Source organism: Pseudomonas sp. D4002 (genome assembly GCF_013385665.1).
Classification (GTDB): Bacteria; Pseudomonadota; Gammaproteobacteria; order Pseudomonadales; family Pseudomonadaceae; genus Aquipseudomonas.
This window is the reverse complement of sequence record NZ_JACAPN010000018.1, coordinates 338,210-394,083: the sequence shown is the minus strand read 5'-3', so window position 1 is coordinate 394,083 and position 55,874 is coordinate 338,210. Positions and strand designations below refer to the sequence as shown.

The following is a 55,874-nucleotide window of genomic DNA, read 5'->3' as shown; positions in this document are numbered from 1 at the left end:
ATATCGTGCCGAAGACCCCGCTGGGCCAGGTGATTTCGTCGCTGGTGATGATCACCGGTTATTCGATCATCGCGGTGCCCACCGGGATCTTCACCGCCGAACTGGCCAACGCCATGCGCGGTGAGCAATTGCAAACGGATTGCCCGGTGTGCAAGAAAAACAGCCATGAGCCCAATGCAGCGTTTTGCTCACGGTGTGGCAGCGCGCTTTTCAAGAAACTGGAATAAGCAAAGTTCTTTTTAATCTTTAAGCGACTATGCGCCCCCCCGTTATAGTCGCTGGCATATTGCCCCCATGCGTTTCAAAAACCTTCTCGAACAACAAGGAATGAGCAGTGAAAAAACTCGTTAGTGCCTCTCTCCTGGCCGCCGGCCTCGCACTGGCTGGCGTCGTCCAGGCCGCCCCGGTCACCCTGCTCAACGTCTCCTATGACGTGATGCGTGACTTCTACAAGGACTACAACGCCGCCTTCCAGAAGCACTGGGCCGCCGAGCATCCAAACGACAAGCTGACCCTGCAGATGTCCTTCGGTGGTTCGAGCAAACAAGCGCGCTCGGTGATCGACGGCCTGCCGGCTGACGTGATCACCATGAACATGGCCACCGACATCAACGCCCTGGCGGACAACGGCAAACTGGTGCCGGACAACTGGGTTACCCGCCTGCCGAACAACAGTGCGCCGTTCACTTCGGCCACGGTGTTCATCGTGCGCAAAGGCAACCCGAAAGCCCTGAAAGACTGGCCGGACCTGCTCAAGGATGGCGTGCAAGTCATCGTGCCGAACCCGAAGACCTCCGGTAACGGCCGCTACACCTACCTCTCGGCCTGGGGTTATGTGCTGAAAAACGGTGGCGACGAAGAGAAGGCCAAGAAGTTCGTGGGTGACCTGTTCAAGCACGCACCCGTGCTGGACACCGGTGGCCGTGCCGCTACCACCACGTTCATGACCAACCAGATCGGCGACGTGCTGGTGACCTTTGAGAACGAAGCAGAAATGATCGCCCGTGAATTCGGCCGTGATCAGTTCGAAGTGATCTACCCGAGCGTTTCCGCAGAAGCTGAGCCGCCAGTGTCGATCGTCGACAAAGTGGTCGAGAAAAAAGGCACCAAAGTGGCTGCCGAGGAATACCTGAAGTACCTGTGGTCGCCGGAAGGCCAGGAAATTGCCGCCAACAATTACCTGCGTCCACGTGACCCGAAAGTGCTGGCCAAGTACACCGACCGTTTCCCGAAAGTCGACTTCCTGTCGGTAGAGAAGACCTTTGGCGACTGGCGCACCGTGCAGAAGACCCACTTCAATGATGGCGGGGTTTTTGACCAGATCTACTCCGGGCAGTAATCCGCACCCTGATCGCTGATCGTTCCCACGCTCCGCGTGGGAATGCATCATAGGACGCTCCGCGTCCAGGTCGCGCCGCAAGACCTGGACCGTGCGCAATGGTGACGCAGAGCGTCACTGGATGTATTCCCACGCGGAGCGTGGGAACGATCTATCTACAGCCGTTACATCGGCGGTGTCACGCCATCCTTACCCGCGGAAATCGCCTGGGCCGTCACGGTCCCGTCCTCGCCCTTCGCCGCAAACATCACCACCTTCACCCCAGGCTTCAGCAAGCTGCGATCACCCGGTTCCAGGTTGACGATCGGCACATCATCCGGCACCACGATCTTCTGCTCGCCGCCCTTGTACTTGACGGTCAACGTGCGGCCATCGCTCACCACCAGGTCACCCACGGTACCGTTGGTCATGCTGCTGCCTTCCTTCAGGTCGAACGCACGGTGCCCATCGCCTGTACCGGCCATCGCCGGTGGGAATACATGCACTTCCAGCGCCGTCAGGGTGCCATCCGCGTTGGGCATGGCCGCCGAACCGATGTAACTGCCGGGCTTGATGTCTTCGATTTTTGCCAGGGTGACCGCACGCACCTGCGTGTCCTTGGTCAGGTGCACGGTGACGTCTTCACCGCTGTTGACCTTGACGTGCATCGCGTCGCCGTCCATCGCGGTAATCGCACCCCGCACGCCGACACGCGGGGCATCTGCGGCCTGGGCAACGCCCACGGTCATCAGCGCGGCCAGGCTGGAGGCCAGGAGCATCTTGTTGAATGTCGTCTTCATGGCAGTCGATTTCCTGTTTATGCAGTTGTGACTGAATGTATCATCGACCTTCAGCGCGAAAGTTAACGTTTCAGTCATTAATTCCCGGCATGAGTGTTATCACCACAGACAGGCTACTCGCGCCCGGGGCCAGTCTTTATCCTCGCTCGCCACAATCCTTCGCTTTTATGAGAACGCCATGAACGCCACGCCCCCCGCTACAAGCACGATGACCCGAGGCATGGTGATGCTGTTTGCGTTCTGTTGCGGCGCCATCGTCGCCAACATCTACTACGCGCAACCGATCATCGAGCTGATCGCCCCGGACATCGGCCTCACGCCGGCCATGGCCAGCCTGATCGTGTCCCTGACCCAGATCGGCTATGCCCTGGGCCTGTTCTTCCTGGTGCCGTTGGGCGACCTGCTGGAAAACCGCCGGCTGATGATCATCACCACCGTGGTGGCCATCGCCAGCCTGCTGGGTGCGGCGTTCACCGAACAGCCGAACCTGTTCCTGCTGGTGTCGCTGCTGATCGGCTTCAGCTCGGTGTCGGTACAGATCCTGATTCCGCTGGCGGCGCACCTGGCGCCGGCTGAATCCCGTGGCCGGGTGGTCGGCAGCATCATGGGTGGCCTGCTGCTGGGTATCCTGCTGGCGCGACCGGTGTCCAGCGTGGTGGCCGACCACTTCGGCTGGCGCGCCATGTTCATGGCCGCTGCGGCACTGATGGCGTTTATCAGCGTGGTGCTGATGCTGACCATCCCCAAGCGCCAACCGGATCACGCGGCCAGCTATGGCCAGCTGCTCGCCTCGCTGGGCACCCTGCTGCGCCGCCAGCCGGTGCTGCGCCAGCGCGCGTTTTACCAGGGCTGCATGTTCGCCACCTTCAGCCTGTTCTGGACCGCCGTCCCGCTGGAACTGTCACGCAACCACGGCCTGAGCCAAAGCCAGATCGCCCTGTTTGCCCTGGTCGGTGCCCTGGGCGCCATCGCCGCGCCCATTGCCGGGCGCCTGGCGGATGCCGGCCACACCCACCGCGCTTCGCTGCTGGCGATGCTGTTTGCCGCACTGAGCTTCCTGCCGGCCTTCGTGCACCCGCTGTACAGCGTGATCGGCCTGGCGGTGACCGGCGTGGTCCTGGACTTCTGCGTGCAGATGAACATGGTCCTTGGCCAGCGCGCCATCTACGCCCTCGACGCCAACAGCCGTAGCCGACTGAACGCGCTGTACATGACCAGCATCTTCATCGGCGGCGCCTTCGGCTCGGCGATTGCCAGCAGCGTGTACGAACACGGCGGCTGGCTGGGGGTGATGCTGGTGGGCAGCGCATTCCCGCTGGTGGCGTTGCTGCGCTTCTTGAGCGCCTCGCGGCAAGGGGCGGTGGCGACTGCCTGACCCACCTTACAACCGCATCAACGGCTCCAACGCCGCATCCGCCAGAAATGACGAGTGACGAGGTCAAGGGCTTGCTGACTGATTGGGAATTACCGCCCAGGGATTTATGGGCGGTATCCCCTCCAGGAAGATGGCGAGCGCCCTGGCGCGTTGCTTTTCAGCGCAGGTGAGTAGACAGACCGATCACGTCCTCTGGCCGGATCAAGCGTGTGCTTTTAAGCAGGAAGTTTGTCTGACGCCGTCCCAGTAAGTCGATGCCCACAAAGTAACGCCCGCTCTGCTGGTTGTATTTGACGACGGTATCTCCAATACGGCCCGTGTAGCTATCCACCAGCCGCAAGGGCGTTCCGACTTCTGTCATTAAACCCGTCAGATCAATTGTGTCTTGGCCACTGGTGAAATCCATGATCAGGTCAGCGTCGTCATAGGCCGAGTCGCTGGCCTTCTCATACCTGAACGTGTTTCTACCGCCCACACCCCAGAGCGTATCTCCACCTGCCCCGCCGGTGAGAACGTTATCCACCGTATTGCCTATGAGCGTGTCACGGCCTGAGCCGCCAATCGCATTCTCCACGGTGACACCTTTGGCTATACCAACGTTATTGCGCAAGCCGCCTACGCTGGAGGCTGCGCCCTCGCGCAAGTCGATGGTCTGGTTCTGCCGGAAGCCCGAAAAGTCCAGGGTGTCATCGCCACCTTTGTCCCTCACCAGGAACCTGGGAGCGCCACTCTGGGAATGCAGGCTAAGGAAGGGATCACCGGTGTTGGAGTTGAAGCCATAGACAGTATCGTGCGGAGCAGGAAAAGGTTCCGGATTCGGGTCCGGTTGAGGTTCTGGCTTGGGCTCTGGTTGGGGCTCCGGCTTGGAAACTCCAGGTTCGTGTGCCCCGCCAGTGACTATGTCACTGGCCTGAATGCCACCCACGCTCTTAATCAGAAAATCCGCTTTGCCCCTGCCAGTGGTGTCGAGACCCAGACTACCGTTTCCGCTGCGCGGGTCATGGCTCAGGACAATCTCGCCAGCACGCCCCGTAAACCGCTCAACAATGTTGAAATGCTTGATTGAGGTATTTTTCAATAAGCCCGAAAGGTCGATCTTGTCTGTGCCGCTGGTGAAATCCAGGATTTCGTCAGGCCTGGTGAGTGTCGAGTCACTCGCTCTATCGTAAGCAAACACGTCCGCGCCTGCGCCGCCTGTCAACCTGTCTGAACCCGCTCCACCCTTGAGCCGGTTGCCGGCCTCATTCCCTATGAGCTCATCGTCACCTGAGCCACCTGTGGCATTTTCAATGACAACGCCCTTGGCGATAGACACATTACCCTTCAAGCCACCCACATTGGAAAACGACTCCGCATTCAGGTTGATCTTCTGGTTCTGGGAAAATAGCGAAAAGTTCAGCGTGTCATTCCCGCCCCCGTCCCATACCGAAAATATCGGGGCGTCCTTCGAGGACTCAAGGCTGAAGTGGTCACGGTCAGTATTGGATTCAAAGCCATAAGTAGTATCGGTATTCCGCGTATTGAGATTGGCCCCGTAGAGTTTCTGTACGGCAGCAATATCATCTTTCATTGGTGTTGAAGGTTCGCGCGATTTGAAGTCATGGCCCGTATGATTGGTTTCCCGCCAGTAACTCATTACGCTGTGGGCTCTGGTGTCCTGCGTGTATAGGGCATCTGCATAAGAGTGCACACTTTCACCATAGTCCCCAGGGTGGCCAAGCCCCAGGGCATGTCCCAACTCATGTATGGCCGTTGATAAAAAAACATCGCCATGCCGTGGGGCATCAGAAGCGCCTTTCGTTCCAACCGTAGTGCTCATATCACCGTACCAGCGATTAGGCAGCCCCGACACCCCGCCATTGTCATCGGGATTGGCCTTGATGGTTATTGAACCATCCGGACCTGTCGCCCCCTCCTTGAAGACAATATTTGTCACGTCCTGCCAAGACGTCAGGGCTTTGCGCAAGGACGCTTTCTGTTGCACAGAGAATTGATCGTCAAGGGTGAAGGAAAGCTCGATTTTGTTATCGCCATTACGATCGTAATGCCTCGAACCCTCTCGCAGGATCTGCTTTGCAGCATCATCCGTGGTGAAGGTTTTTTTTGAGGTTGCGCCATCACTGGTAGTGGCCGCATTCAACGTAGATAGCTCATGACTTGATACAGGCGGATTAACAAAAGAAGCAGTGACTCTCATAAAAACAACATCCTTTTAGTTGAGACTTTCATTCATCAGGAAATAGACTTTCAACGCGACTGTTTCACTTAACAGCCGCCTTAAAATCTCACATGAAAAAACCGAATGCCACCCCTATGAACGTTTCAATTTAAATATCCAAACAGCCAGAAACACATCGCCAATTTTTTAAGCGCACTATATTTATATTCAGAAGTTTCAGATCAGGCCAGCTCTGCATTCAATATGCGACACGAAGAAAACCGGAGACATATAAACCTACAATTACCCATCGCCCTAACCAGGGCATGAAAACAATCTGCTACACATCCGGCTGCTGCACCACGTGGTGCTGATGGCTGAGAGCCAGGCACTGGAAACAGGGCCAGACTCTGCCTTCACTCTGGCGGTTACCCAGGGGCGCCCGGCTGTTGAAGCAGACCTTTCAATAGCTGCAGCAACGTCGACAATGTCTTGGCGATCATCTCGTTCAACACTGCAAGCGTGGTCGTTTTCGAATCAGGCGCAGGGGGCGGCGCCGGGGACGGCACTACATTTGGCATGGGTAATGGCACCGGCTTGAACCCAGGCGTCGCCCCCGCCCACTGCACATCCGTCGACTTGATCTGGCCAACACTGTTGATCAACAACTCGGCTTTGCCACTGCCGTTCAGGTCAACTTCAAGGCTTGACCGGCCCGTGGCGGCGTCGTACTTGAGCAAGGCCTCGCCAGCGCGCCCCGTGAATCGGTCCGTGAACACCAGGGTGCCCACGCCGGCTTCTTTCAATGCGCCCGACAGGTCGATCTTGTCGGTACCGCTGGTAAAGTCCTCGATCAAGTCAGGATCCTGGGGCGTGGAATCACTGGCCTTGTCGTAGATAAACATGTCCGCTCCGCCGCCACCGCGCAACGTATCAGCCCCTGCTCCACCTTTGAGTCGATTGCCCGCCTCGTTACCGATCAGGGTGTCGCGACCGGCCCCACCTGTTGCGTTTTCAATTGTGCACCCCTTGGCAATCGAGACATTGCCCTTCAAGCCGCCCACGTCAGAGAACGACTCGGCATTGAGGTTGATCTTCTGGTTCTGTGAGAACCCTGAAAAGTCCAACGTATCGTCACCGCCGCCGTCCCATACGCAAAAAACGGGTTTGTCCGTGGCGCTCTTGAGCGTCATCGCCTCCCGCTCGGTGTTGGAGTTGAAACCATACGTGGTGTCGGTATTGCGGGTTTGGTGATTGGCCCCATACAACCGCTGCGCTGCCGCGATGTCGTCCATCATTGGCGCGGATGGATTCGAAGACTGAAAGTCGTGGCCGGCCTGGTTTTTCTCCGACCAGTAGCTCATGACGCTGCGCGCCTTGGTATCCCCGGCATAGACCGCGCCACTGTTGTAGGCAGAGCCGCCACCATTGTAGTTGCCTGGATGCTGCAGGCCGATGGCGTGCCCGATTTCATGTACCGCGGTCACCGAAAAGTGGCTGCCCAGGCCAGGTCTGCTCCCTGCTTTCAGCGTGCCTATCGTCGCGGTCGTGCTGGTGTTGGAGCGTGTAGGTGATGTGGCAACACCACGGTCACCGCGAGGGTTGTTTTTAATGTTTACCGTGCCGTCTGCCCCATCTGCCTGCTCCTTGAGGTTAATGTTGGCAACATCCTGCCAGGACTGCACCGCTTGACGAACGCGTTGTTGCTGCTGCGCGGTGAAACTGGGGTCGACGGTGTAGGACAGATCAACTTTCTTGTCGCCGTTACGATCGTGAAACCGCAGGTTGTCCCGCGAGATCTGCTTGCCGGCCTGATCCGTGGTGTAGGTCGGCTTGGCTTTCGCGCCGAAGCCAGTCGGACCGGGGTCAGACTCCGGCAAGTTTTGAAGCATGGGCCTGATGGAGATCGCGTCAAAAACGTTCATGAGAAAGAGCACTCTTTATTAATTAATAGACGAGCCGGAACAATCGGCATCAGCCATTAAGCTCCCATGCATGGAAAGCACGGGACAGCGCTTATTTAGTTCTCACCGAAACATTTAAAAGCGATGAAACACCCGCTAAGAAACTCAATAAATAACTTGTAATTTAAACAACTGAACACACACCAGCCGTTGCGGCAGCGCCTTGGTTTATCAGAAAAAAAACAAAAACCTACACAATGCCGCCAATATGAATACTCCAAACCGGCATCAACAAAGATACATCCACTCAAACTTTTCATCCAAATCCACCAGCGATCAGGACTTCACCGCTTGACGTAACTTCCCACGCTAAATCACCCGCCCATCCCAGCCCACCGTCACATGCCGCGGCAGCTCCCGCCGATGCTGCAACAACCACGCATCCAGCGTATGCCCCACATGGGTCAGCACCCCCAACTGCGCACCCACCTCTTCAATACATTGCAACGCCAGCGTCAGGTCATTGTGATTGCGCGGTGCCTGCGGCTGCGGCGGCATGGAGCAATCGAGTACCAGCACATCCAGCGGCTCGCGTTGCAGCCAATCGCGGGTGGCGGGTGGCAGGCCGACGGTGTCGGTAAGGTAGGCAATGCGCCGCCCTTCACCTTCCAGCAGATACCCCAGGGTGGGCTTGGAATGCAGCAGCGGTAACGCGGTGACGCTCAGTTCACCCAACCGGCGGGTTTCAAACTCGGCAAACGGCTGGCTGAAATCGAGGATGCCGGGGTGTTTGTACAGGTCGGACAACCCTTCCGGATCCACCGGCCCATGCACCGGAATCACCAGCCCCTGGCCCCAGCGCAGATGCAGCAGACCCTGGGCATGATCGGCATGGTAATGGGTCTGGAGAATCCCGTTGAAGCTGCGCGGCGGGAAGCGCTCGGTGAGGTCGGGCAACCCGCTGTCGATCAACCAGCGCTGGTCGCCACACTCGATCAATGCGCTGCATGGGCGGCGGCGCAGGCTCTGGTCATGGCGGGCCAGGCCACAGGCGGCGCACTCACAGCCATACACCGGCACTTGCCGCGCATCGCCGGTGCCCAGCAGTGTCAGGCGCATGCAGGTTGCCCGTCTAGGCAGCCCAGCAAGCGCTCGACCGTGTGTTCCAGTTGGCCGGAATTGTCGAGCAGGAACACATCTGCAGCAGCGCTCAAACCCTCGGCGAATCGCGCATTGCGTGCCAGGCGCAGATCAATATCCGCCAGGGATTCGCGACCCCGCGCCAGCAAGCGCTGGCGCAACACCCCTTGGTCTACCGTCAGCAACACCACCAGCAGGTTCGGGTAACGCAGCCGGGTTTGCGCCAGGTGACCGCGGGAGCCGTTGACCAGCACATCGTGCCCCGCCGCCAGCCACTCATCGATTTCCCGCGGGATGCCATAGGACAACCCGTTGGCGTGCCAGCTGAGGGCAAATGCGCCCTCGGCCTCCATTGCGGCAAACTGCTCCGGGCTCACACCCTGCGCCGCTTCGCCCACCGCTTCCGCCGAGCGGGTGATGACCCGCCGCACAATGCGGCAGCCACGCTCGGCCAGACGCGGTCGTGCGGCATCCAGCAGGCTGTCCTTGCCCGAACCCGATGGTCCGATGAGATAGATCAACCTGCCTGCCATCAAAACACCCTCTTCGCTTGTCGCCACACTTGTTGGACCACGGGCAGTCCGTCGCGGCTCCTGGCTTGCACCAGGTCGGCCCGCAGCCCCGTGGCGATTTCGCCGCGATCACTCAGGCCCGCCGCGTGTGCGGGCGCCAGGCTGATCATCCTGACCGCCCGAGAAAGGTCGCCGCCGTCCTGTTGATTGGCCAGCACGAACGCCGCCTGCAACAGGCTGGCCGGGTAGTAGTCACTGGAAAGTATATCCAGCAATCCTTCGGCGGCCAGGCCGGCGGCGGCCACATTACCCGAGTGGGACCCGCCACGCACCACGTTCGGCGCGCCCATCAGAACTTTCATGTTCAGTTGCCGGCAGCCACGGGCGGCTTCCAGGGTGGTGGGGAATTCGGCGATGGTCATGCCGTAGCGTGCCGACTCCTCGACGTGAGCCAGGGTCGCATCGTCATGGCTGGCCACCGACAGGCCGCGTTCCAGGCAATGCTCGACGATCGCGGCGCGGTAGCGGTCGCTGTACTCCCTGGAGTTGGCCATTTGCAGCTTGATGAACGCGTCCATGGTCTCGTCGTTCAGGTGGTACTTGCCCATGTAGTACTCACGGTACTTGGATTCAAGCACGAACTGGCGCTGGCCCGGCGAGTGGTCCATCACTGACACCAACTGCACCAACGGGTTTTCCACCAGGTCGCGGAACACGCTCAGGGTGTCGGGGTGGCACAGCTCGCAGCGCAGGTGCAGGTGGTGTTCGGCGCGGGTCAGGCCGGCGCTTTCTGCTGCCGCGATGGCGTTGAGCATCGCCGGCAGTTTCTGCATGCGGTTGCCCTTGGGGTTTACGTCGCCGATGGACACCGCGTCGAACACCGTGGTGATGCCGGCCGCGATGATCTGCGCGTCATGGCTGAGCACCGCCGAGGTCGACGGCCAGTCCACGCCGGGGCGCGGGGTCATGTGTTTTTCCAGGTTGTCGGTGTGCAATTCCACCAGGCCCGGCAGCAGGAAATCGCCGTCCAGGTCCTGGGCTTGGGGCAGTTGGCTGCGGCCTTCGGCGATGTCGACGATCAGCCCGTCACGCAGCACGATGCTGCCAAGGAACATGCGATCAGCCGTCACCAGCCGGGCATTACTGAGGATCTGTTCAGCGGGCATGGGCGTATTCCTCTTGGGCAACAGGCGCGGGGGTCATGTCGAAATGGCGGTCGGCGACCGCTTCACGGGCGGCGCGGTCGTGGAAGATGCCGATCAAGGCCGCGCCGGCAGCCTTGGCTTCGTTCATCAGTTCCAGCACCACCTGGCGATTGCTGTCATCGAGGGACGCGGTGGGTTCGTCCAGCAGCATCACCGGCCAGGCCACCATGAAGCCGCGGGCGATGTTGACCCGCTGTTGCTCGCCGCCGGAGAACGTACCGGGTGCCAGCTGCCACAGGCGTTGCGGGATATTCAGGCGGGTCAGCAGATGCTCGGCGCGCGACTGTGCATTGGCCTTCGACCAGCCACGGGCCAGGGCGGGCTCCATCACCACATCCAGGCAGGCCACCCGCGGGATCACCCGCAGAAACTGGCTGACGTAGCCCAGGGTCTGCTGGCGCACCTGCAACACCTCACGCGGCTCGGCACCAACCAGCTCCAGCCATTCGCCAAGGTGCTGTACCCGGATGCTGCCGCCCGCCGGCAGATAGTTACCGTACAGGGTGCGCAGCAACGTGCTTTTACCGGCGCCGGACTGGCCATGCAGCACCAGGCACTCACCGCCTTTCACACTGAACGCCACCCCGCGCAGCACGTTCAGCACCACGCCGTTCTGCTGGTGCAAGGTGAAGGTTTTCGAGAGGTCACGGACCTCGATCAAGGCATTCATCATGGCTGCAATACCGAAGACACCAGCAGTTGAGAGTAAGGGTGCTGTGGATCGTCGAGGATCTGGTCCGTCAGCCCGGTTTCCACCACGCGGGAACGGCGCATCACCATCAGGCGGTCGGCCAGCAGGCGCGCCACGGCGAGGTCGTGGGTGACGATCACCACCGCCAGATCCAGCTCGCGAACGAGGCCGCGCAGCAGGTCGAGCAAGCGCGCCTGTACCGACACGTCCAGGCCGCCGGTGGGTTCGTCCATAAACACAAGGCGCGGGCTGGAGACCAGGTTGCGGGCGATTTGCAGGCGTTGTTGCATGCCGCCGGAGAAGGTCCGGGGCAAGTCGTCGATACGCTGCGGGTCGATTTCCACCTGGCCCAGCCAGTCGAGGCCGGCGCCACGCAGTTGCTCATAGTTGCGCACGCCCTGGGCCATCAGGCGCTCGCCGATATTGGCGCCGGCAGAGACCCCCATGCGCAAACCGTCCCGTGGGTTCTGCTCGACAAAGCCCCATTCGGTGCGCAGCAAGGTGCGACGTTCGGCTTCGCTGGCGCTGTACAGATCCAGCCATTCACCGTCCTTGCCGCGATAGCCGATGTGGCCGGCCTGCGGTGGCAGACGCCCGCTGAGCAGCGAGAGCAAGGTGGACTTGCCCGAGCCCGACTCACCAACAATCCCCAGCACTTCACCGGGGTACAAATCGAAGCTGACGTCCTGGCAGCCCTTCTCTTCCCCGTACAACAACGACAGGTCACGCACTTGCAAAAGAGGCTGGCTCACTGGTTGTTCTCCTTGACCCGTTGGGCGCAATACCAGGTGTCGGAACACACAAAACTCTGGGTACCGGCGTCGTCGAGAATCAGCTCATCGAGGAACGATTCATGGCTGCCGCAGATCGCGCAGGTGTGTTCCCACTTCTGCACTTCGAACGGATGGTCTTCAAAGTCGAGGCTGGTGACCTGGGTGTACGGCGGCACCGCGTACAGGCGCTTTTCGCGACCGGCACCGAACAGCATCAGCGCCGGGCTCATGTCGAGTTTCGGGTTGTCGAATTTCGGGATTGGCGAGGGGTCCATCACGTAGCGCTCATCCACCATCACCGGGTAGGCGTAGCTGGTGGCGATATGGCCGAAGGTGGCGATGTCCTCGTAGAGCTTTACGTGCATCACCCCGTAGTCATTCAGGGCGTGCATGGTGCGGGTCTCGGTTTCCGACGGTTCGATAAAACGCAGCGGCTCCGGGATCGGCACCTGGTAGACCATGATCTGGTCGGCCTGCAACGGAGTTTCCGGGATGCGGTGGCGGGTCTGGATCACCGTCGCGTCCGGGGTGCTTTCGGTGGTGGCGACGCCCGCCGTACGGGCGAAGAAGCGGCGGATCGACACGGCGTTGGTGGTGTCGTCGGCGCCCTGGTCGATCACCTTGAGCACGTCGTCAGCCCCCAGGATCGCGGCGGTCAGTTGCATGCCGCCGGTGCCCCAACCGTAAGGCAGCGGCATCTCGCGGCCACCGAACGGCACCTGGTAACCGGGGATCGCCACGGCCTTGAGCAAGGCGCGGCGGATCATGCGTTTGGTCTGCTCGTCGAGGTAGGCGAAGTTGTACGCCGGGTCACGCGCAGGCGCTTGAGTCAGGTCATTCATGGCGGGTGCCCTCGGCCGGTTGGCGCAGTTTGCGGATCAGTTCCAGCTCGGACTGGAAGTCCACGTAGTGAGGCAATTTGAGGTGGGAAACAAAGCCCGCCGCCTCGACGTTGTCGCAGTGGGACAGCACGAATTCTTCCTGCTGGGCCGGCGAGACGATCTCTTCGTTGAACTCATTGGCCCGCAGCGAGCGGTCCACCAGGGCCATGCCCATCGCCTTGCGCTCGGCATGCCCGAATGCCAGGCCGTAGCCCCGGGTGAACTGCGCCAGCTCGGTGGCCGAGCCGACGAACTGGTTGACCATCTCGCACTCGGTGACTTCGATGCTGCCCAGGCAGATCGGGAAACCCAGCTCTTCCGGGTCGATCCACACCTCCACATCGCCGATGCGAATCTCGCCGGCGAACGGGTGGTTGCGGCCATAACCACGTTGGGTCGAATAACCCAGCGCCAGCAGGAAACCTTCGTCGCCACGGGCCAGGGCTTGCAGGCGCTGGGCGCGGTTGGCCGGGTATTCCAGCGGGTCGCGGGTGATGTCGGCGACGCTGCCGGTGTCGTCGGATTCGTTCTTGATCAGCCCTTCCTTGGCCAGCAGGCCGAGTACCCGAGGGCACGGTTCCAGAGTCGCATCCGGCGTGGTTTGCGGGCCCGGGTATTCACCTTCGGCCAGCAGCGCAAAGTCCAGCAGGCGGTGGGTGTAATCGAAGGTCGGGCCCAGCAGTTGCCCGCCCGGCACGTCCTTGAAGGTGGCCGACAAACGCCGGCTCAGCGACATCTGCGCGGTATCGATCGGCAGGCTCGGGCTGAAGCGCGGCAACGTGGTGCGGTAGGCCCGCAGCAGGAAGATCGCTTCCACCAGATCCCCCGCCGCTTGCTTGATCGCCAGTGCAGCCAACTCCGTGTCGTACAGCGAGCCTTCGCTCATCACTCGCGCGACCGCCAGCGGCAGTTGCTCGCGGATCTGCTCCACGCTCAATTCCGCAATGGAAGTATCGCCCCGGCGTTTTTTCGCCAGCAGGCGGTGGGCATTGTCGATGGCCTGTTCGCCACCCTTGACGGCTACGTACATCAGGCATGCTCCTGTGCAATTCGGGTGCTGCGTGGCAGGCCGATCAGGTGATGGCCGGCGGCGAACAACACGTCCAGGCCACGGGGAAAGGTTTCCCGGCGTTGGCGTTCCAGCCAGAACGCTTGGGGTACGGGCAGGTTGACCTGACGCTGGGTCTTGATCCCCGGACCGCGCCAGTTCAAGGCGCGACCGGCTTCCAGGTCGGTCAACTGGACCAGCAAGGTGCAGGACTGATCCGGGTAGCGGTCATTGCCGTGGTCGAAGCCGCTGAGGTCGAGCAAGTCCTGTTCACCGAGCAAGGCGAACGCGGCCTCTTCCCGGTTGGCGGTCAGCGGGCAGCCGCAGTGGAAGGCCAGGTTGGCGCGGATCAGCGGCGTGTCGAAGCACGGCGCCAGCCAGAGCGGTGTGTCCATATCCAGCAGCGCCAGGCACAGCGCATAGGTAGCCGGCGCCAGGCCTTCAAGGCTGGGGGCCGCGGGCAAGGACTGGATCAGGCCGGGCTCGGCGAGGGCCTTGAGGGCCCCGCGAAAACCGCGCTGGGCGTCCAGCACCGGGTCTACAAAGGCCGGTTGCAAGCGTTGGGCATTCATCAGTTTTCTCCTCGAACCAGGGTGAAGAACTCGACCTTGGTGGCGGCGGTGTCGGCCTCTTTTTGCGCCCGGCGCTCGGCCTGGGCGTTGGCCAGTGCGCCGATCAGGTCGCTGAGCCAGGGGCTCGGGTGTGCGCCTTGCAAATGCGCATCCGCCAGGGCCGCCAGTTCGGCATGGACCTTGTCGCGCCCGGCCAGGTAGCTGTAGCCGGTGCGCCCGTCAGCCAGGCGCACCACGCAGCGGGTCACGCTCATTTCGCCGAGGTTGAACGGCGCGCCATTGCCGCCCATGCGGCCGCGCACCAGGGTCATGCCGATTTCCGGGGCGCGGATCAGTTGGTAATCCACGTCGCGCAGGGCGTCTTCATGGGGCAGCAATTCACTGCGAAAGGCGCGGGCGAGCACGCCGATCCAGTGTTGACGCGGGGACAGGTTCATCGAGGTCTCCATCAGGTCACCACTTGGTACTGGAAGCGATCCGAACGGCTGGTGGACTGCGCCAGCTCCACCGGGCGGCCGTCGCGATCGCGGGAAAGGGTGAATACGGTGAGCGCCGGCAAGTGCCGGGGCATCATCAGCAGTGCGGCTTCGTCGCGGTTGGGCAAACGCGCGCCGATCAGGCTTTGGGTGCGGGTCAACGGCAGGTCGCGTTCACGCAGGTACTGGCGCAGGGAGCCGCCGTTGTAATCCGCCAGCAGCGGCGCATGGCTGGCGCAGTAACGATGGCGGATCAGGCTGACCGGCTGGTGGTCGAGCTTGCGCAGGGTCTGCAGCTCGATCATTGGCGCCATCTCGGCGATGCCCAGTTGCTGGGCCTCTTCGCGGCTGGCAAAGCAGTAGCGGCGCTTGAGCAGCATCGCTTCCACGCCCACGCCTTGGGCCGACAAGGACTGGCTGTAGGAGGTCTCGGCGCCCATCGGGTAAATCAGCGGGCGGTCCAGCACCTGGGTGCCCTTGCCCTGGCGGCGCAACAGGCTGCCTTCGAACACCAGCTCGTCGATGGCGCGGCGCAGGGTGTGGCGGTTGACGCCGAAGCGTTCAGCCAGTTGCACCTCGCCCGGCAGGAATTCACCGGCCTGGTAGCTGCTCAGTTCGCGGCGCAGGATGTCAGCGAGTTCGCGGTACACCGGCTCATCTTGTCTAGACAACTGCATGCTTAAAAAAAGCGCCCTGGGGCACCCCTCCGACGTCAGATGAACTGCTTGCGCAGGCGTTGGGACAGCACGTCGATACAGCTCACCACCACGATGATCACCAGCAGCACCGCGCAGGTCTGCACGAACTGGAACGCGCGGATGTTCTCCCAGAGGATCACGCCGATCCCGCCGGCACCGACCATCCCCACCACCGTAGCCGAACGCACGTTGGCCTCGAAGCGGTAGAGCGCGTAGGACACCCAGAGCGGCATCACTTGCGGGATCACGCCGTAGATCACCTCTTGCAGGGCACTGGCACCGGTGGCTCGCACACCTTCAACGGGGCCCGGGTCGATGGCTTCGACGGCTTCGGCAAACAGCTTGGCGAGGACCCCGGTGGTACTGATCCACAAGGCCAGGACACCGGCAAAAGGACCGAGGCCGACGGCGACCACGAACAACATCGCGAACACCATTTCGTTGATCGAACGGAAGGCATCCATCACCCGGCGCAGCGGCTGGTGAATCCACCACGGCGTGATGTTGTCGGCGCACAGGATGCCCAGGGGCACCGAGCAGACGATCGCCAGCACCGTGCCCCAGAGGGCGATTTGCACGGTGACGATCATCTCCTTGAGGTAGGAGCGCCATTCGTGGAAGTCCGGCGGGAAGAAGTCGGCGGCGAAGGTCGCCATGTTTCCGGAATCGCGGTACAGCGCCAGCGGGTTCATCTCGGCGCCGTGCCAGGCCCAGGCCAGCAGGATCAGGAACAGGCCCCAGCCCAGGTATTGCGGCCAAGTCCTTTTGCCCACTGCTTCAGCATGCAAGGTAGTCATGGGTCACTCTCGGTGTAGGGTTGGAACTGGGCTTAATGTGGGAGCGGGCTTGCTCGCGAATGCGGTGACTCAGTCGCCGGATGCGTTGAATGACACACCGTATTCGCGAGCAAGCCCGCTCCCACATGAACCCGATTCCTACAGGGGGTTAGCCGTTGGCTGCGGTCTTCTTGTCCAGTTCGGTGATGCGCTCTTGCAGCTTGGCCAGGTCGGCGTCGATGTCGGCGAGCTTCCTGGCCTTGTCAGCCGCTTCCAGCTTGTCGTCGGCGCTGATGGTGGTGCGCTGCTTGAACAGTTCCAGTTGGCGGATCGGCAACAACTGGTCGTCGCTGGACTTGAGGAACTTGCCCAGTTGCATGTTCTTCAGCACGGCCTTCTCTTCGTCGGTATCACCGTAGTTGGCGAAGAAGTCGCGGATCTTGGTCTTCTCGCTGTCGCTCAGGGCCTTGCTCCACACCATCGGGTCGGCCGGGATCAGCGGCGACTTCCAGATCACCTTGAGCATGGCGGCCTTGTCCGGCTGGGTGACTTCCAGGCGGTCCCAGCTTTCGGTGTTGAAGGTGGCGACGTCCAACTGCCCCTTGGCCACGCTCAATGCGTTGACTTCATGGCTGGAGTTGAGGGTGCGCTTGAAGGCGGTGGCGGCGTCGACGTGGTTCTTGGCGAACACGTAGTAGCCGGGTACCAGGTAGCCTGAAGTGGAGTTCGGGTCACCGTTGCCGAAGGTCAGGTTCTTGGCGTTCTTGAGCATGTCATCGACGTTGTTGATCGGGCTGTCCTTGCGCACGATCAGCACGCTCCAGTAACCGGCAGCCCCGTTGGCGGCGGCGGTCTGGGCGAAGATTTCGCCGTTGGAACGGTCCACCGCTTCCATCGCGGCCTTGTTGCCCAGCCAGGCCACGTCGACTTTGTTGAAGCGCATGCCCTGGATCAGGCCGGCGTAGTCGGAGGCGAAGGTGGCGTTGATGGTGAGGCCGGTCTTCTTGTGCATGTCATCCAGGAAGGGCTGCCAGATGCTCTTGAGGTTCTGCGAAGACTCGGTGGACATGATGCCGAAATTGATCGCCTTGTCGGCGGCCTGGGCAGTGCCCATGGCCACGCTGGCAAGCAGCACGGCAGACAGAAACACATGACCGATACGGTTCAACATGGAGAGGATTCCTGTGGGTCGTTAGTAAGGTTTCAAGCGCGGGCCAGGGCCAACCGTGCGGGGACGACGGGTGTGCGGGTCTGGTCGGAAAACATCAGGCTGGTGTCGACATCGGCACCGTACAAATCGTTGAGGAACTGGCTGCTCAGCTCGCTGGCCTGGCCATCGAAGTGAATCCGCCCGCCCTTGAGCGCCACGGCTCGCGGGCAATAACGCATGGCGTAATCGACCTGGTGCAGGGTGACCACCACGGTCTTGCCGTCGCGGCCGTTGATGTCGGCGAGGATCTCCATGACCTTGCGCGCCGACTCCGGGTCCAGGGAGGCGATGGGTTCATCCGCCAGGATCACTTCGGCGCGTTGCGTCAAAGCACGGGCGATTGCCACGCGTTGCTGCTGGCCGCCGGACAAGGTGGAGGCGCGCTGGCTGGCCAGGTCTGCCAGGCCGACGCGGGCCAGGGATTCCATGGCGAACTGTTTTTCCTCGGTGTTGAACAAACCGAGGTTGCCGCGCCAGCGCGGCATGCGGCCCAGGCAACCGAGCAGTACGTTGTCGAGCACGCTCAGGCGGTTGACCAGGTTGAACTGCTGGAAGATGTAGCCGATGTCGGCGCGCAGGCGCCGCACCTTGCCATTCAACCGCCCGCTGGCCTGCACTTCCCGGCCCAGCACCTTGACGCTGCCGCCGTTGCTCTTGTCGCAACAGGCCAGGCCCGCGAGGTGGCGCAGCAAGGTGGACTTGCCGGAGCCGGAAGCGCCAATCAGCGCGACCATCTCACCGGTGGCAACGGTGAGTTCGAGGTCGACCAGCGCGGATTTCTTCGCAAAGGTCTTGTTCAGATGATCGACATGGATAGCTGGAGTCATGGGCTTCTCTGTCTGGTTGAACAGCCATCCGTGGCTGCGTTTGAGTTCAAACGACAGTAGGCGCGGGCTGTGTCAGCCCTATGACTTGCACATGACTGGAGTAAAACCGTTTGATGAAGGTTTGATGAAAGGTTGGAAGTAGCTGTAGGACGTTGATCGTTCCCAACGCTCTGCGTGGGAATGCCGCCTCGGACGCTCTGCGTCCATTGAAGTCTTGCGCAGTGGTGACGCGGAGCGTCACGGGATGCATTCCCACGCAGAGCGTGGGAACGATCCATACCTAACCTGTGGCGAGGGAGCTTGCTCCCGCTGGGCTGCGCAGCGGCCCCAAGCCTGGGTGACACGGTCTGTCAGATGTACTGAAGTGGCTGACTTGGGCCTGCTTCGCAGTCCAGCGGGAGCAAGCTCCCTCGCCACAAGGTCTCGCCCGGCATTGGAAATGTGCCGGACTGTGGTGCAATAGCTGGCCGCCAATATGTGCAAAAGGACAACGTGATGGGAAAAGACAAGGCATGTCCGGTCATCCTGCGAACCCGCCAATCCCTGGAAATCCTCGCCTTCAAACACCCACTTGCAGGTCTTCAACTGGTCAAGGGCAGCTTGGAGCCTGGCGAAAGTACCGAGGCTGCGGCAGTTAGAGAGTTGCTTGAAGAAGCCGGGATAACCGGCAAGGTGATACGTGACCTGGGCACTTGGCACTCAGCGTCCACGGGGCATACATGGGCCTTTCATCAATGCCTGATCCCTGAAGACCTGCCAGATACCTGGACCCATTTTGCAGAGGATGATGGCGGCCACGAGTTCCAGTTCTTCTGGCACCCGCTGGCGAGCGAACCGTCAGAAGAGTGGCATCAGGTGTTTAAAGATGCCCTGGAGTTTCTAAAGCCGCGCCTTGCCGAAGTATCGCTTCAGGAATAATCAAGATCCCGGTAAATCGGTGATTTTTCCTACGATCTCTATGGCTTGCAGCAGCCTTAACTCGCCGCTAGCCTCTCCAAGTCGCTGCTCATCAGCGATCGGGTTTGGTCGCCCGGGTTAGAATGGCGCACAGTGCCGCGCAAGCGGCATTATCGTGTTCGCTTTATGGCGAGCTGTGCGTGGGAGGGCCCTGGCCCTGCCGGGTTTCCATTCCCTGGTCGACCAACCTGCGTACAGCTCGCCACCCACCTGCTTGGTCGCAGATGTGGTGAGCTCCCACTGAATGGAGAGTCATTGCATGTACAAGGTCACGCCCAATCCGCCAGAAACGTCTGGCTCCAAGTCTGAAAAAAACAAGCTTCAGGACGCCGCCCAGCGGGCCATCGATCACTACCTGAAACCCGCCGAAACCAAAGCGTCCACCAATGAAAAAAACCACTTCAGTCTGTTCACCGTATCAGCCAACGTTGAAACGGAAGCACTGCTGAGCAACGCCTACGAAACACTCCAGTCTGCCAATGCAATGGCGTTGGACCTTTCCGAAAACATTGATGGCAAAGACCGCAGCCTGGTATTGGCGATGCAACAACTGCTGGAGTTGGGATTGTTGTTGGTGGATAGAGCGCTGGATCGAGAGTGCCCGGTGGCCTGATCAAAACCGAAATCCAACTGGCAACATAAATCCAATGTGGGAGCGGGCTTGCTCGCGAATGCAGAGGGTCAGTCAATACATCGGGTGACTGATCCACCGCTTTCGCGAGCAAGCCCGCTCCCACATTTTGATTTTCATCAGGTTCAAACTGCCCGGTGTTATTGAGCGATGCGGGCGCGCAATCGCGGCATCACAAAATCCAGAAACGCCCGCAGCTTCAGCGGCAACGGCGACTGGCCTTTGTGCACCAAACTGATGGGCAATGGCGCCGACTCAAACGCTTCAAGCAACACCGCCAGTGCCTCTTCCCGCAGCGCATCCGCCACTTGATACGAGAGTACCCGAATCACCCCAACCCCCAACGTCGCCGCCGCAATCGCCGCTTCTGCGGTGTTCACCGACAACCGCGAATGCACCGGTACCGAGAGCCCGGTTTTACCCGCGCCAAATCCCCACGCCCCTTGGGACGCCAGCACTTCGAAGGTGATGCAGTCATGTGCCGCCAAGTCCCGGGGTTCGGCCGGTACACCGCGAGCGGCCAGGTACGCCGGGCTGGCGCACACCACCCGCCGCACCGCGCCCACCTGCATGGCCTTGAGCGAGCTGTCGGGCAACTCGCCAATGCGCACCGCGACGTCGCAGTGTTCTTCCATCAGGTGCACGACGCGGTCGGTGAGGATCAGGTTGATGTCGATCTCCGGGTACTGCGCGAGGAATTCCACCACCACCGGCACGATGTGCAGCCGCCCGAAGACCACTGGCGCGGTAACGACCAGTTCGCCCCGGGGCTGGGAATATTCGCCAGTGGCCGCGCGCTCGGCCTCGCTGATGTCTTCAAGAATGCGCCGGCACGCGTCGAGGTAAGAGGCGCCGGCATCGGTCAACGACAGCTGGCGCGTGGTGCGGTGCAGCAGGCGGGTTTTCAGGTGCGTCTCAAGTTCAGCCACCTTGCGGCTGACGCTGGCCAGCGGCATGTCGAGGCGCCGCGCGGCAGCGGTCAGGCTGCCTGCATCAACCACGGCAACGAAGATGGACATGGATTCAAGACGGTTCATGGCAACCTATCAAATTCTGGAAGGATGATTCCAAATCCTAGGGGATTATCCTGCCAAGCGCGAGTGCGTAACGTTGGCCACTCATCTCCTTCCCGGAGATCTGCATTGAAGGAGAGCGCCGTGAGTGGCCTGCCGATGACATCCCAACCTTCCACAGCGCCTGCGGTCGCGCCGCGCGGCAAGATCATCATGATGGCGGTGATCGCCGGCGCGGTGATTACCAATATTTACTGCACCCAGCCGATCCTGCCGCTGATCGCTTCGGACATGGGCGTGGACGTGACCACCGTGGATCTGGTGGCCGGTTCCGCCCTGCTGGGTTTTGCTACCGGGCTGGCGTTGCTGCTGCCGATGGGCGACCGTTTTGACCGCCGCAAGCTGGTGCTGGGGCAGATCGCCCTGGCGTTCTGTTTCGCCCTGGCGGCGGCGTTTTCACCGGGCATCTGGGCGCTGATCGGGGCGTCTTTCGGCTTGGGGATTGTGAGCTGTGTGCCGCAGCAACTGGTGCCGTTCGCGGCGGTGATGTCGCAGCCCCACGAACGCGGGCGCAATGTGGGCACGGTGGTCAGCGGGATCATGGTCGGCATCCTGCTCGGGCGCACGATCGCCGGCGTAGTCGGTGAGGCTTATGGCTGGCGGGCGGTGTACGCGATGGAGGCGGCCTTCATGATCCCGGTGTGGATCGGTGCCGCCAGGCTGCTGCCACAAGGCGTGCCGAGCACCAACCTGTCCTACCCTCGCCTGCTGACTTCGCTGTGGCCGCTGATGCGCGACAACAGCCCGATTCGCCAATCAATGATGGTGCAGGCGTTGTTGTGGGCTTGCTTCAATGCGTTTTGGGTGAATCTGGCAGCACTGTTGGCTCATGGGCCGTGGCAATTGGGCAGTGCCTGGGCCGGTGGCTTCGGGATTATCGGTGCGGCGGGTGCGTTGGCGGCGTCGCTCGGTGGGCGGGCTTCCGACAGGCTGGGTTCGCGCAAGGTGATTGGGGCGAGTATCGGGATTGTGACCTTGGCGTTCCTGCTGCTGGCGGGTGCCGAGACTTCGATTATCTTGCTGGTGCTGGGGGTGATCGTGCTGGATATCGGCGTGCAGTCGGGCCTGGTTTCCAACCAGACCCGGGCGTTTGCGGTGGACCCGAAAGCTCAGGGCCGCATCAATAGTTTGTACATGACGGCGACGTTTTTTGGCGGTGCGGTGGGGGCGACAATCAGCGGCTGGTTGATGGCGCGGTTGGGCTGGATGGGGATTGTGGAGTTTGGGGTGATGCTGGGGGTGATTGCCGGGGTGGTCCACTGGACAAGCGCGCCCAGGCAGACTGAGGAGCTGGCGTAATTTCAAATCAAACGAGATTCAAAATGTGGGAGCGGGCTTGCTCGCGAATACGGTATATCAGTGCCCGATTTGTTGGCTGACACGCCGTATTCGCGAGCAAGCCCGCTCCCACATTTGAGCTTTGTTGTTGGGTGGACTGTATTCCAAACCAGCCATGAAAAAGGCGACCCGAAGGTCGCCTTTTTTCATTGTGCGTACTGCTTGCTCAACCCCGGCGGTACGCCATGGACATCGGTCTCTTCCCAAGGCCCGTTCGGGCTGATGGACCGGCTCCAGCCGTTGCTCCAGCGGTAGTAGGTGCGCTGGCGGTAGAACGTATCGGCCTGCTCGTCCAGCACGTACACCTGCATCTTTCCGTCCCAGTGGCTGGCCGCACCCGGTGGAGGTGCGAAGGTCGGCGAGGAGCTCGGCACCGGCTTCGACGGTTTGATCACTGGGCCCGAGGGCTGGGTGCCTGGCTGGGTGCTCGGCTGGGTCGACGGCCCTGTCGGTGGAATAGTCGGCCCGGTAGGCGACGGAGGCCGATGGACCGCACAAGCACTCAACCCCAGTACCAGGCTGAGCAGGGTGATACGTGCGATAGCGGTCATGGGCATTTCCTCGAATTATTGGTCCGGACTGTCGATGGTCAGCTGCTGCAGCGCAGTGGTGCTGCTGGCCAGGGGTTGGCTGCGGCCGATCCACTCGCCAGCTGTGGGAACACCTGCCCGGGATATGCGCGCAACCAGTTGGACTTCGGGAAAGTTGGACAGTTTCAACTGCGGCATCATCGCGTCGCTGTCGCCCAGCTCGACGGTGATCGGCAGGTCGGCCACGGTCACGCGCTTGGCGGCCAGGGGCGCCGGCGGGCCTTTGACGGCACGGGCGAAGATGAACACGCTGTCGGTCGGCAAGGCCTTGGCCTTCACATCGGCGGCCAGGTCCACCCGCACTTGTATCTGTTTTTCTGCCTTCACGGGCGCCACGCTGCCGCCGCTCTCCTTGAGCTTCTCGGCGGCCCGGTCGATCCCGCCTTGCAGCGCGGCACGGGAATTGTCGTCCGGTGGCAGTTGCGCCAGCAGGCGGTTCCAGTAGTCGATCGCTTCCTGGTAACGCTGGCCTTCAAAGGCGGCGATGCCCAGCAGGCCGAGGCTGGTGACTTCCTTCGGGTCGAGTTTCAGTGCTTCGTCGGTCAGGGCCTGGACCTTGGGCGACCACTGTTTGTTGTCGGCAAAGTACTGGGCCTGGGCCCACTGGCCGAGCAACTCGGGCTGGCGACCGGCCAGGGCCACGGTGCGCTCGAAGATTTTCGCCGCATCGGCGGAACGGTCCTGGGCCATGTAGGCACGACCGAGGAAGTACAGGCCTTCCGGCGAGTCCGGCTGGGCCGCTGCGGCGCGCTCCAGGCGGCGGGTCATGTCTTCCATGGACACCGGCGGCTGGGAGAATTCGCGGGTCAGTTCGACCTTGTCGCTGGCACCGTAATGCAGGTACAGCGCCACGCCCAGCACCGGCACCAGAAACGCCGCGAGCAACGGCAACGGTTTGCCGAGGCGCGATTCCCGGGGTTTTTCCACACCCTCGGTATCCGCCAGCAACTCACGGGCCGCTTCAGCGCGACCGCTGTCCAGCTGGGCCGCATCCAGCACGCCTTCGGTCTGCTGGGTTTGCAGTTCCGCCACGCGTTCCTGGTACAGCGCCACGTTCAATGCAGTGCGATCCTCTTCACGCTGGGCACGGCGGCCGCGTAACACCGGGATCAGCAGGAAACTCAAGGCAATCAGAAGCAGCAGACCTGCTGCGAGCCAGAAATCAATCATCAGTTTTTTTGTCCAGCAGTTGGTCGAGGCGTTGACGCTCATCGACGGAAAGCGAGTCCGAGCCATCGGCCGGGGCGACACGACGGCGGCGCACAATCACCGCCATAACGACTAAGCCTGTGAGCAACAACCCGGCGGGGCCGAACCACAGCAGCGCAGTCTTGCCGGTGAGCGCCGGCTTGTAGCGCACGAAGTCACCGTAGCGGTCGACCATGAAGTCGATGATCTGCTGATTGTCCTTGCCCTCGCCGAGCATGCGGAAAATCTCTTTGCGCAGGTCGGCGGCGATCGGTGCGTTGGAGTCGGCGATGTCCTGGTTCTGGCACTTGGGGCAGCGCAGCTCCTTGGTCAGTTCGCGAAAACGCTCGCGGTCTCCGTCCTTGGCAAATTCGTAAGTGTCGATGGCGGCGTGGGCCACGCCGACCATGCTCAAGCCCAATACCGCGGCGGCTAACCAACGCTTCATGGCTTGGCCTCGTCCACCAGCGCCTGGTACTTGGCGGCCAGTTGCTCGCGCCACACCACTTCGTCGATCACGCCCACGTACTTGTCGCGGATCACGCCCTTGGCGTCGATGAAGAAGGTTTCCGGAGCGCCGTACACACCAAGGTTCAGCCCGAGGTTGCCGTCTTCGTCGCGGATATCCAGCTGGTACGGGTTGTGGAATTCAGCCAGCCACTTCAGGGCGGCAGCATTGTCGTCCTTGTAGTTGATGCCGTAGATCACCACGCCCTTCTCCGCCAGCTTGTTCAGCACCGGATGCTCCACGCGGCAGGAAATGCACCAGGTGCCCCACACGTTGACCAGTGCCGGTTTGCCCAGCAAATCAGCCTGGGTCAGGGTCTTGTCGCCCTGCACGGTCGGCAGCGAGAACGCCGGAAATGGCTTGCCGATCATGGCGGACGGCAGCTCGGCCGGGTCCAGGTACAGCCCGCGATACAGGAACACCGCCACCACCAGAAACGCCGCCAGCGGTAACACCATCAACCAACGCTTCATACTGGCGCTCCTTGCAGACCGAGGGCTTCACGCACCCGGCTCTTGACCTTGACCCGGTAGCGCCGGTCCATCGCTGCCAGCAAACCACCGAAGCCGGTGAGCAGGCCGCCGAACCAGATCCAGCGCACAAACGGTTTGACGTGGACCCGCACGGCCCAGGCGCCATCGCCCAACGGTTCACCCAGGGCGACGTAGAGGTCGCGGGTGAAACCGGCGTCGATCCCGGCTTCTGTCATCATCGAACTTTGCACGGTGTACAGGCGTTTTTCCGGGTGCAGCACGGCGATTTCCTTACCGTTGCGCACAACGCGTACGGTGCCTTTGTCGGAGGTGAAGTTCGGCCCTTCGAAGTGCTTGGCGCCTTCGAAAATGAAGTGATAGCCGGCCAGGTCCATGGACTCGCCGGGGGCCAGGCGCAGGTCGCGCTCGGCGCTGTTCTGGCTGGACAACACCACACCCAGGGCGCACACGGCGATGCCGATGTGGGCGACCTGCATGCCCCAGTAACTGCGGGTCATGGTCGGCAAGCCTTTGATCAAACCTTTGTGGCGGGTCTTGTCGATCAGGTCGCGTACACCGGCCAGCAATACCCAGGCCGCGAGCATGAAGGTGGCAAGCACGGCCCAGTTGAAGTCGCCGTAGGCAATACCGGCGATCACGGCCAGCGCGGCGCTGCCCAGCAGTACCGGGGTGAGCATGCCCACCAGCCATTTCACCGGGGTGTCTTTCCAGCGCACCAGTACGCCGACCGCCATCACCACCATCAGCAGCGCCATCAAGGGGATGAACAGCGCGTTGAAGTACGGCGGGCCGACGGACAGCTTGGCGCCGCTCAGGGCATCCAGCACCAGCGGGTACAGGGTACCGAGCAGAATCATCGAGGCCGCCACCACCAGCACCAGGTTATTACCCAGCAGCAGGGTTTCCCGGGACCAGAGGTTGAAGCCCACGTGGCTCTTGACCACTGGCGCACGCAGGGCGAACAGCGTCAGGGAGCCGCCGACCACGAACAGCAGGAAGATCAGGATGAACACGCCGCGCTCCGGGTCGGAGGCAAACGCGTGCACCGAGGTCAGTACGCCGGAACGCACCAGGAACGTACCCAGCAGGCTCAGGGAAAACGCGGCGATGGCCAGCAACACGGTCCAGCTTTTGAACACGCCGCGTTTTTCCGTGACTGCCAGCGAGTGAATCAGCGCGGTGCCCACCAGCCAGGGCATGAAGGAGGCGTTTTCCACCGGGTCCCAGAACCACCAGCCGCCCCAGCCGAGTTCGTAGTAGGCCCACCACGAGCCCAGGGTGATGCCGATGCCGAGGAATGCCCAGGCGACGATGGTCCACGGCCGCGACCAGCGCGCCCAGGCCGCATCGAGACGCCCGCCGAGCAAGGCGGCGATGGCGAAGGCGAAGGCGACCGAGAAACCGACGTAGCCCATGTAGAGCATCGGCGGGTGTACGATAAGGCCGATGTCTTGCAGCAGCGGGTTGAGGTCGTGCCCGTCTACCGGGATCTGCGGCAGGATGCGGGTGAACGGGTTGGAGGTCATGATCAGGAACAGCAGGAAGCCGATGCTGATCATGCCCATCACCGCCAGCACCCGGGCCAGCATCACTTGCGGCAGTTGGCGGGAGAAGATCGAGACGGCAAAGGTCCAGCCGCCGAGGATCAATGCCCACAGCAGCAACGAACCTTCGTGGGCGCCCCACACGGCGCTGAACTTGTAGTACCAGGGCAAGGCGCTGTTGGAGTTATTGGCGACGTAGGCGACAGAAAAGTCGTCGGTCATGAAGGCGTAGGTCAGGCAACCGAAGGCGAATACCAGAAAGGCGAACTGGCCCCAGGCAGCCGGCTGGGCCAGGCTCATCCACAGGCGGTCACCGCGCCAGGCGCCCAGCAACGGGACCACGGCCTGGACGATGGCAAAGCACAGGGCGAGGATCATCGCCAGTTGGCCCAACTCCGGAATAAACAGTGCGGACGTCATGACTTAGCCCTCCTTGGCGGGGGTCGGGGCGGATTGGCCGCTGTCTTTGAGGGCCTTGGTGACTTCCGGCGGCATGTATTTTTCATCGTGCTTGGCCAGCACTTCATCGGCCACCACCACGCCGTCGGCGTTGAGCTTGCCGAGGGCAACGATGCCCTGCCCTTCGCGGAACAGGTCCGGGAGGATGCCGCGGTAGGTGATGGTCACGGATTTGTTGAAGTCGGTGACGATGAACTTGACGTCCAGGGAGTCGCCGGAGCGTTGCAACGAGCCTTTCTCGACCATGCCACCGGCACGGATTCGGGTGTCCAGCGGCGCTTCGCCGTTGGCGATCTGGGTCGGGGTGTAGAACAGGTTGATGTTCTCCCGCAGGGCGCTCAGGGCCAGGGTCACGGCAATGCCGACACCGGCCATGATGGCCAGGATGATCAACAGACGCTTTCTACGCAGCGGATTCACTTTTCGGTCTCCCGGCGCAAACGACGCGCCTCTTGTTGCAGGTAACGCTTGCGGGCCAGGATCGGCGCGGCGACGTTGAGGGCCAGCACCGCCAGGCAAATGCCATAGGCCGTCCAGACGTACAGGGCGTGATGGCCCATGGCGAGAAAATCACTGAAAGAGTTGAAGCTCATCCACGGGCTCCCAGGCTGTTTTGCACTTCGGCCTTGACCCAACTGGTGCGGGCTTCTCGCTTGAGCACTTCGAGGCGCATGCGCATCAGCAGCACGGCGCCGAAGAAGCAGTAGAACCCCAGCACCATCAGCAGCAGCGGCGCCCACATTTCCACGGGCATTGCCGGCTTTTCGGTGAGGGTGAAGGTGGCGCCCTGGTGCAGGGTGTTCCACCACTCCACCGAGTATTTGATGATCGGGATGTTGATCACGCCGACGATCGCCAGCACCGCGCAGGCCTTGGCGGCGCTGTCACGGTTGCTGATGGCGTTGCCCAGGGCAATCAGGCCAAAGTACAGGAACAGCAGGATCAGCATCGAGGTGAGTCGCGCATCCCATACCCACCACGAACCCCAGGTCGGCTTGCCCCAGATCGCACCGGTGACCAGCGCCACGGCGGTCATCCAGGCACCGATGGGCGCGGCGCATTGCAGGGCCACATCCGCCAGTTTCATCTTCCACACCAGGCCGACGATGCCGCACACCGCCAGCATCACGTAGCAGGACTGGGCCAGCATCGCGGCAGGCACGTGGATGTAGATGATGCGAAAGCTGTTGCCTTGCTGATAGTCCGGCGGCGCGAAGGCCAGGCCCCAGACCAGGCCGATGCCGATCAGCAATACCGCGGCGATGCTCAACCACGGCAGCAGTTTGCCACTGATGCCGTAAAACCATTTGGGCGAGCCGAGCTTGTGAAACCAGGTCCAGTTCATGCTGTTTCCATCACGGTTGCTTCTCGTCGTTGCGAGAAGCTTAGGGTCTTTACTGGTTAAGGTTCTATCGCTTAACCAGACCTCATTATTCGCCGACGCTGATCTTCAGGCCAGCCGCTATAGCAAAGGGTGTCAGGGTTACCGCCAGGGCGGCCAGGCTGCCAAGCCACAGGAGGTAACCGGTCGCCGGCATGCCCTGGAGCGCGGCTTGCAGCGCGCCGCTGCCCAGGATCAACACCGGGATATACAAAGGCAAGATCAGCAGGGCCAACAACAGGCCACCGCGTTTCAAACCGACGGTCAGTGCCGCACCTACGGCGCCCAGTAGACTGAGAACCGGCGTGCCAAGCAACAAGGAAAGGAGCAACACCGGCAGGCATTCGGTGGGCAACCCCAGCATCATCGCCAGCAGCGGCGCGAGCAATACCAGCGCCAGGCCGGAAAACGCCCAGTGTGCCAGTACCTTGGCCAATACCAGAAGTGGCAGGGGGTGCGACGAAAGGACCCACTGTTCGAGGGAACCGTCTTCAAAATCACTGCGAAACAGCCCGTCCAGCGAGAGCAGGACCGACAAAAGCGCCGCCACCCAGACCAGTCCCGGAGACAAGGTTTGCAACAGTTTAGTCTCGGGGCCCACCGCCAACGGGAACAGCGCGATCACAATCGCGAAGAACACCAGCGGGTTGGCCAATTCGGCCGGACGGCGACAGAGTAACCGCGCTTCGCGGGCGACCAACAGGGCAAATACGCTCATACCGCCCACCGGCCCAGGTCGAGGTCGCGGTAACCGGCAGGCATGCGCGTCAAGGTGTGGTGAGTGGTCAGGACAACCATGCCGCCCTGCTCGCAGTGCGCGGCAAGGTGTTCTTCGAATTGGGCAACGCCTTGTTTGTCGAGGGCGGTGAAGGGTTCGTCGAGAATCCATAGCGGCGGGCCGTCGAGATACAAACGGGCCAGGGCCACGCGGCGCTGCTGGCCGGCGGACAGGGTGTGGCAGGGAACGTCTTCGAAACCCTTGAGGCCAACCGCGGCCAGCGCCTGCCAGATCGCCTCGCGGCTGGCGGGATGATGCAGGGCGCTGAGCCAACTGAGGTTTTCTTCAGCGGTAAGCACATCCTTGATTCCGGCGGCGTGGCCGATCCAGATCAGGTTGCGCGCCAGCTCGGTGCGCTGCTCGTGCAACGGTTTGCCGTTGAGCCGCACTTCCCCCGCCGTCGGCTGCATCAGACCGGCCAGCAGGCGTAACAGGCTGGTCTTGCCGCTGCCGTTGGGGCCGCTGACCTGCACCATGTCGCCGCCCGCCAGACGCAGTTCGAGGTGTTCGAACAGCATCCGCAGGTCACGTTCACAGGCGAGCGCTACGGCTTCTAGAAGAGGGCTGGTCAAGAGATCGCGGGCCTTTACGGTTCAAGTCGGCGGTGGAACGGCCGTTAAAGAGATGCACATTAACTGCTTTGGCGACCGTTTTTAGAGAGCTGGATCAATCAGTTGTGTTGTTTTTAACGCTCTCTTTGAAGACGGGCGGCATTATACATGTGATGCCCTACTCTAAAGAGGGCAATTTCCCCTGAGACGGCGCGCACGATGACCGGTGAGATCAATCTTCCCACGCTCCCCCCGACGCTTCCGGCCGGGCCTGCGCCCGCGCCTGCAGCGGGCGAGTTGCTGAAACTGCTGGAGCCGCAGACCGGCCTGATCGACCCCGGAAAAACCGTAAATGCCGAGGTGCTGGCACTGAAACAAGGCGGCGATGCATTTCAGTTGCTGCTCAAGCTGACCCTGGAAGGCGGCCGGCAAACCCTGGTGCAGGCCAGCAGCAGCCAGCCGCTGCCGCTGGGTACCCAGGTGGAAGTCAGCCAGACGCCGTCGGGCAATTTGTCCATCAGCCTGCAGCAGGCCCTGAGTTCCAGCGTCGCCGCGCTGACGCGTATCGATACCAGCCAGTTACCGGTGGGCACCCTGCTGCAAGGCAAGGTGCTGACCACCCAGGCGCTGCCACAGGGCGCCAACCAGCCGGTGGTGTATCGCTCACTGGTGTCGGTGCTCAATAACGTCCTCAGCGGCGCGACCCTGACCGTCGAAAGCCCGCAGCCCTTGCGCGTCGGCAGCCTGCTCAGCGCCGTGGTGCAAAGTGCGCAGACCTTGAGCTTTGTACCGCTGAGCGGGCGCCAGGACCAATTGGCCGTGGCCCAGCAACTCTCCACCCAGCAAAGCCGCCAGGGCTCGCTGGACGTGGTGTTCACCGCGCTGCAAAGCCTGCCGGCGACCAGCAGCGACAGCACCGGGGCCGACCTGCGCGCCGCCGCCGAGCGTTTGCTCGCCGGCCTGCCCGACCTGGCCCAGGCCAGCAACCCCAAGGTGCTGGCGCAACTGATCCAGAACAGCGGGACCTTCCTCGAAGCCAAGTTGCTGGCCGGGCAAAACCCGCAGATACCGCCGCTGGACATGAAAGGCGCGCTGCTGCGCTTCGTCGCCGACCTGCTGCCATCCCTGCCCGCCAGCACCAATCTGAATGCGATCCTCGCTGCCAACACCCTGGCGCAGTTGCTGCCCAGCTTCGTACGCAGCCCGCTGGGTACCCTCGGCCAGGTCGGCGCCAGGCAGGCGCCCGCGGGCTTTCCGCTGCCCGATCGGCTGATGCAACGCCTGGAAGGTGAAAGTGACCTGGAAAACCTGCTGCGCCTGGCCGCCGGGGCCATCTCCCGCCTGCAAAGCCATCAGCTGTCGAGCCTGGAGCAGACCGGTACCACCGCCGACGGCAAGCTCTTGACCACCTGGCAGCTGGAAATCCCCATGCGCACCTTGCAGGACATCGTGCCGTTGCAGGTCAAGTTCCAGCGGGAAGAACCGGCGCCCGACAAGGAACAGCCGGAACGCAAGGACAGCAAGGATCCCAAGCAAATGCTCTGGCGCGTGGAAATGGCGCTCGACATGGAGCCGCTCGGCCCGTTGCAGGTCCAGGCGCAACTGAGCCAGGGCAAACTGTCGAGCCAGTTGTGGGCGACCCGGCCCTTCACCGCCAGCCTGATCGAAAGCCACCTGGGCAGCCTGCGCGAGCGCCTGGTGTCGTCGGGACTCAACGTCGGCGACCTCGACTGCCACCTCGGCACCCCGCCACGGGGCCCGAAAACCGGGCTTGAACAACGCTGGGTGGATGAAACCGCATGAAAAACCCCAACCCGCCCCGCCAGGCCATCGCCCTCAAATACGACGGGCAACAAGCGCCGACCCTGACCGCCAAGGGCGACGATGCCCTGGCCGAAGCCATCCTCAAGCTGGCCCGGGAGAACGAAGTCCCGATTTACGAAAATGCCGAGCTGGTCAAATTACTGGCACGCATGGAGTTGGGCGACAGCATCCCGGAAGAGTTGTACCGCACCGTCGCCGAGATCATCGCGTTTGCCTGGACGCTGAAGGGCAAGTTCCCGGTGGGCTACGACCCGGACGCGGGGCCGGTGGAGCGGGATGTGACGGAAAGAGGCGACGATTATTAAGGTGGGAGCCGGCTGATCGTTCCCACGCTCTGCGTGGGAACGCCGCCTCGGACGCTCCGCGTCCAACCGGCGCTGCAACGTTCAAGTCTTGCGCAGGGGTGACGCGGAGCGTCACGGGATGCATTCCCCCGCAGAGCGTGGGAATGATCAGTTGCGGTGGGTGGTGTATAGCAATTATATCTTTCGAGGTATAGATTATCCCTAACCCGATAGTTCAGGATAAACCCATGAGCCCTACCCGCCCGATTCTCAGTCGAAAGCTACTCGCCGAAGCGCTCGCCCGTGATCTGGCAGGCGAGTCATTTGCCGACTACAGCTCCGGCATGTTCCTCGCGGCTCCGCGCCGTACCGGCAAGAGTACGTTCCTGCGCAACGACCTTATCCCCGAGTGCAAGGCCCGGGGCTGGCTGCCGGTGTACGTGGACCTGTGGATGAACCGCGAAGTCGACCCCGCCGAACTGATCTCCGGCGCTATCGGCAAAGCCCTGGGCGAGTTCGAAAGCGCAGTGAGCAAGGCGGCCAAGAAAGCCGGTATCGACAAGATCAGCCTGCTGCGCACCCTGAGTTGGGATTTCACCAAGCCTCAACTGCCCGCCGGCACCACGCTCAGCCACGCCCTGGACGTGCTGCACCAGGTCTCGGGGCAAATGATCGTGCTGATCGTGGACGAGGCCCAGCACGCCCTCAACAGCGAAGGCGGGGTGAACGCCATGTTCGCCCTCAAGGCGGCACGGGATCATCTCAACGGCAGCAGCACGGCCGATGGCCTGCGCCTGGTCTTCACCGGCTCCAGCCGGGACAAACTGGCCAACCTGGTACTCAAGAGCAAACAACCGTTCTTCGGCGCCCATATCACGCCGTTCCCGCTGTTGAGCCGGGATTTCGTCGAGTTCGTGACGGACCTCTGGAACCAGCGCCTGGCCGCGACCAACCAGTTCAACCTGGAGGACATGGACTATGCCTTCCAGCTCGTTGGCCGGCGCCCGGAAATGCTCAACACACTACTGACCGAAGTGAGCGTGGGTCTTGGCGAGGCCAGCAACCTTGGCGAGTTGCTGAGGACCGGGGCACTCAATCACCAGGCCGGCATCTGGAGCGATTACGAGAGCGCCTACAACGACCTCTCGCCGCTGCAACAGGCGGTACTTGAAGTGATGGGCGAACGAACCCTGGGCAAGCAGGCGTTCTCGCCTTTTGCGGAGAAAACCTTCCAGGATGTGAACCGCAAGCTGGAACAGGCCCAGGTCGAGCCGAACGCCAGCACACCAAACGTGCAGAAAGCACTGGAAGTGCTGCGGGAGAAGGAGTTGGTCTGGAAAGCCAACCGTGGTGAATATGCTTTGGAGGACTCGACCATGGCCGAATGGCTGAGCAACCGGCACCGGCTATAAGCTGCAAGCAATACCGCTTGCAGCTCGTAACCTTCAGTTGTCCTTGTGCAACCGGCTCATCAACTGCGCTTCAGCCTGGGTCAACCCGCAGGACTGGGTCAGCTCATCCACCGTGGCGCCCATGCCCACCAGCTTCGCCGCCTGGGCGAATGAGAGGCTCGACGGGTCACGCTGTTCGAGTGCCGACAGCTTGTCCGGCAACGGCGCCAGCACCGAACGCAGCTCGTGCACTTCATCACCCACACGCACCGCACTTTGCTGGAAGTGGTCGACCCGCTTGGCCAGCTCCAGGATCCGCCGGTCGCGCACAGCGTCGCGCTCGACTTGTCGAGTGGCCAATTCCCGTTGCTGGCGAACATAACGCAGCAGGAAGCCCAGGGTCCCGGCCCAAAGGATGGCCAGGACGATCACCGCTACCTCAAGAAACAATCAGATATTCTCCAGGTCCTGCCACTCTTCTTCGCTCATCATCTTGTCCAGCTCAACCAGAATCAGCAGTTCGCCGTTCTTGTTGCAGACACCCTGGATGAACTTGGCCGATTCTTCGTTGCCGACGTTCGGCGCAGTCTCGACTTCGGATTGGCGCAGGTAAACCACTTCCGCCACGCTGTCGACCATGATCCCGACCACTTGCTTGTCGGCTTCGATGATCACGATGCGAGTGTTGTCGTTGACTTCGGTCGGCACCAGGCCAAAACGCTGGCGGGTATCGATTACGGTCACCACGTTGCCGCGCAGGTTGATGATGCCCAGCACATAGCTCGGGGCACCCGGAACCGGAGCGATTTCGGTGTAGCGCAGCACTTCCTGCACACGCATCACGTTGATGCCGTAGGACTCGTTGTCCAGCTTGAAGGTGACCCATTGCAGGATTGGATCATCCACCAGACCTTGTGCGGACACTGACTTGTTCATACTCCAGACCCCTTCAAATACCGTTGGTTACGGTGTGTGTTCTTGGGCAGCGCCTTAGCGCTGCTGCTTGTTATCAAGTGCGTTTGTTCAGCGGCATGGCTTTTACCGCGCCGCTGGCAATCAACTCCGCCAGTTCGGCGACATCCAGCAACGCGCACATGTGTTCGATCACAGTGCCCGCCAGCCATGGCCGCTGGCCCCGGTGGCTGCGCCATTTGATTTCGTTCGGGTCCAGGCGCAATGAGCGGCTGACCTGATGCACCGCCAGCCCCCACTCGTAGCCCTGGACCGAAATAACGTATTGCAGGCCCTGGCGGAAGTCATCGCGGTAGCGGTCGGGCATCACCCAACGCGCGGTGTCCAATACCTTCAAGTTGCCCTGCTGGCTCGGCAGGATCCCGAGGAACCAATCCGGCTGGCCGAACAACGGCGTCAACTCCTGGCCTTCCAGGGAGTAGATCGAACCCAGGCACACCAGCGGCACGGCCAGGGTCAACCCGGCGACATCGAACAGCAAACATTCGAACGGCTCCGCAGCCCACACCGGGCGACCGTCGCCCTGTACCGGCGGCGGCGTAATGCTCGGCGGGAGGTGAACCTCAACCACCGGCTCCACCACTACAGGCGCAATCACCACAGGCTCGACGGGCACAGCAACCGGTACAGGAACTGCTACGGGAACCACCAACGCATCACGGGCCTGCTCTTCCAGGACCGCCAGCTGAAACTCGTCCAGGGCAGCAGGTTCAGGCTCGATGACTTCATCGAGGATCAGAATCGGCTCCGGCATGTCCTCGGTGGCGTCCTGGAGCAAAGCGTCCAGGTAGGACTCCAGCGCCAGTTGCGGCCGGGTCTTGAAATCAACGGGACGGTTCATCTGTATGCCCACGCGCAAGCCCCATCAACCCTGTATTCAGAGGTTATCGGCCTGTGAGTGTCCGGACTTGAATCGAGAGCCGGTTTTGTCGCGAAAACTGCGGCGTCTGCATCGCTGGCAAGCCAGGCTCCTACAATGACCATCACGCCACCTGCGCCACAAGTTGCTGGGACAACAGGTGCTTGAGCAACGCCCGATACGCCAGCACCCCACGGCTCTTGCCGTCGAACTGCGACGGCGTCAGCCCTGCCCGGCTCGCATCCCGCAGGCGCGTGTCCACCGGGATGTAGCCTTGCCAGATAGTGTCCGGATAAGCATCGCGCAATACCCGCAAGGTGCCGAGGGACGCCTGGGTACGGCGGTCAAACAGGGTCGGCACGATGCTGAACGGCAGCGCTTGCTTGCGCGAGCGGTTGATCATCGCCAGGGTGCTGACCATGCGCTCCAGGCCCTTGACGGCCAGGTGCTCGGTCTGCACCGGGATCACCAGCTGTTGGCTGGCGGCCAGGGCGTTGACCATCAGCACGCCGAGCAACGGCGGGCTGTCGATGATCGCGTAGTCGAAGTCCTGCCACAGCTGCGCCAGGGTCTTGGCGATCACCAGGCCCAGGCCGCTCTGCCCCGGCGACTGGCGCTCAAGGGTGGCCAGGGCGGTGCTGGACGGCAACAGCGAGATCTTTTCATTGCTGGTAGGCAGCAACAGTTGCCCCGGCAAGTCGGCCGGCACGCTGCCCTTGTGCAGGAACAGGTCGTAGCAACTGTGTTCCAGGGCATCCGGGTCATAGCCGAAATAGCTGGTCATGGAGCCGTGGGGGTCCAGGTCGACCACGACCACACGCTTGCCGGCCTCGGCCAGCAAGCCGGCCAAGGCGATGGACGTGGTGGTTTTACCGACACCACCCTTTTGATTGGCAACTGCCCAGACTCTCATTCGGATTGTTCCTCCCGGCAGGCACAGGCTCGACCGAGAAATTGCATGGGGTTATAGAGCCGGTGACGGAGAATTGACGGCACTCCCGCGAACCGGCGCCTTTACGGGCGCTGGTGCAGTTTGTGTGCCAGCCCGCTTCAAGGCGGCATCCGGTGTTGCATTGGCAGTGCCGGTACCGGTCAGGCTGCGGCGTACGTCCAGGTTGCGCGACACCACCAGCACCACCCGTCGGTTGCGCGCACGGCCTTCCGCCGTGGCGTTATTGGCCACCGGCTGGAACTCGCCGTAACCCACCGACGCCAGGCGCCCGGGGTTCACACCCTGCATCGCGAGCATTCGTACAATACTCGCCGCCCGGGCCGAAGACAGCTCCCAGTTGGTCGGGTACTGCGCGGTACTGATCGGCAGGTTATCGGTAAAGCCTTCAACGTGGACCGGGTTTTCAAACGGCTTCAGGATCGCCGCCACCTTGTCGATGATGGTAAACGCCTGGTCGCTGGGCATTGCATCGGCACTGGCGAACAGCAGGCTGGAATTGAGTTCGATCTCGACCCACAACTCATTGCCGCGCACGGTCATCTGGTTGGAGCTGATCAGGTCGCCAAAGGCCGCGCTGATGTTATCGGCGATGCTTTTCAGCGGGTCGCTGGTGCCACCGATGCCGGCGGCGGTTTCATCGCTGTCGTTGACCAGCGGCTTGGCCGGGGTCACGGTCTTGGGGCGTTCTTCGCCAATGGGTATCGGCTTGAGGGCGCGGTCAGCGTCGTTGAACACGCCAATCAGCGCCTGGGAAATGACTTTGTACTTGCCTTCGTTGATCGAGGAAATGGAGTACATCACCACAAAAAACGCGAACAGCAACGTAATGAAGTCGGCGTAGGACACCAGCCAGCGTTCATGGTTGACGTGTTCTTCAGGCTCGCGGCGGCGACGGCTCACAACAAATACCTCCCATCAATCCATGAAGCCCTGGAGCTTCAATTCGATGGAGCGCGGGTTTTCACCCTCGGCAATCGAGAGGATGCCTTCGAGCAACATCTCGCGATAACGCGACTGGCGCAGGGCGATCGACTTGAGCTTGCTGGCCACCGGCAACAACACCAGGTTGGCACTGGCCACGCCGTAGATGGTGGCGACGAACGCCACGGCAATCCCGCTGCCCAGTTGCGACGGATCGGCCAGGTTGCCCATCACGTGGATCAAGCCCATCACCGCACCGATGATGCCGATGGTCGGCGCGTAGCCGCCCATGCTTTCAAAGACCTTGGCCGCGTTGATGTCGCGGCTTTCCTGGGTGTAGAAGTCCACTTCGAGGATGCTGCGAATCGCTTCCGGCTCGGCGCCGTCCACCAGCAGTTGCAGGCCTTTGCGGGCGTAGCTGTCGGGCTCGGCATCGGCCACGCCTTCCAGCCCGAGCAGGCCTTCCTTGCGCGCCGTGAGGCTCCAGTTGACCACGCGGTCGATGCCGCCCGGCAAGTCGACACGCGGCGGGAAGATAATCCAGATGAGGATCTGCATCGCGCGCTTGAACGAACTCATGGGCGACTGCAACAACGCCGCGCCCACGGTGCCGCCGATCACGATCAACGCCGCCGGGCCGTTGGCCAGGGCACCCAGGTGGCCGCCTTCGAGGTAGTTGCCGCCGATAATCGCGACAAACGCCATGATGATGCCAATCAGGCTCAATACATCCATCAGAGGCAAGCCTCCACCAGGTGCTTGCCGATGTCGTCCAGGCTGTAGACGGCGTCGGCCAGGTCGGCCTTGACGATGGCCATGGGCATGCCATAGATCACGCAGCTGGCTTCATCCTGGGCCCAGATCGCGCTGCCGCCCTGCTTGAGCAGGCGCGCGCCTTCACGGCCGTCGGCGCCCATGCCGGTCAACACCACCGCCAAAACTTTGTCGCCGTAGGATTTGGCCGCAGACCCGAAGGTGATATCCACACACGGCTTGTAGTTCAGGCGTTCGTCACCCGGCAGGATTTTGATCGCACCACGGCCATCGACCATCATTTGCTTGCCACCGGGGGCCAGCAGCGCCAGACCCGGACGCAGGATGTCGCCATCCTCGGCTTCCTTGACGCTGATGCGGCACAGCTTGTCCAGGCGCTCGGCGAACGCCTTGGTGAACGCGGCCGGCATGTGCTGGATCAACACGATCGGCGCCGGGAAGTTGGCCGGCAATTGGGTCAACACCCGCTGCAAGGCCACCGGGCCGCCGGTGGACGTACCGATGGCCACCAGCTTGTAGGCCTTGCGCTTGGGCGCAGGTGAATGTGCGGCGGGCGCAGCCGTACGCACCGGGGCGGCGGCCGGGCGCGCAACCGGTGCCGGCGCCGGGCGACCAAAGGTGCTCGGGGCGGCCGGTGGCGGCGTAACGGGTGCGGGCGCCGGCGCACTGAACAGGCTGCGACGGTTACTGCGGGAGATGCTGTGCACCTTCTCGCAGAGCATCTGCTTGACCTTCTCGGGGTTGCGCGAGATGTCTTCGAAATTCTTCGGCAGGAAGTCCACCGCGCCGGCATCCAGCGCATCCAGGGTGACCCGGGCGCCTTCGTGGGTCAGCGAGGAGAACATCAACACCGGCGTCGGGCAGCGCTGCATGATGTGCCGCACCGCCGTGATGCCGTCCATCATCGGCATCTCGTAGTCCATGGTGATCACGTCCGGCTTGAGCGCCAGGGCCTGATCGATCGCCTCTTTGCCGTTGGTGGCCGTGCCGACCACCTGGATATTGGAATCCGATGAAAGAATTTCCGAGACGCGGCGGCGGAAGAAACCCGAATCGTCCACCACCAGGACCTTGACTACCATAAACACTCCGTTAGGCCGGGCGAGGGACAACCGCCCTGCCCGGGCCGAATCAAATACGCCGTGCGGCGTAACGCTTGAGCATGCTCGGAACATCCAGAATCAGCGCGATCCGACCGTCACCGGTAATGGTCGCACCCGACATGCCCGGGGTTCCCTGCAGCATTTTGCCCAAAGGCTTGATGACCACTTCTTCCTGGCCCACCAGTTGATCGACCACGAAGCCGATACGCTGGGTGCCCACGGAAAGAATCACCACATGGCCTTCGCGCTGCTCTTCATGCTTGGCCGAAGCCACCAGCCAGCGCTTGAGGTAGAACAGCGGCAACGCCTTGTCGCGCACGATCACCACTTCCTGGCCGTCCACCACGTTGGTGCGCGACAGGTCGAGGTGGAAGATTTCGTTGACGTTGACCAGCGGGAAGGCGAACGCCTGGTTGCCCAGCATCACCATCAGGGTCGGCATGATCGCCAGGGTCAACGGCACCTTGATGACGATCTTCGAGCCCTGGCCCTTGGTCGAGTAGATGTTAATCGAGCCGTTGAGCTGGCTGATCTTGGTCTTCACCACGTCCATGCCCACGCCACGGCCCGACACGTCGGAAATCTCGGTCTTGGTGGAGAAGCCCGGGGCGAAGATCAGGTTGTAGCACTCGGTGTCGGTGAGGCGGTCGGCGGCGTCCTTGTCCATCACCCCACGCTTGACTGCAATGTTGCGCAGTACCGTGGGGTCCATGCCTTTGCCGTCATCGGTGATCGACAGCAGGATATGGTCGCCTTCCTGTTCGGCCGCCAGGATCACTTTGCCCTGGCGGTTCTTGCCCGAGGCTTCGCGCTCTTCCGGCGTCTCGACACCGTGGTCGACCGCGTTGCGCACCAAGTGGACCAGCGGGTCGGCCAGGGCCTCGACAAGGTTCTTGTCGAGGTCGGTTTCTTCACCCACCAGTTCCAGGTTGATCTCTTTCTTGAGCTGGCGTGCCAGGTCGCGAACCAGGCGCGGGAAACGGCCGAAGACTTTCTTGATCGGCTGCATCCGGGTCTTCATGACGGCGGTCTGCAGGTCTGCGGTGACCACGTCGAGGTTCGACACGGCCTTTTGCATGGCCTCGTCGCCACTGTTCAGGCCCAGGCGCACCAGGCGGTTACGCACCAGCACCAGTTCGCCGACCATGTTCATGATGTCGTCCAGGCGCGCGGTATCAACCCGCACGGTGGTTTCGGCTTCACTGGCCGGTTGCTTGTCCGGGGCCGGGGCAGCCGTGGCAGCCCGGGCCGGTGCTGGAGCCGGAGCCGGAGCCGCTTTCGCTGCGACAGGCGCGGCAGCCTTGGCGGCAGGAGCCGGTGTTGCGACAGCTGCGGCAGCAGCCGGTGCAGCAGCGCCGACCACTTCGGTGAACTTGCCCTTGCCGTGCAGTTCATCCAGCAGGGCTTCGAATTCGTGATCGGAGATCAGTCCATCGGCGGCCGGCGCAGCAGCGGGTGCCGCAGGCGCGGCGGCCGTTGCGGCGACTTCCGGCAGAGCCTCGGCGGCAAACGAGCCTTTGCCGTGCAACTGGTCCAGCAGCGCTTCAAATTCGTCGTCGGTGATTTCATTGCTGACGGGCGCCGCGGCTTCCGTTGGCGCTGGCGCTGCGGCCACCGCGTCCGGGGCAAACTGGCCCTTGCCGTGCAACTGGTCGAGCAACGACTCGAACTCGGCGTCGGTAATGTCTTCGGTGGTCGGCACCATGGCCGGCGCACTGGCTGCCGGCGCTTCGGCTTCGGCCTTGACGGCGTTCAGCGAGTCCAGCAGTTGTTCAAATTCGCTGTCGGTCACGTCGCCCGCAGGCTCGGCAACCGGCTCAGCCACCGCTTCCACCACGGGAGCGTTGGCCGCAGGTTCCGCCAGGCGCGCCAGGGCGGCCAGCAGTTCCGGCGTGGCGGCAGTGATCGGTGCGCGCTCGCGCACTTCACTGAACATGCCGTTGACCGCGTCCAGTGCTTCCAGGATCACGTCCATCAGTTCCGAGTCGACGTGCCGCTCACCCTTGCGCAGGATGTCGAACACGTTCTCGGCGATGTGACAGCACTCCACCAGCTCGTGGAGCTGGAGGAAGCCGGCGCCCCCTTTTACAGTATGAAAACCGCGAAAAATTGCATTGAGCAGGTTCGCATCATCCGGTCGGCTTTCCAGCTCGACCAGTTGTTCGGACAGTTGCTCTAAAATTTCGCCGGCCTCTACAAGGAAATCCTGAAGGATTTCTTCATCGGCGCCGAAGCTCATGGGTGTGCTCCTTAGAAGCCTAAACTGGACAGCAAATCGTCTACGTCGTCTTGCCCGGATACAACGTCTTCACGTTTATCGGCATGAATCTGCGGACCTTCACCCTTGGCGAGGTGTTTTTGTGGATCTTTTTCAGAAAGGATCGCTGCGCGGTCATGTTCGATGCCGGCAAACCGGTCGACCTGGCCCGCCATCAACACCAGTTTGAGCAGGTTGCTTTCCACTTCGGTGACCAGTTGGGTCACACGCTTGATCACCTGACCGGTGAGGTCCTGGTAATCCTGGGCCAGCAGAATGTCATTGAGGTTGCTGGAAACCGTGCGGTTTTCCTGCTCGCTGCGGGACAAAAAGCCCTCGACCCGACGCGCCAGCTCACGAAACTCCTCAGCGCCCACTTCCCGACGCATGAACCGGCCCCAGTCAGTGCTCAGGGCCTTGGCTTCACTGGCCATACCGTTGACCAGAGGCGTGGCGTTTTCCACCAGGTCCATGGTGCGGTTGGCCGCCGCCTCAGTCAGCCTGACCACGTAGGACAGGCGTTCGGTGGCATCCGTGATCTGCGAGATTTCCTCGGCCTGGGGCATGTGCGGGTCAATCTGAAAATTGACTATCGCACTGTGCAACTCACGGGTGAGCTTGCCCACTTCCTGGTACAGGCCGCGGTCACGGGTCTGGTTGAGCTCATGGATCAACTGCACCGCGTCGCCGAACTGGCCTCTTTCAAGGCTTTCGACGAGTTGATGAGCATGTTTTTTCAGGGTCGACTCAAAGTCGGCCTGCGATGATTCTTTATGCTCCATAGCTCCCCCGTGGCAGCATCAATGACCGATGCGTTCGAAGATCTTTTCGATCTTCTCTTTCAAGGCCAGTGCAGTGAATGGCTTGACCACGTAGCCGTTGACCCCGGCCTGGGCGGCTTCGATGATCTGTTCACGCTTGGCTTCAGCGGTCACCATCAGCACAGGCAGGCTGCGCAGTTTTTCATCAGCGCGCACGTGGCGCAGCAGATCGATACCGGTCATGCCCGGCATGTTCCAGTCCGTTACCAGAAAGTCGATGCTCCCGCTGTTGAGGATCGGAATCGCCGTAATACCGTCATCCGCCTCGACCGTGTTAGTGAACCCAAGGTCACGCAACAGGTTTTTTATGATCCGCCGCATCGTTGAGAAGTCATCAACGATGAGGATTTTCATGTTCTTGTCCAATTCGACCTCCAAGCAGTCTTAAACGCGCCCAGCACCTGGGCGCGCCATATCAATCAACAGGCGTTACACAAAAAGGACTACCGGGGGCGCACCACGGGCCAAGCCCGTCCGGGCGCAGGGCCTGGACGGTATCGTTCGCAGTGTCCCCACACTGCCTGTCAGCGCGCTCGCCACTCTCCCAAACGCCCCCGCAAGCGGGCCGCGCACTGGCTGTGTAACTGGCTGACCCGCGATTCGCTGACCCCCAGGACCTCACCGATTTCCTTGAGGTTCAGCTCTTCGTCGTAGTACAGCGCCAACACCAGTCGCTCACGCTCCGGCAAATTGGCTATCGCGTCCGCCAGCGCGCTCTGGAAGCGTTCATCTTCCAGGTCCCGTGACGGTTCGAGATGGGCACTCGCGCCGTCCTCGTGCAGCCCTTCATGTTCGCCATCCTGTAAAAGGTCGTCGAAACTGAACAGCCGGCTGCCCAAGGTATCGTTCAAAATCCCGTAGTAATCGTCGAGACTCAATTGGAGTTCGGCCGCAACTTCATGATCTTTAGCGTCGCGACCGGTTTTTGCTTCAATTGAGCGAATTGCGTCACTCACCATCCGCGTATTGCGGTGCACTGATCGCGGCGCCCAATCACCTTTACGCACTTCATCGAGCATGGCCCCACGGATACGGATACCCGCGTATGTCTCGAAACTCGCGCCCTTGCTCGCGTCGTACTTGGTCGACACTTCAAGCAGGCCGATCATCCCGGCCTGGATCAAGTCCTCGACCTGCACGCTGGCAGGCAAGCGCGCCAGCAGGTGATAGGCAATGCGCTTGACCAGGGGCGCATAGCGCTCGATCAATTCGACTTGACTGTCACGTGCCGACTTCTTGTAAAGGTTGTAGCCGCTGGCTGTCATAGCACCGGTCCTGCGCTCGTCTGATGCACCAATCGCTCGACGAAAAACTCCAGATGCCCCCGGGGATTGGCGGGCAACGGCCAGGTATCGACCTTCTGGGCAATAGCCTTGAACGCCAATGCGCACTTCGAACGAGGGAACGCTTCATAGACCGCACGCTGCTTTTGCACGGCCTTGCGCACACACTCGTCGTAAGGAACTGCGCCAACGTATTGTAAGGCGACATCGAGGAAGCGATCCGTGACCTTGGTCAACTTGGCGAACAGATTCCGCCCTTCCTGCGGGCTTTGGGCCATGTTGGCCAGCACGCGGAAGCGGTTCATGCCGTAGTCGCGGTTGAGCAGTTTGATCAGGGCGTAGGCGTCGGTGATCGAGGTGGGTTCGTCGCACACCACCAGCAACACTTCCTGGGCTGCGCGCACGAAACTGACCACCGACTCGCCGATCCCGGCGGCGGTGTCGATCACCAGTACGTCGAGGTTGTCGCCAATGTCGCTGAACGCCTGAATCAGGCCGGCATGTTGCGCCGGACTCAGGTGCACCATGCTCTGGGTGCCGGAAGCGGCCGGCACGATGCGAATCCCGCCGGGGCCTTGCAACAGTACGTCGCGCAGCTCACAGCGGCCTTCGATGACATCGGCCAGGGTATGTTTGGGCGTCAGTCCCAGCAGAACGTCGACGTTCGCCAGCCCCAGGTCAGCATCCAGCAGCATGACGCGACGGCCAAGCTCTGCCAGGGCCAGGGACAAATTCACTGACACGTTAGTTTTTCCGACGCCACCTTTGCCGCCGGTCACCGCGATCACCTGTACGGGATGCATGCTGCCCATTTTATTTCTTTACCTTGTCTTGCTTAGACGCAGGCTACATAAGTTGGCCGCGCGAACTGCTGGCAGGCCATCGATGTAGATACTTTTCACTGTCATTTTTAAATAGAAAGCCATGATGCCTCAGCCAACTCGCTTGTTCGGGCTGTGGTAGAGGTCAGCAAACATGTCAGCCATAGCTTCCTCACTGGGTTCTTCCTGCATTTGCACGCTGACAGCCCGGCTGACCAACTGATGACGGCGCGGCAGATGCAGATCATCCGGGATCCGCGGCCCGTCGGTCAGGTAGGCGACCGGTAATTCATGACTGATTGCCAGGCTCAATACTTCGCCCAGGCTTGCCGTCTCATCCAGTTTAGTCAGGATGCAACCCGCCAGCCCGCAGCGCTTGTAGCTGTGGTAGGCGGCGGTCAATACCTGCTTCTGGCTGGTAGTGGCAAGCACCAAATAGTTTCTGGATTTGATCCCGCGCCCGGCCAGGCTTTCCAGCTGCATGCGCAGGGCCGGGTCGCTGGCTTGCAGGCCGGCGGTGTCGATCAGCACCACGCGCTTGCGCAGCAATGGGTCGAGGGCGTTGGCCAGGGACTGGCCCGGGTCGACGTGGGTCACCGGCACATTGAGGATGCGGCCCAGGGTCTTGAGTTGTTCCTGGGCGCCGATGCGGTAGCTGTCCATGCTCACCAGCGCGATGTTCTGGGCGCCGTACTTGAGCACGTAACGTGCGGCCAGCTTGGCCAGGGTGGTGGTCTTGCCCATGCCGGCCGGGCCGACCATGGCAATCACACCGCCTTCTTCCAGGGGTTCGATTTCCGGGGTGACGATCATCCGCGCCAGGTGGGCCAGGAGCATGCGCCAGGCCTGGCGAGGCTCTTCAATTTGCGTGGTCAGTTGCAGCAGGTCGCGGGACAACGGGCCGGACAGGCCAATGCGTTGCAGGCGACGCCACAGGTTGGCCTGTTGTGGCTGGCTGCCCTGCAACTGGTTCCAGGCCAGCGAACCCAGCTGCACTTCCAGCAGTTCACGCAGGCCGTTGAGTTCGAAGCGCATCGAGTCGAACACCCGCTGGTCTACCGCCGGCGCCGGGGCTGGCGCAGCAGGACGCGGTGGTTCAACAAAAGTCGGCTCTACCAGCGGCTCGGACGCGGTCAACGGCAGCCCGGCAAACAGCTGGCGATTGGTGGAGGCGTCGCTGTCGCCACGCATGCTCAGTTCAGCCTGGGCCGAGACAATGCGCGAAGCGGTCTTGCGCAGCTCGTCTTCCAGTTCCATGTTCGGCACGCGCGGCGCCAGGGCCGAGGGTTTGTAATCCAGGGCAGCCGTCAGCTCCACACCGCCGGCAATACGACGGTTACCGATAATCGCAGCGTCGGCGCCCAACTCATCACGTACCAGTTTCATGGCCTGACGCATATCGGCGGCGAAAAAACGCTTCACTTGCATATCCCACTACCTCAGCCGTTGGGCCCTACTGTCGCGACGATAGTCACTTGCTTATTGTCAGGAATTTCCTGGTAAGCCAATACGTGCAAATTCGGTATAGCCAGGCGTCCAAACCGCGACAACATCGCCCGGACGGGGCCAGCCACCAGCAGGATCACCGGATGGCCTTCCATTTCCTGGCGCTGCGCGGCCTCGATCAACGAACGCTGCAGCTTCTCTGCCATGCTTGGCTCCAGCAACACGCCCTCATCAGCGCCCTGCCCAGCCTTCTGAATACTATTGAGCAATATTTGTTCCAACCTTGGTTCCAAGGTGATAACAGGCAGCTCGGAGTCAAGCCCTACAATGCTTTGGACGATTGCACGCGACAATCCGACGCGCACTGCGGCCACCAGGGCGGCAGTATCTTGACTCTTGGCGGCATTGTTGGCGATAGCTTCGGCAATGCTGCGAATGTCCCGCACCGGCACCTGCTCGGCCAACAGCGCTTGCAGCACCTTGAGCAGTTGCGAGGTGGACAGCACACCCGGTACCAGCTCTTCGGCGAGTTTTGGCGAGGCCTTGGCCAGCAATTGCAAGAGTTGCTGGACTTCTTCGTGGCCAATCAGCTCGTGGGAGTGCTTGTACAGAATCTGGTTGAGGTGGGTGGCGACCACAGTGCTGGCGTCGACCACGGTGTAGCCCAGCGACTGCGCCTGGCTGCGCTGGCTGATTTCGATCCATACCGCTTCCAGGCCAAAAGCCGGATCTTTGGCGGTAATCCCGTTGAGGCTGCCAAACACCTGGCCCGGGTTGATCGCCAGTTCGCGGTCCGGGTAGATCTCGGCCTCGGCCAGAATCACCCCCATCAGGGTCAGGCGGTAGGCGCTCGGGGCCAGGTCGAGGTTGTCGCGAATGTGCACGGTGGGCATCAGGAAGCCCAGGTCCTGGGACAACTTCTTGCGCACACCCTTGATCCGCGCCAGCAATTGCCCGCCCTGGTTGCGATCCACCAGTGGAATCAGGCGGTAGCCGACTTCCAGGCCGATCATGTCGATCGGGGTCACGTCGTCCCAGCCCAGCTCCTTGGTTTCCAGGGCGCGGGCCGGCGATGGCAGCAGTTCCTGCTGGCGCGCCACTTCCTGCTGGGCAATCACCTTGATGTTGTTTTGTTTTTTCCAGAACAGGTAGGCACCGCCGGCGGCCATGGCGGCCATGCTCAGGAACGAGACATGGGGCATGCCCGGCACGATGCCCATGATCGCCATGATGCCTGCCGCCACCGCCAGCGCCTTGGGCGAGGCAAACATCTGCCGGCTGATCTGCTTGCCCATGTCTTCGGAGCCCGAAGCACGGGTCACCATGATCGCCGCAGCTGTAGATAACAACAGTGATGGCAATTGCGCCACTAAACCGTCACCGATGGTCAGCAGGGCGTAAACCTTGCCGGCGTCGCCGAAGGTCATGCCGTGCTGGAAGATGCCGACCGCCATGCCGCCGATCAGGTTGATAAACAGAATCAACAGGCCGGCGATGGCGTCGCCGCGCACGAATTTGCTGGCACCGTCCATGGAACCGTAGAACTCGGCTTCCTGGGCGACTTCAAGGCGACGGGCCTTGGCCTGGTTCTGGTCGATCAGGCCGGCGTTGAGGTCGGCGTCGATCGCCATCTGCTTGCCGGGCATCGCGTCGAGGGTAAAACGCGCGCTCACCTCGGAAATCCGCCCGGCGCCCTTGGTCACGACCACAAAGTTGATGATCATCAAGATCGCAAAAACCACGATACCGACCACGTAGTTACCGCCGATCACCACCTCGCCGAAGGCCTGGATCACCTTGCCTGCGGCGGCGTGGCCGTCCTGGCCGTGGAGCATCACCACCCGGGTGGAAGCCACGTTAAGCGCCAGCCGCAGCAGGGTGGCGATCAGCAGGATGGTCGGGAATACCGCGAAATCCAGCGGCCGCAGGGCGTATACGCACACCAGCAATACGACGACCGACAGCGCAATGTTGAAGGTGAAGAACACATCCAGCAGGAACGGCGGCATCGGCAACATCATCATTGCCAGCATCACCAGCAACAACAACGGCACACCCAGATTGCCTCGCGAGAGGTCAGTCAGGGTGCCACGGGCCGTGCTGAGCATTTGAGAGCGATCCACCGGTATTCCTCGTTTCCTTGAAGCAAACTTTTGACGCCGGGAAGCGTCCTGGAGGCGGTATTGCAAGAAGCCTTCCAACTTTTGCTTGAGGAAGCAGATCGGTCTCACGAACAGCGAAGGGCTACCGCCGTACACACATCACCTGTGGCGAGGGAGCTTGCTCCCGCTGGGCTGCGCAGCAGCCCCGGAACGGCTTGCGCGCTTTGCCTGATTCACCGCGGTAGCTTTATTGGGGGCGCTTCGCACCCCAGCGGGAGCAAGCTCCCTCGCCACGCTGATTGAGGTAGCGCCCTCGCCCGCGACTTACACGGTGCGAGATGCAATTGCGGGAACGCTCAGGGGGATTTTTGTTGTTTGGGCGGACGCCTTCGCGAGCAAGCCCGCTCCCACATTTGACCGCGTTTATACGGGATATACACGGTCAAATGTGGGAGCGGGCTTGCTCGCGAAGAGGCCAGGAGGGACGCTACAAAATCAGGAATCCCGACGCAAATCCGGCGGAATCGGCAGGTCCTTCAGCGGATCCGGCCGCTTGCCCTTGCCCGCCCGGTACTGGCGGATCTGATACACGTACGCCAACACCTGAGCCACCGCCAGATACAACCCGGCCGGAATTTCCTGGTCCAGGTCGGTGGAGTAGAAGATCGACCGCGCCAACTCCGGCGATTCCAGCAGCAGGATGTCATTGGCGACCGCAATCTCGCGGATTTTCAACGCCGTGAAATCACTGCCCTTGGCCAGCAACATCGGCGCCCCACCCTTCTCCGGGTCGTACTTGAGCGCCACGGCGTAGTGGGTCGGGTTGGTGATGACCACATCAGCATCGGGCACCGAGGCCATCATCTTGCGCTGGGACATCTCGCGCTGCAGCTGGCGAATCCGCTGCTTGACCTCGGGCCGGCCTTCCTGGTCCTTGTGCTCGTCGCGCACTTCCTGCTTGGTCATCAGCAGTTTCTTGTGGCTTTCCCACAGCTGGATCGGCGCATCCACCGCAGCAATGATGATCAGCCCGCAAGCCATCCACAGCGAGCTCCAGCCCACCACTTGCACACTGTGGATGATCGCCAGCTCGATCGGCTCATGGGCGATGCGCAGCAGGTCGTCGATGTCGGACGACAACACCGTCAACGCCACAAACAGGATCAGGATGAACTTGGCCAAGGCCTTGAGCAGTTCCACCAGGGCCTTGGTGGAAAACATCCGCTTGAGCCCGGCCGCCGGGTTCATCCGGCTGAATTTGGGCGCCAGGCTGCCGGCGGCAAACAGCCAGCCGCCGAGGGAAATCGGGCCGATCAGGGCCGCCAGCAACAAGGTGATGAGGATCGGCTGCACCGCGAGGATCGCGATCTTGCCCGAGTGCAGCAGGTACAAGCCCATGGCGCCCGGGCTCAGCAGCACGTCGCGGGGCAGGGAGAAATTCAGGCGCATCAACTCCATCAGGTCCAGGGCCAGGCCACCGCCATAGATCAGCAGGCCGCCGGAACCGGCGAGCATGATCGCCAGGGTGTTGAGCTCTTTGGAGCGGGCAATCTCGCCCTTTTCCCGGGAGTCCTTTTTACGTTTCTCCGTGGGGTCTTCTGTCTTGTCCTGGCCACTCTCGCTCTCGGCCATGGCTTATCGCGCCCGCGCCAAGTCACGTAAAAACTGCAAGGCGTCGGTCGCCAGCGGTTGATACTGATTGAGAATGTCAGCCATGCCGACCCAGAAAATCCCCATGCCCAGCACCAGGGTCAACGGGAAACCGATGGAGAAGATGTTCAACTGCGGCGCCGCCCGGGTCATCACGCCAAAGGCGATGTTGACCACCAGCAGCGCAGTGATCGCCGGCAATACCAGCAGCAAGGATGCACCGAGCACCCAGCTCAAGCGCCCCACCAGCTCCCAGAAATGATTGACCACCAACCCGCTGCCCACCGGCAAGGTGGTGAAACTTTCGGTCATCACCTCGAACACCACCAGGTGGCCGTTCATGGCCAGGAACAGCAAGGTCACCAGCATCGTCAGGAATTGCCCGATCACCGCCACCGACACGCCGTTGGTAGGGTCGACCATGGACGCGAAGCCCATGCCCATCTGGATCGAGATGATCTGCCCGGCGATCACGAAGGCCTGGAAGAACAGCGTCAGGGAGAAGCCCAGCAAGGCGCCGATGATGATTTGCTCGGCGATCAGCATCATTGCACTGAGGTCCAGGGCATTCACCGGTGGCATCGGCGGCAAGCCCGGCACGATGACCACGGTGATCGCCACCGCGAAATACAGGCGGATGCGCCGTGGTACCAGGGTGGTGCCGAACACCGGCATGGTCATCAGCACGGCCGTGACCCGGAACAACGGCAGGATGAACGAGGCCACCCAGGTGCTGATCTGGGTGTCGGTCAAGGCCAGCATCGAATTCACGGGGTCAGCCGATCAACTGCGGAATACTGCCGTACAACTGCAGGATGTATTCCATGAAGGTTTGCACCAGCCACGGGCCGGCGACGATCAGGGTGATCAGCATCACCAGCAGGCGCGGCAAAAAGCTCAGGGTCTGTTCGTTGATCTGGGTCGCGGCCTGGAACATCGCCACCAACAGGCCCACCAACAGGCTCGGCACCACCAGCACGGCGACCATCATGGTGGTCAGCCACAGGGCTTCGCGAAACAGGTCGACTGCTACTTCTGGCGTCATGGCCTACACCCCACCGAAACTGCCGGCCAGGGTGCCGATAATCAGCGCCCACCCGTCCACCAACACAAACAGCATGATCTTGAACGGCAGCGAAATGATCAGCGGCGACAGCATCATCATACCCATGGCCATCAGCACACTCGCCACGACGAGGTCGATGATCAGGAACGGAATGAAGATCATGAAGCCGATCTGGAACGCGGTCTTCAACTCCGAGGTCACGAACGCCGGCACCAGGATGGTCAGCGGCGCCATGTCGGGGCTGGCGATGTCGGTACGCTTGGACAACCGCACAAACAACTCAAGATCGCTGGAACGGGTCTGCGACAGCATGAAATCCTTGATCGGGCCCTGGGCCTTGTCGATCGCATCCTGGGCGGTCATTTTCTCCGCCAGGTACGGTTGCAGGGCTTGCTGGTTCACCTTGTCGAACACCGGCGCCATGATGAACAGCGTCAGGAACAGCGCCATGCCGGTGAGGATCTGGTTCGACGGCGTCTGTTGCAGGCCGAGGGCCTGACGCAGGATCGAGAACACGATGATGATGCGAGTGAAGCTGGTCATCAGCATCACGAACGCGGGGATGAAGCTCAGCGCGGTCATGATCAGCAGGATCTGCAGGCTGACCGAATACTCCTGCGCGCCCGCCGCGTTAGTGCCCAGGGTGATCGCCGGGATCGACAACGGGTCTGCTGCGTACGCCAGCGGCGCTGCCAGCAACAGCATGAGCGTCAATAAAACGCGCATTACTTCTTATCCTTCTGATCCTTGCCCAGCAACTCCATGAGGCGCTGGGCGAATTCCGGCGTGGCCGCTTGGGTCTGGGCCACTTCAACAGGCGACTTGAGCACGTGCAACGGGGTAATGCGGCCGGGGGTGATGCCCAGCAGGATCTGCTCGTCGCCGACCTGCACCAGCACCAGCCTGTCTCGCGGGCCAAGGGCGCGTGAACCCACCAGCTCGATGACCTGGGCATTGCCCGGGCCGATGCGCTGCACGCGGCGCAGCACCCAGGCGAGCACGAAGATCAGCCCCACCACCAGCAACAACCCCAGCACCAACTGGGTGAGTTGCCCGCCCACACCGCTGCCAAGCGCAGGCGCAGCCGCCTGGGCAACCGGTTCTGCTGCCATTACGCTCAAGGGCAGCGTCGATAACAGTCCTACCAATGAGCGCTTCATATCAACGCAACTTCTTGATGCGTTCGCTCGGGCTGATCACGTCGGTCAGGCGGATGCCGAACTTCTCGTTGACCACCACCACTTCGCCATGGGCGATCAGCGTGCCGTTGACCAGCACGTCCAGCGGCTCGCCGGCCAGGCGGTCCAGCTCGATCACCGACCCCTGGTTGAGCTGCAGCAGGTTGCGGATGTTGATTTCGGTGCTGCCGACTTCCATGGAGATCGACACCGGGATGTCGAGGATCACGTCCAGGTTCGGACCGTCGAGGGTCACCGGGTCATTGTTCTTCGGCACGCTGCCGAACTCTTCCATGGGAAGGCGGTTGCCGACCGGTGCAGTGGCCGCATCGGCCGCCAGCAGTGCATCGATATCGTCCTGGCCGACATCGCCGGTTTCTTCCAGGGCAGCCGCCCACTCGTCAGCCAGGGCCTGGTCTTCGGCGGAAGTGTTTTCGTGTTCGGTAGCCATTACATGTCCTCGGCGGAGCAGAAATTAAGGTGGATCAGCGACGGTTGATCGGTTCGATCACTTGCAACGCCAGGTTGCCTTTGTGAGAACCGAGCTTGACCTTGAACGACGGCACGCCGTTGGCGCGCATGATCAGTTCTTCCGGCAGGTCGACGGGAATCACATCCCCCGGCTGCATGTGCAAAATATCCCGCAAACGCAGCTGGCGACGGGCCACGGTGGCGCTCAGGGGTACGTCGACGTCCAGCAGGTCTTCGCGCAGGGCTTTCACCCAGCGTTCGTCCTGGTCGTCGAGGTCGGACTGGAAACCGGCATCGAGCATCTCGCGCACCGGCTCGATCATCGAGTACGGCATGGTCACGTGCAGGTCGCCGCCGCCGCCATCGAGTTCGATGTGGAAGGTGGAGACCACAATGGCTTCGCTGGGGCCGACGATGTTGGCCATGGCCGGGTTCACTTCCGAGTTGATGTACTCGAAATTGACTTCCATGATCGCCTGCCAGGCTTCCTTCAAGTCGATGAAGGCCTGCTCCAGCACCATGCGCACCACCCGCAACTCGGTCGGGGTGAATTCACGGCCTTCGATCTTGGCGTGACGGCCATCGCCGCCGAAGAAGTTGTCCACCAGCTTGAACACCAGCTTGGCGTCGAGGATGAACAGCGCGGTGCCGCGCAGCGGCTTGATCTTCACCAGGTTGAGGCTGGTGGGCACGTACAGCGAGTGCACGTACTCACCGAACTTCATCACCTGCACGCCGCCCACTGCCACGTCCGCCGAGCGGCGCAGCATGTTGAACATGCTGATACGGGTGTAACGGGCAAAACGCTCGTTGATCATTTCCAGGGTCGGCATGCGTCCACGGACGATGCGATCCTGGCTGGTCAGGTCGTAGCTTTTGACGCTGCCGGGCTCGGCAGCCATTTCGGTCTGTACCAGACCATCGTCGACGCCATGGAGCAGCGCATCGATTTCATCCTGGGACAGCAGGTCCTGCACGGCCATGTCGTGATCCTACTGCAATACGAAATTAGTGAAGAGCACCTGCTCGATCACCGGTTTGCCGACTTCCTTCTGGGCCACTTCCTGCACGCTGGCAGTGACCTTCTGGCGCAGCATTTCCTGGCCCACCGGGGTGGCGAGGGTGTCGAAGGGTTGGGCGGAAAACAGCATCACCAGGTTGTTGCGGATCACTGGCATGTGCACCTTGAGGGCATCCAGGTCTGCCTGGTTACGCGCCAGCAGGGTAATGCTCACCTGCAGGTAGCGTTGACGGCCGTTCTGATTGAAGTTGGCGACAAACGCCGGCAGCATCGGCTCGAAGATTGCCGGTTGCTTGACGTTGGGGTTGACCTCGGCCGTGGCGGCCGGTTTGCTCTGGGCACTGTGCATAAAGTACCAGGTAGCCCCCACGGACAGGCCGATCGCCAGCAACAAGGCCAGGACAATCAGCAGGATAAGCTTGAGCTTGCCCTTGCCTGCGGGTGCTTTTGCTGCGTCGTCGCTCTTCGCCATGCCAATAATCCGTCACTATTCTGGGATTCATAGTTCTGGGGAAAGGCAAGAGCAAGTGTTATGCCAGAGTTGTCAGTTCGGTCACGGTTTCGCCGACACTGCAAAACCAATGTGGGAGCGGGCTTGCTCGCGAAAGCGGTGGATCAGCACCTGTATCGGTGACTGACACTCCGTATTCGCGAGCAAGCCCGCTCCCACATTTTGATCATCGCCAGGCCTCGGATCAGGCGTAGTAGTCCACGGCACTGGAGCCAATCACCGACTGCACCACCGGCGCGGCCACTTCAGCCACCTCACCGATACCGCCGCCATCAACCCCATCACCCCGCCCGCCACTGCCGCTGACGCCGCGAGCCTGGTTCTGCTGTTGCTGGTCCTGGCCCTGCTGCCCCTGCCAGCCACGGGACTGGTCCGACACGTTGACGTCGACCTGGCCCATGCCCTGCTGGGCAAACATCTCCCGCAGGCGGCCCGACTGGCTTTCCAGGGCTTCACGCACCACTGCATGGCCGCTCATGAAAGTGACTTGCGCCTGCTGGTCGGCGGACATCTTCACGCTGATGTCCAGGCGACCCAGTTCAGCGGGCTGCAACTGGATCTCTGCCGACTTGAGGTTGGCGCTGGACAGGTACATGACCCGGTTCACCACCTCATCGGTCCAGCCACTCTGGTGCATGGCCAATGGCGCGTTGGCCACCGGCGGCAGGGCATTCGCAGTTTTCGGCGTGGCAGCCTGGGTCAGCGCGGCGAGGCGGTTGGCGAAGTCATCGACACGGGTGTCGCTGCTGGCGTCCTTCAAATCCTTGAGGCCGCCGTCGATCAGACCGGCAAAGGCTTTGTCGCCGCCCTGGTCGGTGCTGTCCTTGGACGCTTGCTGGTCGACCATATTGGCCAGGCCTGTGACGAAGTTTTGCGCGGCAGTCGGCTGATCCTGGGTCGGGGCCGGGGCGGTTTTTGCCGGGGCCTGGCTGCTGGCGGACACGTGTCCGCCCTGTTCCATGGCCAGGCGCACGGCGGGCATTGCATCCAGCGGATCGGCCTCGGGATCGAAGGCGGGCTTGGCGTCGTCGGTCGCGGCCATCGGTGGCGCCACGACTGGCTGGTTTTTGTCATCCTTCGCGGTGGTCGGCGTCGGAGTCTCGACGGGCGCCGGCGTAGCGGGGACGGGGACAGGGACTACCGCGGCTATCAGCGCCGGGTCTACGGCGGGGTCGACCGGAGGTTGCTGGGCCAGGGACGGATCGTCTGCCGGGGCATCGTCGTCTGACTTGGCGGTGGTGTCCGGGGTGTCCGCCTTGGCCGGGGGGTTGGCAGGCAAAGTCTTGCCGTTATCGGCAACCGATGGGGTACCGGCGGCAGGCTTGTCGTTGTTGGCGGCGGGCTTGGGGCTGTTGTCCGCAGGCTTGTCGCGGGTGGATTTGATGGGGGTGTCGACAGGTTTTGCCGCAGGCGCAGGGGCCTGGTTGGCGAACACCTGAGCGAAGCCCGGGGCCTTGTCCCGCGGGTTCGCAGCCACTGCCGGTGGATTGGCAGCGGGCGCTTGAGGCTTGGCCGCAAGGGCTGCCTGAAGGAGCGAATTCGGGGTGATTGCCATAGTCAAGAGTCTCCGCCGCACAGGGGTCGAGGGTGCGGTAACAGGAGGTAGAGCAAGAGTTGGGCCAGGTTTTGGTTTAAGGGTGTATATCCGTTATTTGGGTGAGGGCTTGTATGGGGTCTTGAGTGTTGAAGAGCAAAAGCAACAGCCAAATCAAAAGCGGGCACGGTCCAAATGTGGGAGCGGGCTTGCTCGCGAAGGTCGTTAACGATGACGCGGGCATTCTGGATGAACGCGGCGCTCTCAGGTTTTTCGCGAGCAAGCCCGCTCCCACAGAAAAGCAGATCTGTTTTCGCTCTGGTTTTTGATGGGGCAGAGCGCTTTGGTTACTGTGCCGCTTTTGCAAAGTGACTCGCTGCAAGAGCGAAACCATAAGCCGCCGTTACCGAAGAAACGGATATACACACCAAAAGCGTCAGAGCTGAAACCGCCCCCGCTCATGCTCATACAACGGCCGCACCAGCGCGAATTCATGGTCAATCTCATCCACCAACTGCGCCAAATCCGCAACCACAGGCTTGGCGGACTTATCCTCGAGCAACTGACAAAGCTCAGCCAACCGCACCGCCCCAAGATTACCGCTACTCCCCTTGAAGCTATGCGCAATCCGCCCAAGCGCCTTGGCATCATCCCGAGCCCGGCGCAACGCCTCTACCCGCTTTTGCGAGTCATCGAGAAAAGTGTCGAGCAGCTTCGGATACTCGCCCTCCATGACCTCCTGCAAGCCAGTCAGCACATCGGGGTCCAGATGAATCT

General features: G+C 61.8%; 60 protein-coding genes (2 of these 60 running past the window's edge). 9 read left to right on the top strand and 51 right to left on the bottom strand.

Features of this window, described 5'->3' with window-relative positions; all coding sequences use genetic code 11:
• Together HX824_RS13640 and HX824_RS13635 are read left to right on the top strand one after the other, a co-directional pair.
• Positions 1–227: the final stretch of an ion transporter gene (locus HX824_RS13640; protein ID WP_008434745.1), read on the top strand. 598 nt of this gene lie to the left of the window's left edge; 227 of the gene's 825 nt are visible here — the last part of the coding sequence; its start codon lies beyond the left edge, outside the window; it ends in the stop codon at positions 225–227.
• A gap of 107 nt (positions 228–334) precedes the next feature.
• Positions 335–1,339, top strand: a complete 1,005-nt coding sequence (locus tag HX824_RS13635; RefSeq protein WP_003210600.1) for a sulfate ABC transporter substrate-binding protein — start codon at positions 335–337, stop codon at positions 1,337–1,339.
• Between the two features lie 164 nt (positions 1,340–1,503).
• Here HX824_RS13635 and HX824_RS13630 read toward each other — a convergent pair whose 3' ends face one another.
• The gene (locus tag HX824_RS13630) at positions 1,504–2,118 is read right to left on the bottom strand and encodes a DUF5666 domain-containing protein (RefSeq protein WP_177054666.1); all 615 of its coding nucleotides are present in this window, start codon (positions 2,116–2,118) and stop codon (positions 1,504–1,506) included.
• A gap of 178 nt (positions 2,119–2,296) precedes the next feature.
• Between HX824_RS13630 and HX824_RS13625 the strand changes: the two genes are divergently transcribed.
• Positions 2,297–3,493, top strand: a complete 1,197-nt coding sequence (locus HX824_RS13625) for an MFS transporter (protein WP_177054665.1) — start codon at positions 2,297–2,299, stop codon at positions 3,491–3,493.
• A 157-nt stretch (positions 3,494–3,650) separates the two neighbouring features.
• On the opposite strand, the gene HX824_RS13620 is transcribed toward HX824_RS13625, so the two are convergent.
• The 15 genes from HX824_RS13620 to phnC form a co-directional block, all read right to left on the bottom strand.
• Positions 3,651–5,690 carry a M10 family metallopeptidase C-terminal domain-containing protein gene (locus HX824_RS13620; protein WP_177054664.1) on the bottom strand — a complete coding sequence of 680 codons (2,040 nt, stop codon included), beginning with the start codon at positions 5,688–5,690 and terminating at the stop codon, positions 3,651–3,653.
• Positions 5,691–6,079: 389 nt separating this feature from the next.
• Positions 6,080–7,576 (bottom strand): M10 family metallopeptidase C-terminal domain-containing protein, encoded by a 1,497-nt coding sequence (locus HX824_RS13615; RefSeq protein WP_177049324.1) that lies wholly within the window; start codon positions 7,574–7,576, stop codon positions 6,080–6,082.
• Between the two features lie 348 nt (positions 7,577–7,924).
• Entirely contained in the window at positions 7,925–8,674 is a 750-nt protein-coding gene (gene phnP / locus HX824_RS13610; protein WP_003210610.1) for a phosphonate metabolism protein PhnP, read from the bottom strand.
• A complete protein-coding gene (gene phnN, locus HX824_RS13605) occupies positions 8,665–9,228 on the bottom strand; it encodes a phosphonate metabolism protein/1,5-bisphosphokinase (PRPP-forming) PhnN (protein WP_177054663.1) in 564 nt (187 codons plus the stop codon). The genes phnP and phnN overlap by 10 nt, the downstream gene beginning before the upstream one ends.
• The gene (locus tag HX824_RS13600) at positions 9,228–10,373 is read right to left on the bottom strand and encodes an alpha-D-ribose 1-methylphosphonate 5-triphosphate diphosphatase (protein ID WP_177054662.1); all 1,146 of its coding nucleotides are present in this window, start codon (positions 10,371–10,373) and stop codon (positions 9,228–9,230) included. Before HX824_RS13600 ends, phnN begins: the two co-directional genes overlap by 1 nt.
• Complete coding sequence (gene phnL / locus HX824_RS13595; RefSeq protein WP_177054684.1) at positions 10,363–11,082, bottom strand: phosphonate C-P lyase system protein PhnL; 720 nt, start codon at positions 11,080–11,082, stop codon at positions 10,363–10,365. The genes HX824_RS13600 and phnL overlap by 11 nt, the downstream gene beginning before the upstream one ends.
• The gene (gene phnK, locus HX824_RS13590) at positions 11,082–11,891 is read right to left on the bottom strand and encodes a phosphonate C-P lyase system protein PhnK (protein WP_085984643.1); all 810 of its coding nucleotides are present in this window, start codon (positions 11,889–11,891) and stop codon (positions 11,082–11,084) included. The genes phnL and phnK overlap by 1 nt, the downstream gene beginning before the upstream one ends.
• Positions 11,852–12,718, bottom strand: a complete 867-nt coding sequence (locus HX824_RS13585; protein WP_008434764.1) for an alpha-D-ribose 1-methylphosphonate 5-phosphate C-P-lyase PhnJ — start codon at positions 12,716–12,718, stop codon at positions 11,852–11,854. Before HX824_RS13585 ends, phnK begins: the two co-directional genes overlap by 40 nt.
• Positions 12,711–13,787 (bottom strand): carbon-phosphorus lyase complex subunit PhnI, encoded by a 1,077-nt coding sequence (locus HX824_RS13580; protein ID WP_177054661.1) that lies wholly within the window; start codon positions 13,785–13,787, stop codon positions 12,711–12,713. Before HX824_RS13580 ends, HX824_RS13585 begins: the two co-directional genes overlap by 8 nt.
• A complete protein-coding gene (gene phnH, locus HX824_RS13575; RefSeq protein ID WP_063028147.1) occupies positions 13,787–14,377 on the bottom strand; it encodes a phosphonate C-P lyase system protein PhnH in 591 nt (196 codons plus the stop codon). The genes HX824_RS13580 and phnH overlap by 1 nt, the downstream gene beginning before the upstream one ends.
• The gene (gene phnG, locus HX824_RS13570) at positions 14,377–14,814 is read right to left on the bottom strand and encodes a phosphonate C-P lyase system protein PhnG (RefSeq protein WP_003210619.1); all 438 of its coding nucleotides are present in this window, start codon (positions 14,812–14,814) and stop codon (positions 14,377–14,379) included. Before phnG ends, phnH begins: the two co-directional genes overlap by 1 nt.
• Before the next feature lie 11 nt (positions 14,815–14,825).
• Complete coding sequence (gene phnF / locus HX824_RS13565; RefSeq protein ID WP_166742177.1) at positions 14,826–15,530, bottom strand: phosphonate metabolism transcriptional regulator PhnF; 705 nt, start codon at positions 15,528–15,530, stop codon at positions 14,826–14,828.
• A 35-nt stretch (positions 15,531–15,565) separates the two neighbouring features.
• Entirely contained in the window at positions 15,566–16,348 is a 783-nt protein-coding gene (gene phnE / locus HX824_RS13560; protein ID WP_003210621.1) for a phosphonate ABC transporter, permease protein PhnE, read from the bottom strand.
• 148 nt (positions 16,349–16,496) lie between these two features.
• Positions 16,497–17,498 (bottom strand): phosphonate ABC transporter substrate-binding protein, encoded by a 1,002-nt coding sequence (gene phnD, locus HX824_RS13555; protein ID WP_003210622.1) that lies wholly within the window; start codon positions 17,496–17,498, stop codon positions 16,497–16,499.
• A gap of 32 nt (positions 17,499–17,530) precedes the next feature.
• Positions 17,531–18,364, bottom strand: a complete 834-nt coding sequence (gene phnC / locus HX824_RS13550) for a phosphonate ABC transporter ATP-binding protein (protein ID WP_087694468.1) — start codon at positions 18,362–18,364, stop codon at positions 17,531–17,533.
• 495 nt (positions 18,365–18,859) lie between these two features.
• Here phnC and HX824_RS13545 point away from each other — a divergent pair, with 495 nt between their 5' ends.
• Positions 18,860–19,282, top strand: a complete 423-nt coding sequence (locus tag HX824_RS13545; protein ID WP_102604693.1) for an NUDIX domain-containing protein — start codon at positions 18,860–18,862, stop codon at positions 19,280–19,282.
• A gap of 298 nt (positions 19,283–19,580) precedes the next feature.
• The gene (locus HX824_RS13540) at positions 19,581–19,934 is read left to right on the top strand and encodes a DUF6124 family protein (RefSeq protein WP_087694315.1); all 354 of its coding nucleotides are present in this window, start codon (positions 19,581–19,583) and stop codon (positions 19,932–19,934) included.
• Between the two features lie 158 nt (positions 19,935–20,092).
• Here the strand turns inward: HX824_RS13540 and HX824_RS13535 are convergent, their stop codons facing one another.
• Positions 20,093–20,989, bottom strand: coding sequence for a LysR family transcriptional regulator (locus HX824_RS13535; RefSeq protein ID WP_177054659.1), 897 nt, complete (start codon positions 20,987–20,989; stop codon positions 20,093–20,095).
• Between the two features lie 135 nt (positions 20,990–21,124).
• On the opposite strand from HX824_RS13535, the gene HX824_RS13530 reads away from it, so the two are divergent.
• Positions 21,125–22,324 (top strand): MFS transporter, encoded by a 1,200-nt coding sequence (locus tag HX824_RS13530; protein WP_177054683.1) that lies wholly within the window; start codon positions 21,125–21,127, stop codon positions 22,322–22,324.
• Positions 22,325–22,509: 185 nt separating this feature from the next.
• Here the strand turns inward: HX824_RS13530 and HX824_RS13525 are convergent, their stop codons facing one another.
• From HX824_RS13525 to ccmA, 10 genes are all read right to left on the bottom strand, one after another.
• Entirely contained in the window at positions 22,510–22,914 is a 405-nt protein-coding gene (locus HX824_RS13525; protein ID WP_167663638.1) for a hypothetical protein, read from the bottom strand.
• A gap of 15 nt (positions 22,915–22,929) precedes the next feature.
• Positions 22,930–24,123, bottom strand: a complete 1,194-nt coding sequence (gene ccmI / locus HX824_RS13520; RefSeq protein WP_102369664.1) for a c-type cytochrome biogenesis protein CcmI — start codon at positions 24,121–24,123, stop codon at positions 22,930–22,932.
• Entirely contained in the window at positions 24,116–24,589 is a 474-nt protein-coding gene (locus HX824_RS13515) for a cytochrome c-type biogenesis protein (protein ID WP_003210629.1), read from the bottom strand. Before HX824_RS13515 ends, ccmI begins: the two co-directional genes overlap by 8 nt.
• On the bottom strand, positions 24,586–25,122 hold the full coding sequence (locus HX824_RS13510) for a DsbE family thiol:disulfide interchange protein (RefSeq protein WP_008434782.1): 537 nt from the start codon (positions 25,120–25,122) through the stop codon (positions 24,586–24,588). The genes HX824_RS13515 and HX824_RS13510 overlap by 4 nt, the downstream gene beginning before the upstream one ends.
• Positions 25,119–27,107, bottom strand: coding sequence for a heme lyase CcmF/NrfE family subunit (locus HX824_RS13505; RefSeq protein WP_087694319.1), 1,989 nt, complete (start codon positions 27,105–27,107; stop codon positions 25,119–25,121). The genes HX824_RS13510 and HX824_RS13505 overlap by 4 nt, the downstream gene beginning before the upstream one ends.
• Before the next feature lie 3 nt (positions 27,108–27,110).
• Positions 27,111–27,566 (bottom strand): cytochrome c maturation protein CcmE, encoded by a 456-nt coding sequence (ccmE, locus tag HX824_RS13500; RefSeq protein ID WP_008434786.1) that lies wholly within the window; start codon positions 27,564–27,566, stop codon positions 27,111–27,113.
• Positions 27,563–27,739, bottom strand: a complete 177-nt coding sequence (gene ccmD, locus HX824_RS13495; RefSeq protein WP_008434788.1) for a heme exporter protein CcmD — start codon at positions 27,737–27,739, stop codon at positions 27,563–27,565. The genes ccmE and ccmD overlap by 4 nt, the downstream gene beginning before the upstream one ends.
• On the bottom strand, positions 27,736–28,491 hold the full coding sequence (locus HX824_RS13490) for a heme ABC transporter permease (protein WP_008434790.1): 756 nt from the start codon (positions 28,489–28,491) through the stop codon (positions 27,736–27,738). The genes ccmD and HX824_RS13490 overlap by 4 nt, the downstream gene beginning before the upstream one ends.
• A gap of 85 nt (positions 28,492–28,576) precedes the next feature.
• Complete coding sequence (gene ccmB / locus HX824_RS13485; protein WP_003210635.1) at positions 28,577–29,245, bottom strand: heme exporter protein CcmB; 669 nt, start codon at positions 29,243–29,245, stop codon at positions 28,577–28,579.
• Positions 29,242–29,823: a cytochrome c biogenesis heme-transporting ATPase CcmA gene (gene ccmA / locus HX824_RS13480; protein ID WP_371319414.1), complete on the bottom strand. Its 582-nt coding sequence runs from the start codon at positions 29,821–29,823 to the stop codon at positions 29,242–29,244. The genes ccmB and ccmA overlap by 4 nt, the downstream gene beginning before the upstream one ends.
• 252 nt (positions 29,824–30,075) lie before the next feature.
• On the opposite strand from ccmA, the gene HX824_RS13475 reads away from it, so the two are divergent.
• From HX824_RS13475 to HX824_RS13465, 3 genes are all read left to right on the top strand, one after another.
• Positions 30,076–31,659: a flagellar hook-length control protein FliK gene (locus HX824_RS13475; protein WP_032899324.1), complete on the top strand. Its 1,584-nt coding sequence runs from the start codon at positions 30,076–30,078 to the stop codon at positions 31,657–31,659.
• Entirely contained in the window at positions 31,656–31,985 is a 330-nt protein-coding gene (locus tag HX824_RS13470; protein ID WP_003210638.1) for an EscU/YscU/HrcU family type III secretion system export apparatus switch protein, read from the top strand. Before HX824_RS13475 ends, HX824_RS13470 begins: the two co-directional genes overlap by 4 nt.
• Before the next feature lie 227 nt (positions 31,986–32,212).
• On the top strand, positions 32,213–33,376 hold the full coding sequence (locus HX824_RS13465) for a hypothetical protein (RefSeq protein ID WP_102604690.1): 1,164 nt from the start codon (positions 32,213–32,215) through the stop codon (positions 33,374–33,376).
• Positions 33,377–33,409: 33 nt separating this feature from the next.
• On the opposite strand, the gene HX824_RS13460 is transcribed toward HX824_RS13465, so the two are convergent.
• The 24 genes from HX824_RS13460 to HX824_RS13345 all read right to left on the bottom strand — a co-directional run.
• Positions 33,410–33,805, bottom strand: a complete 396-nt coding sequence (locus tag HX824_RS13460) for a DUF2802 domain-containing protein (RefSeq protein ID WP_008434800.1) — start codon at positions 33,803–33,805, stop codon at positions 33,410–33,412.
• Positions 33,806–34,291, bottom strand: coding sequence for a chemotaxis protein CheW (locus tag HX824_RS13455; protein WP_003210641.1), 486 nt, complete (start codon positions 34,289–34,291; stop codon positions 33,806–33,808).
• Between the two features lie 73 nt (positions 34,292–34,364).
• A complete protein-coding gene (locus tag HX824_RS13450; protein WP_003210642.1) occupies positions 34,365–35,168 on the bottom strand; it encodes a CheW domain-containing protein in 804 nt (267 codons plus the stop codon).
• 142 nt (positions 35,169–35,310) lie between these two features.
• Complete coding sequence (locus HX824_RS13445; RefSeq protein ID WP_003210643.1) at positions 35,311–36,099, bottom strand: ParA family protein; 789 nt, start codon at positions 36,097–36,099, stop codon at positions 35,311–35,313.
• Between the two features lie 51 nt (positions 36,100–36,150).
• Positions 36,151–37,038: a flagellar motor protein MotD gene (motD, locus tag HX824_RS13440; RefSeq protein WP_003210644.1), complete on the bottom strand. Its 888-nt coding sequence runs from the start codon at positions 37,036–37,038 to the stop codon at positions 36,151–36,153.
• A 15-nt stretch (positions 37,039–37,053) separates the two neighbouring features.
• Positions 37,054–37,794: a flagellar motor protein gene (locus tag HX824_RS13435; protein WP_003210645.1), complete on the bottom strand. Its 741-nt coding sequence runs from the start codon at positions 37,792–37,794 to the stop codon at positions 37,054–37,056.
• Entirely contained in the window at positions 37,794–38,915 is a 1,122-nt protein-coding gene (locus HX824_RS13430; RefSeq protein WP_008434810.1) for a chemotaxis response regulator protein-glutamate methylesterase, read from the bottom strand. The genes HX824_RS13435 and HX824_RS13430 overlap by 1 nt, the downstream gene beginning before the upstream one ends.
• Before the next feature lie 49 nt (positions 38,916–38,964).
• Positions 38,965–41,175, bottom strand: a complete 2,211-nt coding sequence (locus HX824_RS13425) for a chemotaxis protein CheA (RefSeq protein WP_134327107.1) — start codon at positions 41,173–41,175, stop codon at positions 38,965–38,967.
• A gap of 11 nt (positions 41,176–41,186) precedes the next feature.
• On the bottom strand, positions 41,187–41,975 hold the full coding sequence (locus HX824_RS13420) for a protein phosphatase CheZ (RefSeq protein WP_003214538.1): 789 nt from the start codon (positions 41,973–41,975) through the stop codon (positions 41,187–41,189).
• Between the two features lie 18 nt (positions 41,976–41,993).
• Positions 41,994–42,368, bottom strand: coding sequence for a chemotaxis response regulator CheY (locus HX824_RS13415; RefSeq protein WP_005790040.1), 375 nt, complete (start codon positions 42,366–42,368; stop codon positions 41,994–41,996).
• A 170-nt stretch (positions 42,369–42,538) separates the two neighbouring features.
• Positions 42,539–43,279 (bottom strand): RNA polymerase sigma factor FliA, encoded by a 741-nt coding sequence (gene fliA / locus HX824_RS13410; protein ID WP_008434817.1) that lies wholly within the window; start codon positions 43,277–43,279, stop codon positions 42,539–42,541.
• Positions 43,276–44,109: a flagellar synthesis regulator FleN gene (gene fleN / locus HX824_RS13405; RefSeq protein WP_003192912.1), complete on the bottom strand. Its 834-nt coding sequence runs from the start codon at positions 44,107–44,109 to the stop codon at positions 43,276–43,278. The genes fliA and fleN overlap by 4 nt, the downstream gene beginning before the upstream one ends.
• A gap of 120 nt (positions 44,110–44,229) precedes the next feature.
• On the bottom strand, positions 44,230–45,546 hold the full coding sequence (flhF, locus tag HX824_RS13400; RefSeq protein ID WP_003214543.1) for a flagellar biosynthesis protein FlhF: 1,317 nt from the start codon (positions 45,544–45,546) through the stop codon (positions 44,230–44,232).
• A gap of 11 nt (positions 45,547–45,557) precedes the next feature.
• Positions 45,558–47,672 (bottom strand): flagellar biosynthesis protein FlhA, encoded by a 2,115-nt coding sequence (gene flhA, locus HX824_RS13395; protein WP_023659255.1) that lies wholly within the window; start codon positions 47,670–47,672, stop codon positions 45,558–45,560.
• Positions 47,673–48,161: 489 nt separating this feature from the next.
• Entirely contained in the window at positions 48,162–49,298 is a 1,137-nt protein-coding gene (gene flhB / locus HX824_RS13390; protein ID WP_008430191.1) for a flagellar biosynthesis protein FlhB, read from the bottom strand.
• Positions 49,299–49,301: 3 nt separating this feature from the next.
• Positions 49,302–50,078 (bottom strand): flagellar biosynthetic protein FliR, encoded by a 777-nt coding sequence (fliR, locus tag HX824_RS13385; protein WP_003214551.1) that lies wholly within the window; start codon positions 50,076–50,078, stop codon positions 49,302–49,304.
• Positions 50,079–50,091: 13 nt separating this feature from the next.
• The gene (fliQ, locus tag HX824_RS13380) at positions 50,092–50,361 is read right to left on the bottom strand and encodes a flagellar biosynthesis protein FliQ (protein WP_003214552.1); all 270 of its coding nucleotides are present in this window, start codon (positions 50,359–50,361) and stop codon (positions 50,092–50,094) included.
• 3 nt (positions 50,362–50,364) lie between these two features.
• On the bottom strand, positions 50,365–51,108 hold the full coding sequence (gene fliP / locus HX824_RS13375; RefSeq protein WP_003214554.1) for a flagellar type III secretion system pore protein FliP: 744 nt from the start codon (positions 51,106–51,108) through the stop codon (positions 50,365–50,367).
• The gene (gene fliO, locus HX824_RS13370; RefSeq protein WP_023659254.1) at positions 51,108–51,542 is read right to left on the bottom strand and encodes a flagellar biosynthetic protein FliO; all 435 of its coding nucleotides are present in this window, start codon (positions 51,540–51,542) and stop codon (positions 51,108–51,110) included. Before fliO ends, fliP begins: the two co-directional genes overlap by 1 nt.
• Before the next feature lies 1 nt (position 51,543).
• The gene (fliN, locus tag HX824_RS13365) at positions 51,544–52,011 is read right to left on the bottom strand and encodes a flagellar motor switch protein FliN (RefSeq protein ID WP_003214557.1); all 468 of its coding nucleotides are present in this window, start codon (positions 52,009–52,011) and stop codon (positions 51,544–51,546) included.
• Between the two features lie 34 nt (positions 52,012–52,045).
• A complete protein-coding gene (gene fliM / locus HX824_RS13360) occupies positions 52,046–53,014 on the bottom strand; it encodes a flagellar motor switch protein FliM (protein WP_003214559.1) in 969 nt (322 codons plus the stop codon).
• Positions 53,015–53,023: 9 nt separating this feature from the next.
• Positions 53,024–53,524 (bottom strand): flagellar basal body-associated protein FliL, encoded by a 501-nt coding sequence (gene fliL / locus HX824_RS13355; protein WP_003214560.1) that lies wholly within the window; start codon positions 53,522–53,524, stop codon positions 53,024–53,026.
• 223 nt (positions 53,525–53,747) lie between these two features.
• Positions 53,748–55,118 (bottom strand): flagellar hook-length control protein FliK, encoded by a 1,371-nt coding sequence (locus HX824_RS13350; protein WP_177054657.1) that lies wholly within the window; start codon positions 55,116–55,118, stop codon positions 53,748–53,750.
• Between the two features lie 415 nt (positions 55,119–55,533).
• Positions 55,534–55,874, bottom strand: partial view of an Hpt domain-containing protein gene (locus HX824_RS13345; RefSeq protein WP_003214564.1) — the 3' portion only. The gene runs 7 nt beyond the window's last position; only the last 341 of its 348 coding nucleotides appear in the window; its start codon lies off the right edge, out of view; it ends in the stop codon at positions 55,534–55,536.

Coding starts and splice junctions, on each gene's coding strand:
- HX824_RS13490 (WP_008434790.1), bottom strand. CDS start 28,491: ATGAACTGGACCTGGTTTCACAAGCTCGGCTCGCCCAAATGGTTTTAC.
- fleN (WP_003192912.1), bottom strand. CDS start 44,109: ATGGGCAGCATGCATCCCGTACAGGTGATCGCGGTGACCGGCGGCAAA.
- fliA (WP_008434817.1), bottom strand. CDS start 43,279: ATGACAGCCAGCGGCTACAACCTTTACAAGAAGTCGGCACGTGACAGT.
- HX824_RS13455 (WP_003210641.1), bottom strand. CDS start 34,291: ATGAACAAGTCAGTGTCCGCACAAGGTCTGGTGGATGATCCAATCCTG.
- HX824_RS13615 (WP_177049324.1), bottom strand. CDS start 7,576: ATGAACGTTTTTGACGCGATCTCCATCAGGCCCATGCTTCAAAACTTG.
- HX824_RS13450 (WP_003210642.1), bottom strand. CDS start 35,168: ATGAACCGTCCCGTTGATTTCAAGACCCGGCCGCAACTGGCGCTGGAG.
- HX824_RS13430 (WP_008434810.1), bottom strand. CDS start 38,915: ATGGTAGTCAAGGTCCTGGTGGTGGACGATTCGGGTTTCTTCCGCCGC.
- HX824_RS13415 (WP_005790040.1), bottom strand. CDS start 42,368: ATGAAAATCCTCATCGTTGATGACTTCTCAACGATGCGGCGGATCATA.
- HX824_RS13445 (WP_003210643.1), bottom strand. CDS start 36,099: ATGAGAGTCTGGGCAGTTGCCAATCAAAAGGGTGGTGTCGGTAAAACC.
- HX824_RS13515 (WP_003210629.1), bottom strand. CDS start 24,589: ATGAAGCGTTGGTTAGCCGCCGCGGTATTGGGCTTGAGCATGGTCGGC.
- HX824_RS13425 (WP_134327107.1), bottom strand. CDS start 41,175: ATGAGCTTCGGCGCCGATGAAGAAATCCTTCAGGATTTCCTTGTAGAG.
- fliL (WP_003214560.1), bottom strand. CDS start 53,524: ATGGCGAAGAGCGACGACGCAGCAAAAGCACCCGCAGGCAAGGGCAAG.
- fliQ (WP_003214552.1), bottom strand. CDS start 50,361: ATGACGCCAGAAGTAGCAGTCGACCTGTTTCGCGAAGCCCTGTGGCTG.
- ccmB (WP_003210635.1), bottom strand. CDS start 29,245: ATGAGCGTATTTGCCCTGTTGGTCGCCCGCGAAGCGCGGTTACTCTGT.
- phnD (WP_003210622.1), bottom strand. CDS start 17,498: ATGTTGAACCGTATCGGTCATGTGTTTCTGTCTGCCGTGCTGCTTGCC.
- HX824_RS13630 (WP_177054666.1), bottom strand. CDS start 2,118: ATGAAGACGACATTCAACAAGATGCTCCTGGCCTCCAGCCTGGCCGCG.
- phnH (WP_063028147.1), bottom strand. CDS start 14,377: ATGAATGCCCAACGCTTGCAACCGGCCTTTGTAGACCCGGTGCTGGAC.
- HX824_RS13475 (WP_032899324.1), top strand. CDS start 30,076: ATGACCGGTGAGATCAATCTTCCCACGCTCCCCCCGACGCTTCCGGCC.
- HX824_RS13510 (WP_008434782.1), bottom strand. CDS start 25,122: ATGAAGCGTTGGTTGATGGTGTTACCGCTGGCGGCGTTTCTGGTGGTG.
- flhF (WP_003214543.1), bottom strand. CDS start 45,546: ATGCAAGTGAAGCGTTTTTTCGCCGCCGATATGCGTCAGGCCATGAAA.
- HX824_RS13470 (WP_003210638.1), top strand. CDS start 31,656: ATGAAAAACCCCAACCCGCCCCGCCAGGCCATCGCCCTCAAATACGAC.
- flhA (WP_023659255.1), bottom strand. CDS start 47,672: ATGCTCAGCACGGCCCGTGGCACCCTGACTGACCTCTCGCGAGGCAAT.
- phnE (WP_003210621.1), bottom strand. CDS start 16,348: ATGACTACCTTGCATGCTGAAGCAGTGGGCAAAAGGACTTGGCCGCAA.
- HX824_RS13350 (WP_177054657.1), bottom strand. CDS start 55,118: ATGGCAATCACCCCGAATTCGCTCCTTCAGGCAGCCCTTGCGGCCAAG.
- ccmI (WP_102369664.1), bottom strand. CDS start 24,123: ATGATTGATTTCTGGCTCGCAGCAGGTCTGCTGCTTCTGATTGCCTTG.
- fliP (WP_003214554.1), bottom strand. CDS start 51,108: ATGCGCGTTTTATTGACGCTCATGCTGTTGCTGGCAGCGCCGCTGGCG.
- HX824_RS13435 (WP_003210645.1), bottom strand. CDS start 37,794: ATGGATGTATTGAGCCTGATTGGCATCATCATGGCGTTTGTCGCGATT.
- HX824_RS13465 (WP_102604690.1), top strand. CDS start 32,213: ATGAGCCCTACCCGCCCGATTCTCAGTCGAAAGCTACTCGCCGAAGCG.
- HX824_RS13540 (WP_087694315.1), top strand. CDS start 19,581: ATGTACAAGGTCACGCCCAATCCGCCAGAAACGTCTGGCTCCAAGTCT.
- phnP (WP_003210610.1), bottom strand. CDS start 8,674: ATGCGCCTGACACTGCTGGGCACCGGCGATGCGCGGCAAGTGCCGGTG.
- phnF (WP_166742177.1), bottom strand. CDS start 15,530: ATGCAGTTGTCTAGACAAGATGAGCCGGTGTACCGCGAACTCGCTGAC.
- HX824_RS13505 (WP_087694319.1), bottom strand. CDS start 27,107: ATGACGTCCGCACTGTTTATTCCGGAGTTGGGCCAACTGGCGATGATC.
- HX824_RS13585 (WP_008434764.1), bottom strand. CDS start 12,718: ATGAATGACCTGACTCAAGCGCCTGCGCGTGACCCGGCGTACAACTTC.
- HX824_RS13620 (WP_177054664.1), bottom strand. CDS start 5,690: ATGAGAGTCACTGCTTCTTTTGTTAATCCGCCTGTATCAAGTCATGAG.
- HX824_RS13625 (WP_177054665.1), top strand. CDS start 2,297: ATGAACGCCACGCCCCCCGCTACAAGCACGATGACCCGAGGCATGGTG.
- fliM (WP_003214559.1), bottom strand. CDS start 53,014: ATGGCCGTGCAGGACCTGCTGTCCCAGGATGAAATCGATGCGCTGCTC.
- HX824_RS13420 (WP_003214538.1), bottom strand. CDS start 41,975: ATGGAGCATAAAGAATCATCGCAGGCCGACTTTGAGTCGACCCTGAAA.
- phnL (WP_177054684.1), bottom strand. CDS start 11,082: ATGAATGCCTTGATCGAGGTCCGTGACCTCTCGAAAACCTTCACCTTG.
- fliR (WP_003214551.1), bottom strand. CDS start 50,078: ATGCTGGCCTTGACCGACACCCAGATCAGCACCTGGGTGGCCTCGTTC.
- HX824_RS13600 (WP_177054662.1), bottom strand. CDS start 10,373: ATGCCCGCTGAACAGATCCTCAGTAATGCCCGGCTGGTGACGGCTGAT.
- HX824_RS13545 (WP_102604693.1), top strand. CDS start 18,860: ATGGGAAAAGACAAGGCATGTCCGGTCATCCTGCGAACCCGCCAATCC.
- HX824_RS13525 (WP_167663638.1), bottom strand. CDS start 22,914: ATGACCGCTATCGCACGTATCACCCTGCTCAGCCTGGTACTGGGGTTG.
- flhB (WP_008430191.1), bottom strand. CDS start 49,298: ATGGCCGAGAGCGAGAGTGGCCAGGACAAGACAGAAGACCCCACGGAG.
- ccmA (WP_371319414.1), bottom strand. CDS start 29,823: ATGCTGTTCGAACACCTCGAACTGCGTCTGGCGGGCGGCGACATGGTG.
- phnG (WP_003210619.1), bottom strand. CDS start 14,814: ATGAACCTGTCCCCGCGTCAACACTGGATCGGCGTGCTCGCCCGCGCC.
- fliO (WP_023659254.1), bottom strand. CDS start 51,542: ATGAAGCGCTCATTGGTAGGACTGTTATCGACGCTGCCCTTGAGCGTA.
- phnC (WP_087694468.1), bottom strand. CDS start 18,364: ATGACTCCAGCTATCCATGTCGATCATCTGAACAAGACCTTTGCGAAG.
- fliN (WP_003214557.1), bottom strand. CDS start 52,011: ATGGCTACCGAACACGAAAACACTTCCGCCGAAGACCAGGCCCTGGCT.
- HX824_RS13530 (WP_177054683.1), top strand. CDS start 21,125: ATGACATCCCAACCTTCCACAGCGCCTGCGGTCGCGCCGCGCGGCAAG.
- ccmD (WP_008434788.1), bottom strand. CDS start 27,739: ATGAGCTTCAACTCTTTCAGTGATTTTCTCGCCATGGGCCATCACGCC.
- HX824_RS13535 (WP_177054659.1), bottom strand. CDS start 20,989: ATGAACCGTCTTGAATCCATGTCCATCTTCGTTGCCGTGGTTGATGCA.
- phnN (WP_177054663.1), bottom strand. CDS start 9,228: ATGGCAGGCAGGTTGATCTATCTCATCGGACCATCGGGTTCGGGCAAG.
- HX824_RS13580 (WP_177054661.1), bottom strand. CDS start 13,787: ATGTACGTAGCCGTCAAGGGTGGCGAACAGGCCATCGACAATGCCCAC.